Origin of the sequence: Williamwhitmania taraxaci (genome assembly GCF_900096565.1) — a bacterium.
In the GTDB taxonomy this organism is placed as follows: Bacteria; Bacteroidota; Bacteroidia; order Bacteroidales; family Williamwhitmaniaceae; genus Williamwhitmania; species Williamwhitmania taraxaci.
The window spans coordinates 1-47,379 of the sequence record NZ_FMYP01000027.1; the positions used below are offsets into that span (position 1 = coordinate 1).

Sequence of the window (47,379 nt, forward strand, 5' to 3'; positions counted from 1 at the left end):
CGATGGCTGGCTGCGCAACCGCCTGCGGTACTGCATTTGGCACCACTGGAAGAAACCTGAACGGAAGCGGAAAAACCTAATTCGGCTGGGAATTGACCATGATCACGCCTATGCGTGGAGTAGAACGCGAATGGGAGGCTGGGCAGTTGCCCAAAGCCCCATTTTGGGAACCACGATTACCCTTGATCGCTTAGGCAAAAGGGGGTATGAGGCTATGCTTACACATTACGAGAAAATTGCGCCACATCTTAATGAACCGCTGTATACGAGACCCGTACGTACAGTGGTGTGAGAGGTTCTCCCCGTCGGCTTAGCTGGCGGGGCAACCTACTCGATTAGCAGCTGGGCTTTTGTCTGTCGACTTATTCATTTACTGATTCAATTTCTTCGTCAACTGTCACAATCGTTTCAGGGCTTTCTTCAGCTCTGTCGCTCCACCAACGTTCAGAACAATAGTCTGCAAGAACTTTTGTCCGTGCTTTTAAATCAACTTTATTAAATCCTTTACTTGTGTCAATTGATGAACCCAATTTTTTTGTCATAGAAAATAAACTTTTTCCGTAACCTTCAATTTTGTCAATGGTGTTTTTATTTTGAACACTTGAATTTAGTCCTTTTTCTAAGACAGTTAAGTTTCCGATATTATGCTCATAGTCTATGAAATCTTCTTTATTGTCAAAGCCCAAAGCACTTGGTTCAAAGGTTGGAGTTTGAGAAAGTATATGCTCTATGTTTGGTGACTTACTTACTAATTCTTTCATTTCCTTAATGTCAAATTCTTTGCTATTAAGATGTTCGCAGTAAGTAATGAATATATGGTTTAATGCACGATTGCCATAAATTCCTCTGGACAAGTTTGATTGAAATTCCTCCTTCGGCATCCATCTGTTATTAAACCATACAAGTGAATTTTCAATGTCGTCTGCCTTTTTATTGTCAATGTCAAAAACAAGTCTTGATATATCTGCTTTAGGGTCTGTTCCTCTTGTTTTGTAAACTCTAACTTCAATAAGTTCAACCAAATCAAAGAAGTTAAATTTCTCTCTTCCTTTTACTGAAAGTCCTTGGTCAAGCAATTTAAGTTTTTCTAATTTTATTATTAATGGGTAAAGTGTAGCTGACAAGTTAAGGACAACGAATAGCTTAAAGTATTTCGGTTCTGTCTTAGCACGTTCAATTACGTTATTGCAGTTTTGAAAAAACTCTTTTAAACTTGTAATATAAGAATTGATAAAATTTTCAATTTCAGTATAATTACCATCAGTTCTATGTTTTGTTAATTGGTTTTTTAAATATTGAAGAACATAGTTTGCTGTTGGGTCGTAATTTTCATTACTGTATGTTACAAAATGGTATCGCATCAAATTGTCCTCATTGAAATCTCTGTTTTTAATTAGGTTAATTCCTAACTCTTCGCCAAGATGCTTTATGTCGTCATAAATTTCAAAAATGTCACTGAAATGGTCATTGATAGTATTGTCAAGTGTCTTGTCTAAGTAGCGATTTGAAAAATAGATTAAAAGGCTTTTTGCTTTCTCCATATTTGAAAGCGGTTTTCCTCTGTCGTTAACTGTTTGGAAAATCCTAATTGCATCGCCTTCTGAATTCTCGACAAACTCCATAACCTCAAGTTTTTCTACTGATTTTAAAAACTTCAATTTGTCGTCTATTTGGTCAACCTTAAAGTTTATTTCTTCAATTGCGTCTTTCAAAAATCTTTGACTTTTATTTTGAGGTTCGCCAACTTTCCCTTCAAGTAAATCAATGAAAAATTGTCGGTCTCTGTTTAATGGTGTTATTCTATATCTGTTATCTTCCTTTAAATAAAAACGTTCGTAATAAGCTGCGTCCTTATCAGATAGTTTCTTGATTAAGGCACTAATTATTAAAGTTGTCGTGGTAGTTCTTTGTTGTCCGTCAACCACATAAAGTTTTTCATCATCGTCTTCGGATTTTGATAAAACTATTGTCCCGATGTAATGATTGGAGTTAGATTCTATTGATTCTATAATGTCGTCAAAAAGGTCTCTAATATTTTGAACTTCCCACGCATATCCTCGTTGGTATTTTGGGATTTCAAAAAAACGTCCGTTGAAAAAGTCTTTAATTTTAATACTTGCCATTTTATTTTATTTTAGTGTTATGTTATTAATGTCGTGTTGTCGGTTGTGTGTCGTGGTAAGCCTTGCTGCTAACTCGTTTATATGTGTGATAAAATCACACAATACATGCCCTATTGGTATGTATTGTGTGAAAAACCTACACAATATACAAATATAAAAATCTTTATCACAAGTCATCAAAAGGTGAGCGAATTTTTTTCAGGCCTATTGTGCTTACATGCGTGTATATTTCCGTGGTTTTGCTGCTCTTGTGCCCTAGCAACTCCTGTATATAACGCAAGTGGGTGTCTGCCGCCAGCAAATGGGTGGTGGGTAAGCGAAATCAACAATTAAACCTATTCTGCGTTAATCGGTATGTGTAATAATTTGTGCGTTAATGAGCAGGCGAAACCTAAAGGAGGTTGCACAGCTATTTTTAAAGCTAGGCGTTATTGGCTTCGGCGGACCGGCCGCCCACGTGGCTATGATGCGCGAGGAGGTGGTGAGCAAGCGGAAATGGTTGGATGAGCAGCATTTCCTCGATTTAGTTGGTGCCACCAACCTAATTCCCGGCCCCAATAGCACGGAAATGGCAATGCATATAGGGCACGAGCGAGGTGGGTGGAGAGGGGAGTTTCTTTAATACGATTTTTGTCTCTAGGTCAAACTTTAAAGGGAGTTCAGTCAAAACCCACTTCTTGCATTTCATTATGTAAAGTATTTACGTATTTCTTTACAAGTATACATTCTTTTGTAAAGGAAATGTTACTTGCTTACAGCACGAATATCGGGGCTACCGCATTTGGGGCAAGTCTCTACCACATCGGAACCCATGCAGGTTTCTACGGTATCGGTTTCGAGCAGGTGGGCGGCTCCCTCCCATCCGCAGCTGCGGCATTTGTATACGACTTCGTTCATACAGGTTCCGATATTGTTTGGGTTGCTAAGATAGGGAAGAATTTAGGGAATAGAATGATGGCTAATGGATGTATTCTGTCCACAGCGTTACTATTCAACCACGCCGTGGTAGTAGCAAGAGTGTTACCAACAACCCCACATTTCATGTGGGGCTATTCGTATTTAATCCCTCTGGGATAATAACTGCTATGGGATAGTATTGTAGGGTATACGTTAAGTGTTTATTCAAAAAAAACGCCCGAAGAACGAATCCCTCGGGCATTTTCACCTAACACCTAACACTAAACCTAATAAAAAACACTAAACCTAAAAAACTATCTAAACCTAAATTACAATTCGCTATTCGATGGTTCCTTCAATATCCGACTGCCGCATACGGTTTGGAAGGAACTGAAAAAACAATTTTTGTGGTAGGGTGAGCTTCTGGCGTTCGATGGGTAGCCTCAACAAAAAGAAGGCAAACCAAACAAACAGCACAACACCCTTTATCATGCTGGAGGCGCTGATGCTCCACCACGCGCCAGCCAAACCAATGGTAGCCGTAAGCGCAATGGCAGCAGGAACTCGAAGCCCGGTAAACACAATACCCACAATGGATGGCGGCATTGTTTTGCCGGTTCCATTGAACGCGCCGGCAGTAATAATTTCGAGTATCATAAAGAGCTGAGAAGCTCCAAGTATTTGCAGATAGATACCCCCTTCGCGCATAGCTTCGGGTTCGGGGATAAACCAGCCGAAGATGGTTTCGCCAAAGAATACAAAAGCTACGGTAGTGAATACACCAAAGATCATGGTGATGCCAAGGGTGGTGTAGTAAGCCTGACGGATTCGACCAAATTGATTTGCACCATAGTTTTGGCCAATAAAGCTGGCCAGTGCAGTGGCAAAACCACTTGCAGTCATCCATGAGATGGCTTCGATTTGCGCTCCCACGCTTTGCACGGCAACGGCTAAATCGCCAAATTGGGTAACGATGCGGGCAATGTTCATTGCAAAGATGGCAAACAACCCACTCTGAAGGGTAACGGGCAATCCTACCTTAAACACCTGCTTTGTTACATCTTTTAACAGTGCAAACTTCTTAAATATGAAAGGGAATGGCGATTTTGTATCGGATAGGTTGATGACAAAGATGAGCGTTACAATGGCCTGCGATATAACGGTGGCAATGGCGGCTCCGGCTACTTCCAACCGAGGAAACGGTCCCATACCATATATAAGGACAGGATCGAGTAGGATATTTACTGCCAATCCAATTGCATTCGCGTAGAAGGGTATTCTTGATTTACCCGTTCCATTGTATATTCCGGAAAAGGTGGAGTTGAGGAAGGTAAAGAGCATTCCCATTGCAATAATCTGCAGATACGAAATACCCTTGGCCACAACAGCCGCATCCTTAAACCCAAAGAATCCTATCAGTTGCTTGCTAAATACAAGAAGTAAAACACCGTAAATAATGGATACAACTATTGCGATAACCATTGCATGGGAAGCAAAGAATGATGCTCGTTGATTATCCTTTGCTCCAAGGCTTTGAGAGATACCAACTTCGGCACCTACTTTTGTGGTATAGACTAAGGAGTTTCCCAACCACAAAAAGAATCCTGCTGCTCCAACCGCTGCTGCGGCTTGACTACCAACGTGACCAATCCAGATCATGTCGGTCATATTATAAGCCATTTGAATGAAGGCCGTTCCCATAATGGGTAGGGCGAGCATTACAATTTGGCGAACAATGCCACCTGTGGTAAAATCTTTTGCAGTCACTATTCTTTTTCTATTTATAACGAAGCCGTCTGATAAAAAGGCTAGAGCATTGGATGTAAAAGCGTTTTGCTCGCGTACTTCACTAATAATTGGGGGTGCAAAAGTAAATATTAATTATTATTTCAATGCATATACTACAATTTTTTTTCAACAAAAGCATATTGGCATTACGGTTCAGTCTGTTACAAAAAAGTGAAAGGTGAAAGGTAATAGTTGGGCTATACGTCTGTGGTAAATTAACACAGGCATCATTGTCATGATTTCCTATCCAACTATGTTGCCTATTTGTTGATGTTGCAGAAAAAGCGTAATCTTTGTGTTTAAATAGAGATTAAATCATGAGCGCGAAGAGCATCAATCGAATAGTTGGGTTTCTTTTTTTGTCCATCAATGGACTCTTTCTTATAAAGTACGCCGAAGGGGTAACCCCTATTAACTCCTATATGATAGGAATGGCCTATATGCTCATTTCTGGAATACTCCTAGCCTTTCTCGGTAAGGTTTTGCCTCGTCTCCCCTATTCCGCTCGAATGGGAAAGGTATTACTGGGAGGTGTGCTTATGGTCTTTATCGGTTTGGGATTATTTCTACTACATAAGATAGATCCCTACCAAGTAAAGGTTGATCGCTGGTCGGCAATCCACAACTTTCTGGCGCTAATGTTCGATGGAAAGTTCCCCTACGATGCCGTTACACATTGTGGTCAGTATGCCTCGCCCTTTCCAGTCTGGATTGCACTCCATATACCCGCCTATTTTCTGGGGGATGTGGGCTACTCCCAAATCTTCTTTTTTGTGGGCACTGTGATTGCAATTGGTACGCTAACCAAGAATGTTAAAATCGCGCTGCTGTTCTGCCTGCTGATGATGGCGTCGCCTGCCTTTTGGTATGAGTTAGCCGTTCGCAGCGATTTCATGAGCAATATGATGCTGGCCCTTATATTAATTCTTTTCCTTCACTATAAAGAGATTAATCTGACAAATGCACCCTACACGGTTGCAGTTCTGGTTGGGCTTATCTTTTCTACTCGGCTTTTGATAGCAATTCCGCTGATCGTATTTCTCTTTTCCGATGCGTGGCAGCTTCGAAACGATATGAAAAGAATATTTACCATTTCGATGCTGGCACTTGGCGTTTTTGGGTTATCCTTCCTACCCTTTATTCTTTGGGATTTTCAACATCTGGCCTTTCTCAAGCATAACCCATTTATTCTCCAAACCAACAAGATGGACCTATGGCTGGTAATCTTAGGCTTAACCCTAGCGATGGTGGCCTCCCTTTATGCGAAGAGGTTACTCAGCGTTTTTACAGGGATTGCCCTTTCGCTTGGAGTAATGATGCTCGTATACTTAGTTGAAAACTCGCTGGAGGATAGCTGGAACTTTGCAGTATTTGGCAACGGAATTGATTTGGCATATATAGCCAGTGCGCTCCCATTTGCTGCATTTGCTTTGGCAATGAAGGCTGCAAGCAATACGGAAAAAGGAAAACAGAAGAATTGGGCTAAGTTCTAATATAAACAGTAAAACAAGTTTGATTCGCGGACAAAAAGATTGATCGCCGCTACGCGGCATTTCTCCTTTTTCTTTTCCCTTGATGGAAAAGAAACAAAAGATCAAGCCTTGCCTGCTCGCCGACCCTTTACGGCCTTGCGAGCTAAAACGGCGGAGCTCGCTGCGCTCGAACAGCCACCGTTTTTACGCTCCCTTCGACCTAAGGGGCCCCGGCTGCGCAGGCTATGGCAATCCGGCTGCAACATGCAAGGCATTTTACATAAATCCACCCCTAGGGTTTAGAAGTGATGGAGTTGCTTTCCTTCAGGAAGTTCATTTGGCTGCCCTTAATTTGTATAAAAAAGGAAAATACTTTAGAATAATGGTGCGCAGCGCTGGCCTATGAACCATCAATTATGAATAAACCGAAGTAAAGTGTAAAATGCTGCAATTACTAGAGCTTAGCTAAGAATTGAAATATACTAGCACTGAATTTTCGCCGAATGGCGTTGGCTTATATGCTATAGCATGTCACTACATAGTGCTGCCGAGAATCAATATGCTGGCATGTTGTAGGTGCACTCGGTGGCTCAGTGTTTCATTTATTGTTGTGCCAATTGCTTACACAAAAATTCGTTTAAGCCTTACTCCTCCTCCAGTATCTCCTGAACCCGTCCAACCTCTCCACTTTCGAGGCGCACCTTAATTCCACGCGAATGTGTAGGTGAGCTGGTAAGTATTTTCTCCACTACGCCTTCGGTGAGCTCCCCGCTTCGCTGATCCTTCTTGAGCACGATATTCACCAGTATTCCCGGTTTTATGTTTGATCGTTTCGTTCCGTCCATATTTTTTTTGTGGCAAAACTAATGGCTTTTTATCAATATCCATAAGGAAAAAGCTATTCAAGGAGAATTGGTTACAGAAAAATATATTTTCGAAGATATCTCTACGAATAAAAAAAACACTATTATTGCATTGCAAAAAAAGCAAAAGATGCACCAACTACAGAATAAGCGCACCACAATGCAGGCCATTATGCAAACCAAACGCATGATGACTAAAGCCATGTACATGTGGATGAAACGCGAGAAAAACTGTAGGCACGGTGTATTGAGTTGATGTGACATATTCAAAGCACTATATAGAGTAAGGCCTACAGGAAACTGTAGGCCTTTTTTGTTTTCTTTAATTCGTAACACCATGAGAGTTTTAAAATTCGGAGGAACATCGGTAGGCACAGCGGAGCGCATTCGCACGCTTATTACCCTTATTCCTAGTGACAAGCCTGTGATGGTAGTTCTTTCGGCAATGGCCGGAACCACCAACGCTTTAGTAGAAATTGCCAACATTGCCGCAGGTGGCAAGGGCAGCAAAGCCACAGAACTTGTCAAACGAATGCGTTACAACTACTCGTTGGTGACTCAGGAGCTATATGAATCGGCAGAAACAAGAGTTAAGGCCAATGGATTCACTAAGGGCATATTTACCGAGATAGAGAACATTCTCACCCTGAGCGTTGGGGTAAAGGAGGAGCGGCAGCTGCTTGCCTATGGCGAGATACTTTCGACCAACCTATTTTATCTCTTGCTTCAAGAACAGGGAATTGCATCAACACTGCTGAATGCCGTTGATTTTATGCGCATTGATAAGGATGGTGAGCCAATTATGCACCGCATTGCCGAGAAGTTAAATTGGGAAATTCAAGCTTCGGCAAGCCAAGGAATCTTCATTACACAAGGATTTATTTGCCGTAATGCCGATGGCGAGATAGACAACCTGAATCGCGGTGGAAGCGATTACACTGCCGCCATTATTGGGAACGCTATTGATGCCCAAGAGGTGCAAATATGGACCGATATAGATGGGTTTCATAACAACGACCCTCGGTTTGTATCGAACACCCGACCTATCCGCCAGCTATCGTTCGACGAGGCTGCTGAGCTGGCATACTTTGGCGCAAAGATTCTTCACCCTGCCACCATTCATCCATGTCGAATTAAGAACATTCCTGTTTTACTGAAAAACACCTTAGAGCCATCCAACCCCGGCACGTTAATAAACGCGACCTATTCGGCTGTAAATATTAAGGCAGTAGCAGCAAAGGATGCCATTACCGCCATAAAGATTCGCTCATCCAGAATGCTAATGGCGCACGGTTTTCTCAAGAAAGTGTTCGATATCTTCGACACCTATAAAACTCCGGTAGATATGATTACTACTTCCGAAGTAGCTGTTTCGCTCACTATCGACAATGCCGAAAGGCTTGCTGATATTGTAAGAGAGCTGGAAAAGTTCTCTACAGTGGAGGCCGATATGAACCAAACTATCATTTGTATTGTGGGCGATTTTGTGGCCGAAAAGCCAGGTGTTGCAGTTCAAATCTTTAATGCCTTACGCGATATTCCCCTTAGAATGATTTCCTACGGAGGAAGCAGCCACAACATTTCGTTGCTGGTTAGGCAAGAAGAGAAAATTGCTACGCTTCAAGCTATTCAACTGGCGCTTAATGTAACCCAACCACAACCTTCGGAAAGTGTGGAAGGCTATGAATTACAATGTAACTAAAGCTAATCCTGTTCAAAATGATTTCATCGAAATATATTTCACTGCTGCATGAGAACCAAACACCGTTCTACTTCTACAATATGGAGTTGCTGCAAACCACGTTAGCGGCCGTAAAGCATGCAGCCGATAGCAGAAACTATGTGATACACTACGCTGTGAAAGCCAACGCAAACGAGCGCATTCTAAAAACCATTGCAAGCTATGGCTTCGGAGCCGATTGCGTGAGCGGCAATGAAGTAAAAGCAGCTCTTTCGGCGGGGTTTAGCCCGCGCGATATCGTATTTGCGGGAGTTGGCAAGAGTGACCAGGAGATTGATTATGCCTTACGTAAGAACATTTTTTGCTTTCACTGCGAATCGGTGCAAGAGCTGGAGGTTATCAATCGTATTGCAGGTATTCAGGGAAAGCGCGCATTGGTTGCCTTGAGGATAAACCCAGACGTTTCGGCGAATACACACGCTCATATCACCACCGGAACGCGGGGCAATAAGTTTGGACTCTCTCCTACCGAGCTAGACCAAGCCCTAGGACTGATTCCCAGCCTCAACAACTTGCGGTTAATTGGCTTTCACTTTCATATTGGGTCACAAATTACCAATATGGAGGTGTTTGAACAGCTGGCGCACCGCATTAACGAACTACAAGCGCAGTTCTTTGCAAATATCCCAATGCCTTACCTCAACGTAGGCGGAGGACTTGGAGTAAACTACACCAACCCCGAAGAGCAGCCAATACCAAACTTTGAGGAGTATTTCTCGACCTTTCATAGTAACTTAAAGTTACCTATGGGGCAACGCGTTCACTTTGAGTTGGGGCGGTCAGTTGTAGCCCAGTGCGGATGTCTTGTTACCAAGGTGCTTTACGTGAAAGGTGATGAATTGAAGAAGTTTGTTGTTGTGGATGCAGGGATGAACGATTTAATTCGGCCAGCGCTATACAATGCGGTGCACAAGATTGTAAATATTAGCTCACACTCTACGCCTGAGTATTACGATGTTGTTGGCCCCATATGCGAAACAACCGATTGCTTTGCACACGACATTCAGCTGCCCGAAACCGTAAGAGGTGATTTACTCACTATTCTATCGGCGGGAGCTTACGGTGAGGTTATGAGCTCGCGCTACAACTTGCGGGAAAAACCGTTGGCTGTATATTCAACTAGTATCAAAGAAGTTTACAACAAGGTTGGTTTAACGTAGCTATTCTAACAAACACAACCACAGTAGGCAAATGTTGCCAGATACGCTCGCCCAGCCACACTACAACGCTGTGCAGAGCAGAAAGCAACCCGACATGGCTCGGGTTGCTTTTGGTTTAGAGCAGGTAAGCAAAGTAGCATCTGCTCAATTAGCTGAACCTTATCAATAACAATTTTCAAATTACTATATTTGCTTGGAATCAAATTCCTGTTAGCACTAAAAGTTATACGCTTCACTAATTCAAAAACTATGAAATTCCTACATAAATTCGCATCAGTAGCATGGTGGCTACTGCGTTCTTCAATTCTACTCTTTGTTGTGTTACGGTATCTTCAACCACTTAGAGGTATGAATTTCAGCAGTATTTCGTTTTATGTATCACTATTTTTTATTGCCTCAGCACTTCTGATTTTCATTGGAGGATTTTACAAGCAGGGAGGCCTAGCAAGAGCAGGAGCATTTTTGCTATGCTTAGTGGGTGGATACTCAATATTTATGAATATTAACTCCTCGCTCGATTACCTAAGTATATTAATTCTCCTTACATCTATTGGTTTAGTATTTTTGACACGAAAGGATAATGTATAAGGTGTAAGGTGCACCACACAAATAGCAAATATGTTATATATTGTGATTTGAGCTTACAACAAATCGCTCGTTAATCTTTGTTTGCTATTTTAAATCGGTTTTAACAAACGCTCATGGCTCGAATTCTTCTACTCTTAGGACTCCTGCTCTCCCTTGTTCCTTTTACCGGCAAGGCGCAGTTGTTTTTTGAGACAGAGACGGTAGAACAAGCTAAGGTGAAGGTGTTTAACGTAGATACTCCTGAGCAAGCCGATTTACTGGTGTTCTTTGTAAACACAAAGCCTGAAGTAACCAAGATTGGCCTGTGGATGGAGGTTGAAACCGAACCCGAAGCACAGGCCTTAATTATTTTTGTGGACGACGAAAAGCTGGCCGATATCAAGATATGTATTGTTGAAGATATAACACAAGCCGGCTGGCGAAACGAGGCAAAGAAAGGACTATTGAATTTAGATACGCCAAAGCAACCGTAGGATTGTATCTTTAGTATAGAACTTAAAACGCTTTTGAATGCATCAAACAGCATAGTGTTCATGAGCAACTTGGACTACGGCAGGAAGATAACTATGCGTTAAACTATCTTGTAATCAAGTTCAAATAGCATTAAACCCTTTATTGCATACTGGCTCTAACCTTTTATTTACACACTATGCCATATGAAACCCATAAACCTACTAATTACCTTGCTTATGTCAGCATCCATTGCCCATGGTCAGGATCGCATTACTGGGCATAACTTTGCCACCCGATCGGAAATAATTGCCACGCATGGAATGGCTGCAACAAGCCAACCGTTGGCTACTCAAGTTGCCCTAGATATACTAAAGAAAGGTGGTTCGGCCATTGATGCAGCCATTGCTGCCGATGCCATGCTTGGACTTACCGAGCCAACTGGAGCGGGAATTGGCGGAGATATTTTTGCCATAGTGTGGGATGCAAAAACACAAAAACTCTATGGCTTAAACGGTAGCGGGCGCTCACCAAAATCGCTCACGTTGGAGTATTTAAAAAAGAACGGTATTACTCATATTCCTGCACTTGGACCACTTCCAGTTTCGGTTCCCGGATGCGTGGATGGATGGTTTGAGCTACATGCTAAGTTTGGTAAGCTACCAATGGATCAGATACTAGCACCAACCATAAGCTACGCGCGCGAAGGGTTTCCAGTAACCGAAGTAATTGCCTATTACATGCAGCGTTCAGGCAACTCCCTTGGAAAGTTTCCCGGTTTTAAGGAGACCTATATGCCCAACGGAAAGATGCCAGCAAAGGGTGAGGTTTTCAAAAACCCGTTTTTAGCAAATACGCTAGAGAAAATTGCAAAAGGTGGCCGCGATGCATTCTATAAAGGAGACATTGCCCGCGCCATTGAAAAGTATATGAAGGAGAATGGCGGATTTCTTTCATACAACGATTTAGCCACCCACCAATCGGAGTGGGTTGAACCGGTTTCTACCAACTACCGTGGTTACGATGTGTGGGAATTGCCACCCAACGGACAAGGTATTGCCGCGCTTCAAATCCTCAACATTCTTGAGGGATACGATATAAAAGGTATGGGATTTGGGTCGACACAATACCTGCACACGCTTATTGAAGCAAAGAAGATTGCATTTGAAGATCGTGCGAAATTCTATGCCGATCAGGCTTTTGCTGATGTTCCTGTAAAGCAGCTAATATCGAAAGAATATGCGGCAAAACGACGCGCACTACTAAACCCCGAGCGTGCAACCCGCCGCTTAGATGCAGGCGATCCGAGAACCGATAATACTATTTACCTAACGGTAGCCGATTCTGAAGGAAATATGGTTTCGCTTATCCAGAGCAACTACCGCGGTATGGGTTCGGGAATGACTCCAACCGGACTCGGCTTTGTGCTTCAAGATAGAGGCGAAATGTTTACCCTTGAGGAAGGTCATGCCAACTGCTACGCCCCAGGGAAACGTCCATTCCATACCATTATTCCATCGTTTATTACCAAGGATGGAAAGCCTTACGTAAGCTTTGGAGTGATGGGTGGTGCCATGCAGCCACAAGGACATGTGCAAATTGTCGTAAACCTAATCGATTTTGGCATGAACCTGCAAGAGGCGGGCGATGCCCCACGTATACACCACGATGGCTCATCCGAACCCACAGGCGAGAAAATGACCAACGGTGGAGAGGTAAACGTGGAGAGTGGATTTCCATACGAAACAATTCGCGGGCTGATGCAAATGGGACATAAAGTAACATTTGAAGTGGGACCATACGGTGGCTATCAAGCCATAATGTGGGATGCCACTAACAAGGTTTACTTTGGTGCTTCGGAATCGCGAAAAGATGGACAGGCAGCAGGATATTAGATACTTTCTTGTAAAACTTACCACGAGAAACATGAAAGGAGGCTTAGGTCTCCTTTTTTTGTTGTAGCAGAAGTAGAGTTATAAGCTAATTCTGGGAAAATTAACGGCACAAAAATGCCTTGCTGTTGAACAACCATTATTCCTTTGCTGTTTGTGGCTAACAAGATTCACGTTAATCTACATCATATGGAACTGAAGATAGAAACCCAATATTTCACCGTACAATCCATTACAAGCATTACCGATCACACCTTTATTGTTCGTGTTCCTCGAAAAGAGATGGTTTTTAGAGCAGGACAACACATATCGGTAGGTATTAAAGGAGAGAGCAACTATAGGGAGTATTCCATATATAGCGGAGAAAGCGAAAACTATTTGGAATTTCTTGTGAAAGAGATAAAGTCGGGATACTTTACACCTCGGCTCAGAAAAGTAAGGGTTGGCCAACAGCTCGACATAAATGGCCCCTACGGCAAGTTTGGCATTGCAAAAGACAAAGAGACAACACACAAGCACATATTCATAGCTAGCGGAACAGGCATTGCCCCTTTTCGTAGCATGGTAAAGAGCAATCCATCCCTAAACTACCACCTTATACATGGAGTTATTAACGCTTCGGAGGCTTATGCTCGTAACGATTTTGACCCAGAAAGATATACTCTATGCACCTCAAGAGATGGTTCGGGTAGCTATGCAGGTAGAGTAACAAAATATCTAGAAGAAACCGTATTTGAACCCGAAACGCATTTCTACCTTTGTGGGAATAGCAAGATGATTTCGGATGTAGTAAAAATTATAAAGAGCAAAGGATTTCCGCGGTCGAGCATTTCGGCGGAGATATATTTTTGAACCAGAAAATCGAACAGCCTTCTAGAATTTCATAAATCCATGGCTATCGTGGATACGACCGTTTTTGCTGCGCGATGAATTCTGGGCATCGGGACTGGTGATTCGTGCTAAAAACCAGTAGCCAACTACCACCGGAAGAATGCGAAAAAGCGAATCAACAGATGCCTGCGTTACTGGTTCTTTTAGAAAAAGAAAGAACATTGAAAAAAGGACATAACCAACCATAATGGTTACAATGGTCCAGCCTATTACCGAAGTAGGCTTATAAACTATTCCATATCGTGTAAACCAAATAAACATTGTCCTCGAATTAGATGGTAAAGGTAATGTAAAACCAACTCTAGGCGTGTGATCATCAACCATTTTTTTCAGAAGGCAACACTCATCCTGAACTTTCGAAACTACAAATGACACATCTTCAAATTGGCTGCCTATCTTTGCTGCATGAACACATCCTGCGACATACTCCTAATTACGCCGCCACTCCTGCAGTTGAACACGCCTTATCCTGCCACGGCATACCTAAAGGGCTTCTTAGTTGACAAGGGTTATCGTGTTGATCATGCTGATCTTGGAATTGAAACATTTGTTGAACTCCTCGCTTCTGACTCTTTAGAGCAACTATTTAGTGGAATCGTATTTGAAAAGATAAGCGAGCAGCACCTACGTCAAATCTACATCCAGCGAGAAGCCTACATAAAGTTTGCGCCAATTATAGTTCAGTTTTTGCAGGGGAAAAATCCAGAGTTGGCCCATAGAATTGCCTCACGGCAATACCTCCCAGAAGCCAATCGGTTTAAAGCCATAACCGATCTCGAATGGGCCTTTGGTGCGCATGGTGTACAGGAAAAGGCGCAGCATATTGCTACCCTATTTCTAGAAGATCTCTGCACATTTATTCAGGAGACTACCAGCCCCAACTTTGAACTGATTCGCTACGCCGAAAAGCTATCGCTCTACTCACCCACCTTCGATAAGCTGCTTGAGCAGCTGCAAGCCCCCGCCGATCCGGTAATGGCAATAATGGAGAGCCTACTCCAAATTAAGGTGGAAGAAGCCAACCCAACCGTTGTTGGTTTTACGGTTCCTTTTCCAGGCAATTTATTGGCCGCCCTACGCGGATGCCAACTCATCAAGCGAGAGTTTCCGCACATTACAACGCTAATTGGAGGCGGTTACCCAACCACCGAGTTGCGCAACCTTTCAGATACAAGAATTTTCAACTTCACCGATTATATTATTCTTGATGATGGTCTATCCGCCATTCATGCAATTGCCCAGAGGCATATCGACAAATCGGAAATTGCAAAGTTACAATCTACTTGGTATTTGGAGGCAGGTAAGTTAACCTTCACACCCGAAATAAAGGAAGATAACGCACATTTTAGTGAGATGCCCTGCCCCGACTTTAACGGTTTGCCGCACCACCTCTACCTCTCGCTACTCGATGGGCCAAACCCTATGCAGCAACTCTGGAGCAATGGGCGCTGGAATAAACTTGTACTAGCACACGGCTGCTACTGGGCAAAATGCACATTCTGCGACACTTCTCTGCCATACATTGGTCGGTTCGAACCCAAAACAGCAATCCAAATTGCTGATGAGATGGAGCAGGTGGCCAAACAAACAGGTAGCCAAGGCTTTCATTTTGTAGATGAAGCAGCTCCGCCAAAGTTGCTGAAGGAACTTTCGCTAGAGATTCTACAACGCGGACTAGCAGTTAGCTGGTGGACAAATATCCGATTTGAGGCTTCCTTCAGTGCCGATCTGTGCAGACTAATGGCCGCAGCAGGCTGCATTGCCGTTTCAGGTGGACTTGAAGTTGCTTCAGAAAGAATCTTAAAACTGATTAAGAAAGGGGTTACCCTAAGCCAAGCAGCGCAGGTAACCGGAAACTTCAGCCGAGCTGGGATTATGGTGCACGCCTATCTTATGTATGGCTTCCCAACAGAAACCCTTCAGGAGACCATCGATTCACTGGAGGTGGTGCGCCAACTAGTTCAAAATAACAATGTGCAGTCGGGATTCTGGCATCGGTTCGCCATGACCGAGCACAGTCCTATTGGTATTAATCCAGATAATTTTGGCACCAAAAGAACCACAACTTGCAACCAAAATGTCTTTGCCAACAACGAGGTTCCATTCTCTGCCAAACTCGATTATAATCTCGAAATGATTGGTGAAGGATTACGAACCGCGAACTACAACTATATGCTCGGTCTTGGCTTTGATGTTCCTTTGTCCAAGTGGTTTTCGGGAAAGACACCGCAGCCAACACACGCCAAAAATTTAATTAAAAACTATACCGATAGCGGTCTTGAACTTATCCCAACCGACTATATGAAGGTGATTTGGCTTGGCGGAGATGTTATTCAGGTGAAAGATGGCGAGATTACCTTTGCCGGGAAGAGTGGCACTCAAACCATTCGGTGTACACAAGTCCAATCCGAATGGCTAAAGGGAATAACCAAACGAATTACTACTAGGGAGCTTGAACCCATGACTTACAAAACATTTAAAGAGGATTACATTCAGTGCACGGGCGAACCCCTCGAGGTTCTTATCTTTGGAAAGCAGGGCTCCATTCTTCGAAAATGTGGCTTGCTGATTTTCTAGAAAAGGAGTGAAGAAAAAACATAAGGATAATCCAGAATCCAAGTTGCCCAAACAATAACAATTTTGCACTTTCAGAGTAAGCAGATATTGGTGTACAATACAGGTAACTCAATTAACCATATCGATCAATAATTACAGAGTTAATCTTCGAGAAAAAACTCTAAATTTGAACCTTAAACCAACAGACTATGAGCCCAACTAAATTATTCAGCCGCTTCTTAATCATCCTGCTGCTTATTCCAATAGCCAGCTGTATAAAGAGTGAGGATTTTGACTTCGACAAGTTGAAACAAATTGAGTGGAACCCTACCCTCGCCGTTCCTTTAGTTTCCTCGGATCTCAGCATTATGGACATGATAAAACAAACTGGTGATTCATCAAACTTTACTGTTGATGGACAAGGATTTGTTACATTGGTTTACAAGGATAAATTATTCTCTATCAAACCAATGGAAAACTTTACGATCCCAACCTTTTCAAAAAGTTTCACCCATACCATTTCTGTCGCAGAAGCTGGCCTATTAGCTGCGAACGGCTCCTTGGATATTGATATCCCTATTGAAATAAAACTCACCCCTGCCGATACAGTTCGTATTGATTCTATGCTATATACAAAAGGAAACTTATCTTTTGCTATATCCGGAAACATTACAAATAGTGGAATGGTAATGCTTAGTGTTCCAGAAGCAAAAAAGGCAAATGTGGGCATCTACAAAATAATTACCCCAATCAGTAATGGGACAACCAATATCGACTTATCTGGCTATAAATTTGACCTCACAAAAGTTCCGGGCAAACCAAGTACCATCATGATGAGTACTAGAATTGTCCTAAAGCATAATCCTTCAAACCCATTAACTGGTAAGCAAATCACCATTAGTGTTACTCAAAATACTGAAAGTATAGAATCTGTATCAGGTTATTTAGGAAAATTTCACCTCATTGATGGTCAGAAAAAGACGAGTATCAACCTCTTCAACAACGCCTTCAGTATTGGTAAATTCTACTTAGTAAACCCCTATTTTATTTTCACCTTTACAAACTCCATTGGATTACCCGTAAAAATGAACTTTATTGAAATAACGGGTAAAAGCAACATGCCCGGATCCACGCCAGTAAACATTGTTGGCAAACCAGGAATCCCCAGCAACTTTACATTAGGAATCCCAACATATACAGAACCGGTTAAAGTAACTCAAGTAAGAATTGAAGGAGTAACAGCAGGGAAACAAATATCAGACCTGCTAAACGAGTTAAAGCCAGGTAGCCTCTCATACAGCTTTTACAGCTTAACCAACCCCGGCGGAACTGCCCCTGGAGGAATCCCCGCGATAAACTTCCTCCGCGACGACAGCAAGCTCGATATCGACGTTGAATTCGGGTTACCCCTTTATGGCGCCGTTGAAAACTTCGCCATTCAAGATACCTTCGACTTTAAGTTCGACAACATCGATGAGATCGAAAGTTTGCTCTTCCGAACAATTATCGAGAATGAATTTCCTCTAGAGGCTAAAATGCAGGTAATATTTACCGATGGCAACTTCAATAGGTTAGACTCGCTTGTAACGTCTACAGTTCCTACCGACCAAATAATTATTCCAGCCGGAGAAGTAAATTTTGTTACCGGTGCTTTAACGAATGCCAAAACAAAGACTACCGATTTTCTCTACTCCAAAGCGAGAATTACAAAAATCACAGGAGCTGAAAAAATCTTAGTAAGAGGCCTCTTGAATACCAGCGGTGCAAGTAGCAACACAAACATCAAGATATACAACACCTACAAGATGAAGGTAAAGTTGGCTGCGCAGGCGGAAATTAAAAAGAAAATTTAACCTACAAACCATAATACCATATGAAAAAGTTTTTGATCTCAGGCCTTGTAGGTGTCGCATATCTCTTGTTTACTGCACCTGCTATCGCTCAAACAGACTTTACCATGTACCACATGCAGCTGGTTCCTTACCGAATCTATCAAAACCCTGCTCTGGTTCCCCAGGCTCGCTCTTTTGTTGGCCTGCCCATTATATCGTCCATATATTTTCATGGATCAAATGCATTTAGCTACAACAATATAATTAGCAGAACACCAGATGACTCTCTCAAGGTTGATATTCCTAAACTGCTAGGTAAGCTTAGCGATAGAAACTATCTTTTTACAAACTTTGATGTCGATCTTCTCTCCTTTGGATTTAGGGTAGCCGACACCTACTACATTACCTTTTCTGCGCGTGAGCGAAGCATGTTTAGGTTTATGTATCCTAAGGATCTAATTAACTTTGCATGGCAAGGCAATGCGAATATTGGCCTTGGTAAGGAGCTCAACTTCGCTCCAAAGTTCGACGCAATGGTATTTGATGAGTTTGCGCTAGGACTAGCCCAAGAAGTGGACGATAAGCTAACTGTAGGGTTTCGGTTTAAGATCTTAAACGGGCGTGCCAACGTGAATACATCACGTGCAAAGGCAAGTATGTATACCGATCCTAACGACTTCAGTTTTAGATTAACCTCCGACATATTGATTAGAACTGCAGGAATCGACAGTGCAGACAATCAAAGTGCACGCGACCTAATTTTAGGCGGTAATCATGGCTTTGGAATTGATCTTGGTGCCACCTACAAGCTAAACAGCCAGTTTTCATTCTCGGCCAGCGTTCTCGATCTTGGCTATATCAATTGGAAAAAGCAACTGCTCACCTATAAAAGCCAACGCTCCGGAGAGGTAATTAACTTCAACGGTGTAGATATCAACGATTTTATTAGCAAAGATAAAAACTTAGGTGATGCATTTCAAACCGTATTGGATTCACTAAGCGACCAGTTTAAAGTTGACACCGTGTATAACCAATCCTACAAAACATACCTTCCCACAAGGTTTTATGCCGGTGCCGATTACAACATCAACGACAAGAATACTGTTGGACTTCTCTTTCATGGCCAGTTCTTTGATAAAAGGCTAGTTCCGTCCTTGTCGGTATCTTACTACACACAGCTTGGCCGCGTGTTAGGTCTTTCGGCTTCTTACAACATAATGAACAGAAGTTACAACAATGTTGGCGTTGGCCTATCATTAAACTTGGGCGCCATGCAAATTTATGCTACCACCGACAATATTCTTGCAATACCATATTACAAGTCGGCTCAAAATGCCCAATTTCATACCGGAATGGTTTATACCTTCGGACGAAAACCAAAGGATAAGGACAAAGATGGTGTAGTTGATAAGATGGATGAGTGTCCCCTCATACCCGGATTAGAACAGTTTAAAGGTTGCCCTGATACCGATTTAGACGGCATTCCCGATAAAGACGACCTTTGCCCCAACGTGCCAGGAACCGCAGCCAATAAAGGCTGCCCCGATCGTGATGGCGATGGCGTTTACGACCAAGTTGATGAGTGCCCCGATATGATTGGTTTGGCAGAATTTAAGGGCTGCCCCGATACCGATAAGGATGGTATTACCGATAAGGACGATAAATGCCCCAACGATTCCGGAAGCGTAGCTCTTAATGGTTGCCCTGATCGTGACGGTGATGGAATTGTTGATCCAGAAGATAGATGTCCAGAAGTTGCCGGTCCTGCTGAATTCTACGGCTGTCCCGATACTGACTTAGATTCAGTTCCAGATTACCTCGACCGCTGTCCAGCTGAAAAGGGACTATTTGAACTAAAAGGTTGTCCAGATAGAGACTACGATGGCGTTCCCGATATTGACGATGCTTGTCCAGATTCCACCGGTAGTTCATTACACAAAGGTTGCCCCGATAGCGATGGAGACGGATTGTTTGATGAGGAAGACCGATGCCCAACGGAACCAGGAACATTAGAGTTACAAGGATGCCCTTGGGCCGACTCCGACATGGATGGAATTAAGGATGCTGAGGATGCATGTCCAAACGCAGCTGGACCAATTGAGAACAAGGGATGCCCCTACTCCGACTCCGATGGCGATGGTATTATCGACAAGGAGGATAAGTGTCCATTAACCCCGGGAACAGTTGAGAACCATGGATGCCCTGAGATAAAGAAGGAGGAGCAGGAGGTGCTCAACACTGCTTTCTCCAACCTCGAATTCCAATCGGGTAAGGATATTATTAAGTCTGAATCGTTTGCTTCTCTGGCAAATCTTGCCGACTTGATGAAGAGTAAATCGGAATGGATGCTTAAAATTGCCGGACATACCGACAGTCAAGGTAACCGCACCATGAATATCCTCCTTTCGAGGAAAAGAACCCTCGCTGTCAAGAAATTTCTTGTAGCGAAAGGCATTGCCGACTCCAGAGTTGTCGCCGAATGGTATGGACCAGACAAGCCAATTGCCGACAATAAAACTCCGGAAGGAAGAGAAAAAAACAGAAGAGTTGAAATGGAGATTCTTTTTAAATAAGAAGATCTTCTCTCTAAGTTAGTGGCCTCGGATTATTCCCAGTGTGAGCAGAAAGCGATAACGAAATCCTTTCTCACAGCTTACAACACACTGGGTATTATCTGGGGCTATTTTTTTTAGGATGTAAGGAATTACGTAAGATATAGGTCAAATTTGATTCTATTCCTTTCTGAATTAAAGTATTGTATCAAACATTGGTAACTGGTTACAAACATGTTAATTGTTCTTAGTCCAGTTTCTCTGATTATACTCTGACTAACTTCTATTTCAAAGTTGAATTAACTTCGGTCCCCCGACTACAGACACTAACTCCAAATTACAATATCTGCCATTTTCAAATCGGCAACTATTTCGCCCACTTCAACTCCATCATCATTAGGGTGGCTACATTTATGCCATTCACCATCCCAGGGCTCCATTTTGGAGATGCGGATAATACCTTAATTGCTTCGCGCGAGAAAGCGGGATGACTGCTGCGTACAATAAACACCTCGCGCAATTGCCCATCACTTCCAATAGTAAACCGCACGACAACCCTCCCTGGAATGGGCTTTGAGGCAAGTTCGGACGGATAAATCAACTTGGCACTAATATACTCTTGAAAAGTGGTATCCGTAAGGCTGAACTTGGGGCGCAATGCTCCACCTTCGATGGCGGATCGATCGAGACTTTCTGAAGAGATGTAATGCATCTCCTCCTTGGTTTGAATATGACTTATGCCACTATTCTGCTCTGCTTGAATGTTGATCTTTCTATTCAAGAGGTATGTTCCACTTACAACCAAAACAATAGCCACAAGAATAATAGAGACTACAAGCGAAACGGATCGAACGCCCAATCGGAATCCAACTCCACGCGATTCAGGCAGAAAGTCACTTGGCCGCAGTTGCCGCAAAGTGGTTCGCACTACGCGAAGGTCGTTATCCAAAGATTGACCCTCCTGCGCCAACGGCTTCAATCCTTCAATGGCCAATTGGCATAACTCGCACTGCTCGACATGCGCAGTCACCAAGTCGGCACTGGCCTTACTCATTTTGCCCTTTAGATACAGCACAAGCGAATCATTGTTTATGCAACCCGAGGGCGAAAAAATAGAATTATTATGGCTGCTATGCATCTGTTTCACCCTCCAACATTAACTTCAAGTTGCGCTTCCCATTCTGAACATGGCTCTTGACCTGCATAAAACTAAATCCAGTTATTTCACAAATCTCTTGATACGATTTCCCTTGCAAATAGAGTAAGTTCAAGCAAATATTCTGTTCCATCTTTAGTTTTTCCAACCCATCAACCATCTTTGTGAGCAGCACTTCCTTTTCCAAATGGTTTTCCATTTCGCCCTCGTCGGATAAACCGGGAAAGTATGTGTGACCGTAGGCTTCATCGTCGATGCTTACCATTTTATACTTAGCCTTACGGAAGTGAAGGTAGCATTCGTTTCGTGCCACAACCAACACCCATGCCTTTAGGCTTCTAACATTGCTCTCGGCAAGCGATCGGAGTAACTTCTCGAATACAGTAAGCACCAGATCCCGCGCCACTTCACTATCCTTAACCAAGTTGCGGCAAACACCATACACCAAGTGCGAATACCGATTGAAGATCTCCTCCATGGCCTGCTCACTGGCTTGTTCGGTAAATATCCTTACCAACTCCTCGTCAGTTAGACTGGAAAAATCGGGAACATTACCCTTTCCTTTCGATTTAAAAAGTAGAAACAATGGATACCGTTTTTTTAATGGGAGGGAAATTACGCCATTTTATTCAGATGCCCAAGTTAAATTTCGATTAACCAAGCGATGCCAACTATATCTGTTTCTCAAACGCACCTTGAAAATATACTTATCTCTCAGATAATATGGGCGTTTATCCTTCGTCTGAAAATAAAATAAATAAAGAAACAAAATATTTGTGGAAAAATAGATAAACGGAACTCATTTAAGAAAAGAGAAACATTTAACCTTTAAAACAACCATTATGGAATCCAAGAAAAGCACCCGCGCAAATCTAGAAACGAAAAAAGGAATGTTCTTCCAATTTGGTTTACTAGTAACCATCGCTGCCAGCTTAGCTGCCTTCGAATGGTCCTCCCAACCCGATTTTAAATCGGTAGAATACACTGGAAATAGCAAGATTGATATAGATCTGATAGATATACCAATTACCGTAATGGCTAATACTAAAACGCCTCCCCTGCCTCATGTAAATACGGAAATTGTTATTGTTACCAACGAAAAGGAAATTCAGGATGACAAGTTGGATCTTTGGGATGGAGAAGATACAAAAATTGATATTTCTAAACTCCCATACTGGAGTGAGCCAAAACCAGAAAAACCTGTTGATGAAGACATAATCATCTACGTTCCATCCGAATTCCCAAAGTTTAGAAACGGGGGCACCGAGACATTTATGGCCTGGGTATTCGAGAACTTAAAGTATCCAGATATTGCCATTGAGGAACATATGGAAGGAACTGTATACATTGGGTTTGTGGTAAACAAAGAAGGATATATGGAAAATGTAACGATCAAAAGAGGTGTTGATCCCATCCTCGACAAAGAAGCCTTAAGGGTAATTAAAAGTTGCAGGGAACATTGGACTCCCGGGCTGCAAGGAACAAGAACAGTAAAGGTTGGCTTTACAATCCCAATCAAGTTTAAATTGAACAACTAGAATCAAAAGCAAAGAATCCCCGCAGCAATTGCCTGTGGGGATTTTTTGCGTGAGCAAGTAGATTAAAGCACAAATGTCGAAAAAACAATTTCGTTCAACTTAAATCTTCCCGTTTCGCTTGAGATGGGCTAAGACCATTCTTATCTCGCCAAAAGTAGCTAAGTTGCCTAGGTTTCGTCTGGCATCGCCAACAGAATCAATACCTTTCGAAATAAAATAATCGGCTACAAGAAGTATCTTCTCCTCCTCCAAAACCTTATAAACCTCCAAGTCGCCCGAAAGAATAAACTCAGCCAGATGACCTTGAATAGTCGAAAGGGATAGACTACGCTCAGCGGCAACCTGATCCGGTGTAAACCCCTCCTTAATTAATACCAGCGTGGTCTTCTGCGAATCGCCCTTAGCGATTTTTGTTTTACGGCTTGGTTTCTTGTCCACTTGCTCCTCTTCATCCTGTTTTGCAGCAAACAGATTTGGAGAAACCGCAGCAACCTTGTTCAATCCATACTCGCCACAGTATGCATTAATAATCTCTAATAATTCGCCTCCAAACTGCTTTGCTTTCTTTGCTCCCATGCCCTTTATCGCCTTCAACTCCGCTGATGTTTGGGGCAACTTCGCCACCAACTCAACCATTGTTTTTTGGGGAAGAACCATATACTCGGGAAGTTCCAGTTCGTCGGCCTGTTGGTCTCGCCAGCTCCTAATAGCCGAATAAAGTTTTGGATGCTTAACTCCGCCTAGACTAAAATCGCCTGCACCGCGCTTAAAGGGCTTTGGCGCTGGTTTAGTGAGTGAAGCTTTCGCTCGGGCATTCAAATATTCATTCACTCTAAAACCCTTCTTGCAGGCATCGAGGCAAGAGAGCTTTTGTCCAACCAGTTCAAATAAGTTTCCTTTGGCTTCAGTTACCGTTTTTTTGACAGCCTTATTATCGCTCTCCACTGCAAGCATTTCTAACGGTTCGGATAGCAAAGCCGCACACTTATCCCAGAAATAAGCCGATGCTTTAACAATTCGTTCCTGAAGGGCGTCGTTATGCTCATACTCGCCTTTTTGCTGCAAGAGTTGGCTAATTTGCAGATTAAACTTATCGGAAACACCAACAACCTCGGCCCTTACCTTAACAGAAATTTCATGAACGGTGGCCTCCATTCCCACATGCAGGCTCGAGGAATGCTCTTTTACAACTTTTAAAAGGTAGAGCAGTCGCCGGTATATGGGTAGGAAATCGAAAAGATCGGATATCAAGGATTGCTCGTAGGAACGCTTCGACTCCTCCAGTGCATCTTGGTTGGGCGGGTTCATCTCAATTTCTCGTGTAACAGCAGCCACCGAGATATCACTCTTAATGCATCGCTCCGAAATGGGTGAACTGAGCACCAACCCTTCCAATGTTTTGCAACGGCTGAGTGCCACATAAACCTGACCATGCGCAAAGGCAGCATTAGCATCAACCACAGCTTTCTCGAAAGTAAGACCTTGGCTCTTATGAATGGTTATGGCCCATGCAAGCTTAAGCGGGTATTGGGTAAAAGTTCCTACCACAGTTTCCTTAACCTCGGCTGTTTGCTCATCGATGGAGTAGCGGTAGTTCTGCCACTCCGTTTTTCCAACAGGTATGGTAGCATGATCGCCGGGGCATTTCACATGAATTACCTCATCATCAATATCCTCCACCTGTCCAATCTTGCCATTGTAGAAAAGTTTATCCTGCGAACTGTCGTTGCGCACAAACATAACCTGAGCACCAACCTTAAGCCGTAGCTCAAAGTCGGTTGGGTAAGAATACTCCGGAAACTCATCCTTCACATCGGCTTTAAAGAAAGCCTCCTTAGCGGAAAGCAGATTCAACTTATGGATATTCAACTCTTGTGCCTGACGATTATGGGTTGTAAGGGTAATGTACCCTTCATCGTTATTAAGGTTGAATCCAGGAATGTAGCGCTTATTGAGTTCATGCGTAGCATCGGCATCGAGACAATTATCCCGCACCTTATTCAGAATGTCGATGAAGTGACGATCGCTTTGCCTGAAAATGTGCTTGAGCTCCACCGATACATACCCAACACGCTTCAGGGCTATACTGCTAAAGAAGAACGCGGTATCGTAATAGCGTTGCAACAACCCCCACTCATCGTCCTTTACCACTGGAGCCAGCTGCTGCAAATCGCCAATCATAAGTAGCTGCACACCTCCAAAGGGTTTTGTTTTATCCCTAAAACGACGAAGAACCTCATCGATCCCGTCAAGCAGATCGGCCCTAACCATACTAATCTCATCAATGACCAGAAGATCGAGGCTCTTAATGATATTTATCTTTTCGCGACTAAAGCGCTTAACCTCCACTTTTTCGGATGCACTACGGTCATTCTCCTCGGCAATACCAGAAGGAATATGTGGGCCAAAGGCCATTTGAAAGAAGGAGTGTATGGTAACCCCACCAGCATTAATGGCTGCCACACCGGTTGGTGCCACAACAATTAGACGCTTGAGGGTCTGCAATTTTAAATTATGCAAAAACGTGGTTTTCCCGGTACCTGCTCGGCCGGTGAGAAAAATATTTCGGCCGGTAAACTGCACGTAATCTGAGGCGAGCTGCAACTCCGGATTATTTATGAATTCCATGCGTAAACCTATTTTGGAAGAAAGCGAAAGTTACAGAAAATTCGAATTATGGCCAACCATTGTGGTCAAATCAAAACTTTAAAAAAACAGAAAAACGGTGTTAGACAAAAAAACAAAACCCCGTAAGTATTGACTTACGGGGTTCTTGTATTTGGTGCCCAGGACGAGACTCGAACTCACACACCATTACTGGCACTACCACCTCAAAGTAGCGTGTCTACCAATTTCACCACCTGGGCATTGAATCAACCGCACGACTGCGATTGCGGATGCAAATATACAACAGTTTTGCTTTGTAGCAAGGGGCTGTAGCGATTTTTTAAAAATATATCTATTGCATTTTACAGAAGTTTATGAACCAAACGGTTAAGGAATGCGGTAAAGAAATGGAATTGTAGTATAGTGTAAGTTAAGGTTCCCTTTACGCTATCGCAATTAAGCAATGTTAAAGAAATAGCCTAACCTACTCCACCCAAGTTACCAAAAAGACGTCCGATCTAGGTTTAAACCTGATCGGGCTTTTATTTGAACAAGTATCTTTCGACTGTATGCGCTGGGGAGTTGCAGGACCGAAATTAAGGCATATTATATACAATCACAGACTCACTCCAACAGACTAAATACAATTCATTCCATTACAATAAATAGATTATTACCAACGTCAGAACACAACGATTTTGCTCATTTTTGCTACATTTAGCGACTCCAATTGTGCTATATATTGGCACATATTGAGAGAAAAAGTGCAATACTTGGCACCAAAGGATTATTTAAATTATGGAGAAGGAACGTGTTACGGGGATAATACTTGCAGGTGGAAAGAGTCGGCGGTTTGGGTCTAATAAGGCACTGTATCGCCACAACGGAAAATGCTTAGTTGAATACTCCATTGATGTGCTTAGGCCAGTGTGTAATGAGCTAATTTTAATAACCAATAACCCTGCCGACTTTAGCTTTACTGGGCTAACTATTTATGAAGATATCCATAAAGACTGTGGCCCACTGGCAGGAATACATACAGGATTAGTTCACTCGAAAAATTTGAACAATTTGATAATAAGCTGTGATTCGCCAGAGTTGCATACTGACTTATTTAGAGCAATACTTGAAAACAGGGAGAACTATCAGGTTGTTATGCCAACTCATAACGGTATAAAAGAGAGCATGGCCAGCTTCTTTCATAAAAATTCTATCCCGTTGATTGAAGCAGCAATAGCCACAAATTGCCTAAAGGTTTTTAACGCCATCATGCCAATGACTACGCTATTTCTAGATGTATCAAAAATGCCCTTCTACTCGGAGCAACTTTTTGCCAATATAAACACAAAGGAAGCTCTTAACTCAATAAACGACACCAATAATGATTAAGCACATACCCTATATTCCTCTATCAGACAAATGGTTAAAAGCCTCGGTAATTGGAAGCCTGTGGGCCGTAGTAGAAATTGTACTAGGCAGCATGCTTCACAATTTGAGGATTCCTTTTGCAGGAAGCATCTTATCCTTTTTCGCGGTTTACCTTATTATTGCCTTTTTTCAGGTATGGAAAACCAACGGAATAATATGGCGCGCGGGGCTTATATGCGCTTTAATGAAATCACTTTCGCCAAGTGCCATCATAATTGGACCAATGACTGGAATTATGGCAGAGGCATTAATACTGGAATTAATCATTCTTGGTATTGGTAAAAACTTGTTCAGCTATGGTATTGGCGGAGCTCTGGCTGTATTTAGCGTTGTGATTCACAAGGCAATATCGCTACTTATTCTTTATGGTTGGGACATTGTTAAGTTACTGGAAAACATATACCTATTTGCCGCCAAACACCTTAACTTTGATGGAGTTGCACCCTCCCAAATTTTAATTATCGTTTCAGGAATTTACTTAAGCCTAGGCTATATTGCAGGCACCTTGGGTTACTATGCAGGCCGAAAGTATATTAAACATAATTCCACTCAACAAAACCTACAGATTAAAAAACCTTCGCAAGGCCATTTGTTTCAACACACTTCAAAAAAGAATCAATCGTGGCTTATCCTTCCACTTATTTTTGTAATGCTGCTGGGGGTTATGTATTCAATTGCCAGCTCAAGCATAATTATTTCATCAGTTCTTTCAACTATATTTATTGTAATTATTGGCATTCGATACAAGAATAATTTAAGATTCTTAATGAAACCAGCCTTTTGGCTACAGCTCATATTTATTCTTGTATTCTCGAGTTTCTTTTATCAAGGGTTTTCCGTTAAGGGAATATTGCAATCAGGTGGCTGGATAATTGGTTGCAAAATGGTATTGAGGGCACTCGTTTTGCTCACATCGTTTTCGGCCATAAGCGTAGAGCTTAAGAACCCCGTTATTAAGAATATACTATACAAAAGAGGGTTGAAAAACCTCTATCAGTCGTTGGAATTAGCCTTCTCAGCCCTTCCAAGTTTGATACAAACATTTGCCAGCGAGAGTAAAAGTATTTTTGGATTGAAAAAGGTTACATACCTCATGTTGAACTGCTCACAGTCGCTATTGAATAATTTTACGGAGGCAGAAGAAACAAAGACAAAAGTATTTATTATCAGTGGCGAGGTAAACGGTGGTAAAACCACTCTTGCTAAAAATGTGATTAACTTACTACAGATGAAGAATGTGGAGGTAAATGGTTTTTTAACCGTAGCTATCAATAATGAGCTCTCCGAAAAAACATACTACCTAGAGGAGATTAAATCGGGAACAAGGGAGTTTCTATGCTCCAATAACCCTGTGAGCGAAAATGAAAAATCTGGCCGTTTCTATTTCTCAGAAGCAGGAATACTGTTTGGTCGAAAAATTATTGAACAACCCATCCAGCAAGGAATGCAGCAACTTACTGTAATTGACGAAATTGGTCCTCTCGAAATTCAAGGTAAAGGCTGGGCACCTTCAATTGCACAGCAGCTAGCGCAAAACAATTCCGCTCAACTTTGGATTGTGCGAGCAAGTCTGGTAAACGCAGCTATCAGAAAGTGGAACGTTGGCGAAGTATTTATCTTTCACCTTCATGAAGAGCGCGAGCAAGAGATAGCCACCTGCATTTTCAACAACCTTGAAGCTGAAAAAACTAAAGCCGTCTAAACCCACTTCTTACCAATTGATAACTTGATCTTAAAAAATAGGAAATGGGCATCACAAACATGTGCATTAACTTGGTGTAGGGGAAAATCATAAATATTAGGAGGCCGGTAACAATGTGCAGCTTATAAATAATGCTATGGCCTGCAATTATAGCTCCGGCGTCTGGCTGAAAAGTGACCACCTTTTGTGCCCAAATTCCCAATGCTGCATAGTTTTCAACGGAAGACGTTGCCGTGATGAAGATGGATGAAATACCCAACAACATTTCAAAAAGAAGCAATAAAAGCAAAAGAATATCCTGCGGTTTTCCATTTATCCTCAGTCGCACATCTCTTCGCCTTCGTATAAAAAGAATGGTTATTCCTACAACCGCAGCGATTCCAAAAATCCCCCCCAAAGTAAGCGCAAGAGTTCGCTTGGTGGCAGTTGTCATTATGAGATGGTAGAGGCTCTCGGGTGTGAAAAGCCCAACAAAGTGACCTACAAAAACCATGATAATGCCATAATGAAAAAGATTTCCACCCCAACGCTGTCCCTTTTTGCTGAGGAACTGGCTCGATTCTGCCTGCAACGATTGGGATGTTTTTACAATCCTTGTAATTACACCAAACCAAAATATGGCCATTGCAATATGCGGCAAATAGGTAAACAACAAATTGTTAACAAATATATCCATGACTTTATGATTTACAGTTTACACAGGGGCTATCATTACCAAAGGTGACTGGTTTTTCCAGGTAAGCTTCATCAATAGTAGTCTCAGGCATATTCAACTCCATCTTTTCAATTCTAGCAGGAGTTGGTTTCTGGTCCGACAGTTGAATGAGGGCACTTAGAAGATACTTATATGGATTGTCTTTCTCTTCCAGTTTTTTATAGATGAACCCAATAATATCAATTATATCAGCGAGGTATTCCCTAGCCTTGGATTGGTTTTGTAAAGCCAAAAACTCAAGAAAAACAGGTAGATAATCGGGTAATTCCGATCGAGTGAGAACAAGCCCCTTCTCAGAGTAGGAATCGATAAGATCGACCATTGCCTGTCCACGGTCCTTGGAATCGCCATGCACATGTTCGAATAAGTATAGTGATACTGAACGAGAGTAGTCAAACAGCTGAACATAGAACTCCTGCCATGAGCTGAGTGGTTTTGACCTAAAAAAGTCCATGAAGGTTTCAACTCCCAGAATCTCATTAGGATCGAGCAGGTGCTCTTCCTTAAGTGCCGGAGTAACCTCCGTCAAAAGATCATAAATTTCCTGATTAGGATAGGTGAGCAGCAGGGAAATTACTTTATAGGTCTTAATCATCTCACATTCCTCCAAAAAGATTTTTCAAACGACTCTCGGTGCTACCACAGCCTTCTCCATCTGTAAAGCCGCACTCAGCCTTGTCTCCAAATGCATCATAAGCATATTCCCTATGTGATGTGGGTATTACAAAGCGATCCTCAAAATCGGCAATGGCCATGTATCGATACATATCTTCCACCATGGCAGGACTTAATCCGGTCCCTTGCAAGATTGAATCATCGGTTCTATTCTCAACGGTCTTTATTCTCATGAATGCTCGCATGGCCAACATTTTTACCAGAGCCTCTTTTATTGGTTTTTCATCTCCTGCTGTAAAGATATTTGCAAGGTATTTCAATGGGATCCGAAGCATTTCCACATCAGGAATAATGCCATTAGAACCTATTTTTCCACTCTCAATCTGCTCTTGAATAGGCGACAATGGAGGAGTATACCAAACCATTGGTAACGTTCTATATTCAGGATGTAACGGGAATGCCACTTTCCAATCAATGGCCATTTTGTAAACTGGCGAATTTTGGGCCGCTTCCATAAAGTTATCCGGAATCCCCTGTCTCTTAGCCTCTCGAATGACATCCGGACTATGAGGGTCTAGGAATAAATCAAGGTGATTCTGATAGAGATCGGTAGTTTCAACAGCGGAAGCCGCTTGTTTAATCTTATCCGCATCATAAAGCAAAACGCCTATGTATCTAATTCTGCCAACGCATGTTTCGCTGCAGATGGTCGGTTCCCCGTTTTCAATTTTCGGATAACAGAGGGTGCATTTTTCAGAACGTTTAGTTTTCCAGTTGAAATAGATCTTTTTGTAAGGACAAGCACTAACGCATTGCCTCCATCCTCTGCAACGATCCTGATCTATTAACACTATACCGTCCTCACTGCGCTTATAGATTGCTCCAGAAGGACAAGCAGCCACACATGTTGGGTTTAGGCAGTGTTCACACAGGCGGGGCAAATACATCATAAAAACATTCTCGAACTTGGCATACATCTCCTTGTCAAGGTCGTCGAAATTCGTCTCTTTGCTACGTTCTTCAAAAGTTCCTCCCAAGTTGTCCTCCCAGTTCGGCCCCTTCTCTATCTTTTCCATTGGGAGGCCGGTAATCATAGAATGAGGCTTAGCAGAGGGAGGAGTCGCGAATCTTGCAGATGAATGTAATATATTGTAATTGAATGTAAACGGTTCATAGTAATCATCAATCTGCGGCAGGAATGGATTGGAAAAGATATTCTTCATAATGGTGGGTTTATTCCCCATACGTGGGCGAAGACGCGATTTATCAAGCACCCATCCACCTTTCCATTTGTCCTGATCCTCCCAGCTTGTGGGATAACCTTGACCTGGCTTTGTCTCCACATTGTTAAACCATGCATACTCCACACCCTTGCGTGTTGTCCACACATTTTTACAGGTAACAGAGCAGGTGTGACAGCCGATACACTTATCTAGGTTAAGTACCATTCCAATCTGAGCCTGAATTTTCATAGTTGAAGTCTTAATGGGGTTAATCAACAATTTCTTGGTCCTTCCACTCCACTTTCGTCATTTTTCGGACCACAACAAACTCATCACGATTGGAACCTACAGGCCCGTAATAGTTAAATCCGTATGCCAGCTGGGCATAACCACCAATCATGTTGGTAGGCTTCAAGCATAACCGTTCCACCGAATTATGAACACCTCCTCGGTTACCCGTCAGTTGGCTTATCGGCATATTCACCGTACGCTCCTGATTATGATACATGATCAATGCTCCTACAGGGATTCTTTGCGATACAATAAGCCGAGCCACAGTGGCTCCGTTAATGTTAAAAACCTCTACCCAATCGTTATCCTTGAGCTTAATTGTATTGGCATCGGTTTCGCTCATCCAAACAACCGGACCTCCTCTACCAAGGGTTAGCATAACTAAATTGTCGGACCACGAGGAGTGAATTGTCCATTTATTATGCGGGGTCATCATGTTAATTACCATATACTCTTCACCATCATCAAGTTTGTTGAGCACTGCCGCAATTGATTTTGTGTCGATAGGTGGTTTGTAGGTAACCATATTCTCTCCAAAAGCCAACATCCAGGGATGATCTTGGTAGAGTGACTGCCTGCCGGTAAGTGTACGCCACGGTATAAGTTCGTGAACATTGGTATAACCGGCATTATATGAAACCGTTTCGGAGTCTATGCCACTCCATATGGGAGAAGTAATAATTTTTCGTGGCTGTGAAAGCAAATCCCGATATCGAATTTTCTCATCTGCGCGTGACTGAGCCAGGTGAACGTGATGTAGTCCTGTGATTGCCTCTAGCGCTTTCCAAGCTTTTACCGCCACCTCACCATTTGTTTCAGGTGCCAACGAGAGGATTACTTCTGCAGCATGAATATCGGTATCAATCCTTGGCAAGCCTTTTGTCTCACCTTCTTCAGAAACTGTGCTGTTTAAGTGGGCTAATAGTGTTAACTCTGCCTCGGTGTTCCAATCAATACCCTTTCCACCGTTACCAATGGTTTTCATGAGCGGCCCCAAGGAGGTGAATCGTTTGAAGGTTAATGGGTAATTGCGTTTTACCGTTACAATTTTCGAGAAATTAACACCTGGCTTTATCTCCTTTCCCGAACGCTTCCAATCGATAGCATCCGTCGTACCAGAAAGTTCCATTGGCGTATCGTGCTGAAGCGGAAGCAAGACCACATCAGTTTCGTTACCAAGATGACCTTCGACGAGTTGGGAGAATTTTTCTGCTATGCCTTTAAAAATATCCCAGTCGGCTCTTGATTCCCAAACTGGGTCAACGGCCTTGGAGAAGGGATGAATGAATGGATGCATATCACTGGTACTCAAATCATTTTTCTCATACCAAGAAGCGGCAGGTAGAAGAATATCAGAATGGAGTCCAGTAGTCGACATCCGAAAGTCTAGGGATACGAGCAAATCGAGCTTTCCTTCTGGTGCATCATCGTGCCATTTCACTTCCAATGGTAGTGGCTGATCCATCTCTTTTAAATCCTTGCCTTGTATGCTATTTTGCGCACCTAGCAAATGCTTCATAAAGTATTCCATTCCTTTGGCACTCGAACCAAGTAAATTTGAACGCCAAACGAACAAGTTCCTTGGGTAGTTTGCAGGTTCGTCAGGATCTTCAGAAGCCAAGGCCAACTTACCCGTTTGAAGTTGTGAAACTACGTATTCTGATGGTGGAACACCTGCCAGTTCAGCCTCTCTGGCGATTTGTAGTGGATTTCGTTCCAATTGAGGAGAGCTTGGTAGCCAACCCATTCGTTCCGCCCTTACGTTGCAATCGACAATAGAAAGTTTTTCCCACTCTTGCTTATTCGCAAGTGGTGATAGTAGTTCGGTTAGCTTTACCTTCTCGTATCGCCACTGGTCGGTGTGCAAATACATAAAGGAAGTTGTATTCATCTGACGAGGAGGTCGAGTCCAGTCGAGTCCGAATGCCAATGGAAGCCATCCAGTTTGAGGCCGCAGCTTCTCTTGTCCAACGTAATGCGACCAGCCACCTCCCGATTGTCCTATGCAACCGCATAATACCAACATATTAATTGCGCTGCGGTATATCATATCGGTATGATACCAATGGTTTACCCCTGCCCCTATTATAATCATTGATTTGCCCTCTGTAGCAGCCGCATTTTCAGCAAACTGCATGGCCGTTGAAATGATATGCTGTGATGGAACACCCGTAATTTGTTCTTGCCATTTAGGGGTAAAAGGAAGGTTGTCGTCGTAACTTTTTGCTGCATTGGGATCTTCAAATCCCCTATCTATTCCATAATTAGCGAGCATCATATCAAACACCGTACAGGTGTAAACCTCACCATCCTTCGTTTTCAATCGGCGAACAGGGATCTTACGCTCTAAAATATCCTTGTGGCCAGATGCAGAGAAATGCTCATGCTTAAATGTTTCCCCACCAAAATAGGGAAATTGAACACTAATAACTGCGTCATGATTATCAATTATTGAAAGAACAGGGCTAATCGCAGCACCCGTTTTACTATCCTTAAGTTCTAGGTTCCACTTCTGCTTCTTCTCCCACCTTGAACCTATTGTTCCATTTGGTACCACATAGCTGCCGCTAACTTCATCAACTAAGACTGGTTTCCATTCCGCATTATCACCGGCATCAAGGTTATTTTCCATGTCGCTGGCTCTAAGTAGGGCTCCACCCAAATATTTACCATCTTTCTCTTCAATTTTAACTAAAAATGGTAAATCAGTAAACTGACGAGCATACCTTTCGAAATAGGGAATCTTTTTATTGAGGTAGAACTCCTTCAGTATTACATGCCCCATTGCCATACCAAGGGCAGCGTCGGTACCCTGGCGCGGTTTTATCCACAAATCAGCAAATTTCACTGCGTCACTGTAATCCGGTGCAATCACAACCGATTTTGTTCCCTTATATCGAACCTGAGTATAAAAAGGAGAATCAGGCGTACGGGTAAGCGGAACGTTGGAGCCCCAAAGCATGAGGTAGGAGGAATTGTACCAATCGGCACTTTCAGGAACGTCGGTTTGCTCACCCCATGTTTGCGGCGAAGCAGGTGGCAGATCGCAATAAAAGTCATAAAAGCTAAGTACCGTTCCACCTATCAGACTCAGGTATCGGGTTCCCGCTGCATACGAAACCATCGACATAGCCGGAATTGGAGAAAATCCAACAACCCTATCCGGTCCATACTTCTTAATTGTATAGATATTGGCTACCGCAATAATCTCGTTCACCTCGTCCCATTCGGCACGAACAAAACCGCCCAATCCCCTAGCTGCTTTATATTTTTTGGAAATAACAACATCGGTAACTACGGATTCCCATGCCTTTACCGGGTCAGAAAGACGGTTCTTAGCCTCTTTATAGGCATTAAACAACTCACCGCGTATCATCGGATATTTAACTCTATTTGCGCTATAGAGATACCAAGAATAGCTTGCACCACGTGGGCAACCTCTTGGCTCATGATTAGGCATTCCCGGTCGTGTCCGTGGGTAGTCTGTTTGCTGGGTTTCCCATGTAACCAGCCCATTTTTTACAAATATTTTCCAAGAGCAGGACCCTGTGCAGTTTACCCCATGCGTTGACCTAACCACCTTATCGTGCTGCCACCTTTTACGGTACATGCGCTCCCAACTGCGATTTTCATCGGTAATTGCCACATAGTTGTCAGCCGTTTTTTCTACCGAACTGCTGAAATACAACAACTTGTCTAAGAGGCTCATGATGTACGTTTTAAATTAAACTGTAAATTTATAGGTAGTACCAGCAGATTCAACTCTTTAGGCTACAATACGGCGATGCTGCCTTTTTAAAACCAGAACGATAGCAATACTAATGATAGCCAATACAACAAAGACTAGAAATCCCATTGCATATCCCTCTTTTCCATTGGCGCTGGCAATAGCACCCATAATTGGAGGTATCGCAAAACCACCAAACGCTCCAAGGCCACCAATCCAACCTGATGCACCTCCAATTGCCTTGGGTACATATTCAGGAACTAACTTAAAAACAGCTGCATTATTTATTCCCATTCCAATGGCGAGCAGCAAGGTAGTAGAAAAACCAACCACTACCGATTGATCGAATGATAGAGTGATAGATGCCAACAGAACCAGCACTAAAGAGATAAGGCTAACCTTCTCGCCCCCAACCTTGTCAGCAAACTTTCCACCGTATACGCGTACTAAAGAAGCAATAATCGAAAATACTGCAGTAAACAATCCGGCCTTAAGCACCGAAAAACCATGCAATTGATTCCAGTAAACCGGAAACCAAGCGGTTAAAGCGATAAAACCACCGAAAGTGGTAAAATAGAGAGCCACTAATGCCCACGTATTCTTAACCTTCGCAGAATTAATTAGGCTATCTTTAACATTGCCTGCCGGAAAATTTTCTTGACCACGTGCAAAGGATAATTCCAGACTCTCTGCTTGAGTTTTCCCCAACTTAAGATACTGAAAATAGTATGCATTTTTCCCAATAAAAGCGTAGGTAATGGTACCCAATACTAGAAAAAGAAACCAGGCGAAGTAGGCCGAAATAAAACCAAAACTCTGAAGATAAAAGGGAAGAATAACTGAAAAGATTCCTGGAGCTAAATTTCCAAGTCCGGCATAGGTGCCAAGGGCCATTCCCTGCTTATGCTTGGGAAACCAGTATGACGTTTGTGCTATGCCAACAGAGAATGTAGCAATGCCAGCACCACTCAAAAAACCAAAAAATAGAATCAGACCGTATAGACCATGCATATTATTGGGATAGGCTAAATTGAGTAGCATAGTAACCCCTCCCAATCCAATCACCGATAAAATCATTAGGATGAGAAATGGTTTTTTCCCACCAGTGGTATCTACCCACGCTCCAAATGGTATTCGGAGTAATGAGCCGGAAAGTGCAGGTATCGCAACCAAAAAACCCATCATGGCAGGAGTTAACTCCATTGCCTCTTTAAATTTGATGGCAGTTGGGCCATAAAGTGACACAGCTGCAAATCCAAAAAAGAAACCTAGCGTAGTTCCCAAAAGCCCTTGGCTGGGAGAACCCTTAACCATGATATTATCCATTGCTAAAAAATTCAAATAAGGTTTTATCATGCAAGATTGCACAATACCTAATTACAAACTGTAACAATTGTTACACAATGTAGATAATAACAACTAATTGAAGAAAAGTTGAAACTGAAAAGAACGAAGAACTACCTCTTGCAACAACTCTCAGGAAAGCGAATGCAAGTATTCACCAAGCAGAAACAAATTTTTCGCTATAGTAAATACCTGCATATATTGCGCCTCCAATATTTCAAAGTAATTATGGGACTATCACAAATTACTTATTAAGCTCATCAAGGATTAATTGGATATCGTCGTGGCATTGGCCACAAACAGTCCCAGCTGAGGTTGCCTCACCAACTTCCTCAATGGTTTTTAACCCCTTCGACTTAATCGCTTTTACAATCTCACTCCTGAAAATATCATTACAGCTGCAAATGAGTTCATCATTTTCCATAATACAGTTCTAATTAAGTTCAAAAATTTTCATGTCTTCCTCTACGGTAGTAATCAACTGAACACCAAATTTTTCCTGAACTACCTTTAAAACATTTGGGGTGATAAATGCGGGTAATGTTGGACCAATATGCGTATTCTTAATCCCTAGATAAAGCAAGGCAAGATGTACAATGATAGCTTTTTGCTCATACCAAGCAATATTGAAGATAATAGGTAACTTATTGATATCATCCAATTTCAGAACTTCCTTAAGTTTCAAAGCCACGAAAGCCCATGAATAGGAGTCGTTGCACTGTCCTGCATCTAGTACTCTTGGTATGCCGTTAATGCTTCCGAGGCTTAGTTTATTGTAGCGATATTTTGCACATCCGGAGGTAAGAATAACGGTATCCTTAGGCAACTGCTTTGCAAACTCGGTATAGTATTCCCTACTCTTTTGCCTAGCATCGCAACCCGACATTACAACCATCCTCTTAATTGCACCTGAATTTACTGCTTCCAAAATCTTATCGGCAAGAGATAGAACCTGGTTATGAGCAAAACCAATGGTTATTTCCCCTTTTTCTATTTCTTGAGGTGGTTTGCATTTCTTTGCCATCTCAATAATTTCAGAAAAATCTTTGTGCCCATTTGCTAATTTCTTATCTAAAACCTTCCACTCCGGCATACCTGTTGCACCGGTTGTAAATACTCTGTCGTTGTAAGTAGTAGTTTTACGTGGTGGGACTAAACAGTTAGTAGTAAAAAGAATTGGACCATTAAACGTTTCAAACTCTTCCAACTGTCGATGCCAAGCATTGCCATAGTTACCCACCAGGTGCTTGTATTTCTTCAACTTTGGATAAGCATGCGACGGCAACATCTCAGAATGGGTATATATATCGACACCCTTCCCATCTGTTTGAATAAGAAGTTGCTCTAAGTCCTTTAAATCATGGCCACTAATTAAAATTCCTGGATTTTTACCCACACCAATATTGACTGATGACATTTCAGGATCGCCAAAAGAGGTAGTATTCGCCTTATCGAGCAGTGCCATTACTTTTACGCCATATTCTCCGGTTCGCATAAGTAAGTCGAGCATGTTATCTAGGTTGGAGGGTTTTGAAATCTTCACGAGAGCCTCCTCCATGAAATTGTAGATGTCTTGCTCCTCGAACCCCAAGTTAAAGGCATGTTCAACATAGGCAGCAATACCTTTTAGACCAAATAACACATACTGTTTCAGTGAACGAATATCTTCATTTGCATCAAAGGTGAGAGTACTAACATGAGTAGCCTTTTCTAGAAACTCAGCATCGGACGTGCAACTCCAATGAGCCATATCTTCCGTTCCAGTATAGTTCACTTTACCTACGAGTGCATCTCGAAATCCATTGCAAACCTTAATTGCTTCAATAATAGATCGATCATCAAAATTTGCATTGGTTATAGTCATGAATAAACAATTAACGATGTGTTTACTCTCTGCATTGGTATTAATCCCCTTTTTGCGGGCCTCAAAATTAGCAGTAGCAAGTCCTTGGCATGCATACATCAGCAAGTCTTGAAGATTTGAAGTCGCCTCCTTTTTTCCGCAAACTCCATTAATGGTACAGCCAGTATTCTTAGCTGTTTCCTGACATTGATTACAAAACATTGACATGGCAGTTAGTATAAAGTTAGAACCAAACGAATAGGAATCAAACAAAGATGCTAATGATGCAATTTACAGTTAAAAAGAGATAATTTATGCGATTACTAAAATTATTATTATTAAAAAGTTGTAATTATGATGCCTATCAGACTTGCCTCGCATCACAAATAATTGATAATCATAAAAAACTTCATCTAAAATATCCATGCCAATAGCATAAGAGCAAAGGTGTAAGCGTTACCCTATTGCCAGTTCGGATTTCGAAGAATATAATCCCATTTATAAATTGTAAATTGATGGTATGGCTAGCTTTCACACCTGTTTGTTGGATTCACCTAAACTATTATTGGAAGCCCAATTTGTAGTGAATCTGTTTTTTGCCCAATACTTAATTGAACAAGAAATATAGAAATAAATATCAAAAGTGAGTATCGTTTCCTCCTTTACAGGTATACAATTTTAATTCTAACTATTCTGTTGCAACGCAGGTCAAATGAGGATTTCGTAAATGTAGGCCTATTAGAAAAACCAATGGATAGATAGTTGGAAAAGCCGATTCCCTCAGTTGGCAAGATCAATCCCTTCTTAATTTCTCCATTATTGTCCTCGTCGTGCAAAATATTAATAGCATACTTTCCAGAAGGAATATTTTCGAAGGTTACAGATGATGCACCATTTACTATTTTGCCTGTAAGCCTTTTGAAATACTTCTTATAGTGTTCGTCGGGAAATGCATCCTCTCTGTTATACAATGCAAAAAGTACCGTGCCCTCGGAATTGCGTAAATCCTTTACTTCAGCCGTTAATGAGAAGGTTTCCTGCTCTTGATTGCTAAATGAAGTAAGTAGCACGATAACCATAAACGATTGAAGGATCATGATTGCTTTCTTCATTTTATTTAACCTTTCTGATAGCCATTCTTTCTTTGATTGTATCCACCACATAGTAAACCATCGGGACTAAATAAACTGTCAAAATCATTGAGGACAACAGGCCACCAATAATTACCCAAGCCAAACCGTTTTTCCATTCGCTGGCGGTACCTTTAGCCAATGCAATGGGCAACATCCCAATAGCCATTGCCAGCGTGGTCATTAGAATAGGACGCATACGCTCCTTACCTGCAATAATTAATGCCTCTTTGTAATGCTTGCCCTGAGCCTTTAACTGATTGGTAAAATCCACAATCAAAATGGCATTTTTTGTTACCAATCCCATGAGCATGATTAATCCTAGCTGTGCAAACAAGGTTAAATGGTTCAACGATAAGTTTAGCGCCAAAAAGGCTCCGATTGCAGCCATCGGGATGGCGAATAGGGCTACAAATGGATATATATAGCTATCGTAAAGAGCAATCATAATGAGGTAAATCAGTATGAATGAAATCAGAAGAACTGAGCCTAGAGCACCGAAACTCTCATTTTGTGTTTTGATATCTGCCCCCCAAGTTAATTTTACACCTTCGGGTAATGGCTGTGTTTTCAAAAAGCCAATTGCTTCATCAGCCAACGTTCCTGATGGCCGACCAAACGATTCTGAAGTAATGGTAACTGAAGGCTGCCTGTCCAATCTTTCGAGCAACGATGGCGAATTATCCTGCCTTACTTCAGCAAATTGCGAAATTTCAACAGGAATATTCATTGGGTTTACGATGGAAAGGCGTTGGACGTCTTCGTAATTTTTCCGGTCAAAATCATCAAGCCAAATCCGAACCGGATATTCAGTTCCATTCTCGGTAAGCGTTGCATCATCGTTCCCAGTAAATGCGGTTCGTAAATTTAGTCCAACGTAGGCAGTTGTTAATCCTAACCGTTGCATCTTATTTTTATCGGGTATCACTTTGTATTCAGGGCTTCCTGCTTTTACTGATAATTGCACATTATCGGCACCAGGTATTTTTTCAATAGCAGCTTTTAATTCGTCTCCTGTTTTCATAACCAAAGCGAGATCACTTCCACTCAATGTTATTTTAATAGGAGCCTGTTTGGGCAGAAGGCCTAAAACCGCTATAGAAAAATTAACTCCTGGAAACTCTATGTTCAGTGCCTCCCGAAGCGATTTCATAAATGGTTCTGTTTTAATGCTTCTTTCTTTTTCAGGCTTTAGCTGAATAGTAAATTCGGATAAATTGGCCGATCCTACCCCCAAACTGCCTATGCCTGTGCTTGGTCCGGCAATATTGCTGAAAAGGGTTGCTACTTCGGGTTGCTGTAGAATAAAGTTCTCCACACTCAAGGTTCTGATATTATTCTCCTGAACGGTAGTTGTTTTGTCGTATTCCAAATTTAAACGGAACTTTCCCTGATCGCCTGTCGACATCATTTCTTTGCCAATAATGCCTTGCTTCATCATCACTCCTGTCATTACCAGCAAGAAAAGTACTATTCCAGTAAAAATAAGCTTATGGCTGAGAACCCATTCCAACTGCCGACCATACCAATTGATAAATATTGTCAGCTGCTCTTCGAACCATAGCAGGAAACGGTTCACAAAGTTAGTCGGTTGTAAATCTTCTTTTTTCCCAATTCGTGAAGCCAGCCAAGGCACTAAAGTAAACCCGACCAGTAAGCTGGTTAGTGTGGATGTTATTACTACAATCGAAAACTGTTTCAGCATATCGGCAACAAACACTTGCAAAAACAGGATAGGCAGGAATACAACCACGTCAACTAGGGTGATTGAAATGGCTGAAAAACCAATCTCCATGCGACCTTCTAGCGCTGCAGCTCCTTTTTCCTTGCCCATATCTAAGTGCCGCTGAATGTTTTCCAGAATTACAATGGCGTCATCCACTAGAATCCCAATAATTAATGACATGGCAAGTAAGGTCATCAGGTTTAGCGTGAAACCCATCAGCCACATTACGGCAAAAGCGGTAATTAATGAAGTAGGAATTGCAATTAATACAATTATTGAATTCCGGTAACTTCTTAAAAACAAAAACATTACCAATGAGACTAAAATCACAGCTAATATAAGGTCGTCGACCACTGAATTTACTGCCGCAATAGTCATGTCGGTTGAATCATCGGCAACTTTAAATTTTACTCCGTATTTTGAGTTGGCACTTTCGATTTGAGCGAGTTTGGTGTGGACTAATTTTGAAACCTCCACGGCATTAGCATCACCTTGTTTTTTTAATAAAAGGCCTATCCCATTCACACCGTTATAACGACTAACAGAACTTATATCCTTCACCCCGTCAATAACGGTTGCAACATCTTTAACGTAAACAGGCATTCCTGGTGCTGGCATGGCCACCTGCACATTCATAATGTCGTTTACAGAGGAAAACTTACCGATTAGCCTAACCGAATTGTTTTCTTTATCGGTTTGTGCTTTACCCGCTGGTAAGTCAATTCCCGATCTATTAATAGCTTCAACAACCTGATATATAGATATTTTATACAGTTTAAACTTGTCCTGATTAGCTTTTACCTGAATTTCTCTCTCTTCGCCACCAAGTAAGGTAATTTCAGCCACCCCTTTCAGTTGCTGGATTTGCGGCAGATAATCATCTTTCATTTTCTGATAGAATTCTGTCGCAGGCAATTTGCTTGTTGCGCTAATCGAGATAATCGGTAAATCATTTGGCGAAACCTTACTCATTACCGGGCTCAATATATCGGCAGGCAAGTCCTTACGGATATTGTCGATATATCGCTGGGCATCCTGCATGGCAATATTCAAGTCCGTTCCGTATTTAAGGTTGGCAATAATAATGGAGGCATTGGGCATTGACTTTGTCTCAAGATAATCCACTCCTTCGAGGTTTGACAAGGCATCCTCAATTTTTCTAGAAACGGAGGTTTCTACTTCATTTGGCTCGGCACCTGGATACATCGTTTTTATAACAACAACCGGCTGGTTGAAGTCTGGCAATAACTCATAACCTAGGTTTTTATACCCAATAATTCCCAACAAGGTGAACACGCTGAAAAGAACGATAATCAGCGATGGGCGATTGATTGATATTTTTGTAATATTCATGGCTATGAATTCTTAATTGCTGATTAAAACATTTGCCCCATCATACAGGTTAATAAATCCGTTGGTAATAATTACATCACCTTCGGTTAAACCACTTGATATCAAAGCCATATTCTGAAATCGACTTAAGATGATGATGTTTTGAAGAATAGCTTTACCGTCTTTCACAATATAAACTTGTGGTTTAATATTTGTTCCAACAATGGATGAAGCCGGGATAATAATATGTTGCTGATTGTTGTCGTTTTTCAGCTGAACCTGTCCAAACATACCTGATTTGATTTTTAAATCAGTGGTATTATTCACCGAAAACTGTATAGGATAACTATTTCCCATGTTGGCCTTACTGCCAGTCATGATAACTTTTCCCGACAGCAACGCTTCAGGGTAAACATCGGCGTAAAGTGAGTATATTTGATTGGTTTTGAATTGACTCAACTCCTGCTCGGATACATTTACAGTAAATTTTAAAACAGAAATATCTGTTATTTGAAGCAACGGAACTCCTGGAGCTGCGAATGAACCCTCTTCGGTAAGTTTGGCAGTAACAATTCCTCCAAAAGGTGCTACAATGGTTGTTTTATTGATTTGCTCCATTAAAGTAGCACGTTGAACTTTGGCCGATTTCAGTCCTAATACTGATTTTTCCAGCTGCACTCCTTGAATTGCATCGGCATTAGCAAGCACTGTATATCGTTTTACATCGGCATCCAATCCCTCAATTTGAATTTCAACGGATTGCAATTGCAGTTTCAGCAACGAGTTGTCTAACTGTATTAAAGCCTCACCTTTTCTGACAATGCTTCCAACATCCACCAAAACTGAATTAATCTTTCCTTGAATGTCTGAACTGATTCTTGTTTCTTTATTGGGCTCAAACGTCCCTGGAAACGAGATATCGTTTTTAACTTTTTTGAACGTTAAACTGATAGCTTGCACGTTAATTGCCTTCTCTTTATTGTAATGGTATACCCTGTTTTGGGTGGTATGTTTATTGTTTATCAGGCGAATCACCACGATGGTGATTAAGGCTAATGCCACCAATGTGTATATTATATTCTTCTTCATGATTCTTAATTTTTTATTGTGCTAATATTGCCAGTAAGTTTTCGAAGATCCAGATCAGCTTTCAGGTAATCAACAACTGCCGATAAATAAGCCTGTTGCGCTTCCCTTACAGCATTATCTGCCAAAAGAACATCTGTGAGTATTGCTAATCCCTGCTTTTGTTGTAAAACAGTTTGCTCATAAATTGCTTGTGCCAACTGAATTTGCGATAGCATATTAACTATCGTTTTTTGCGCTATTATTCTTTGCCGCTTTGCATTTGCTGTAAGCATAGCGTTTTGTTCAGTAACTATGTTGATTTGCAATTCACTATTTTGCTGTTCGACTTTTTTCTGATTAATTTTTCTCTTCGTTACAGTCCCATTAAATAATGGAACCGACATTTGAACGCCCACAAAACCAACAGGGAAAAACTTTAGAAAATCGTTAGGTGATTCATTGTAGCCAAAACCAGCTGTTCCGTAAGTTCCATATAGGCTTAACGAAGGAAGTCTTGATCGTTTTAGAGTTTTTAATTCGGTAATCAGAACTCGAGATTGCGTCTGTGCTATACTCGTTTCGATAGCGTTGCCGGAAATATAATCTATTCCATTTTGAAAACTGATGACACTATCAACCGATACTACTCTGTCAATTGACACACCCATAGTAAATTTCAATGCGTTCATTGTTTGATCAAACTTACTTTTTATGAGTTCTTTTTGCGTTAACAGCTGTTCGTTTTGCAACCTAACCTTTTCAACATCAGTCATTTTTACTAACAATTGTTCTTTCAACAATTGCATATTCTGAAGCAATTTATTGCTGTTTATCATATTACTATCAATAAAAGATAGCTGACGATGCATTATTTGAACATTATAGTAGAGATTCGAAATCTCATAAAATAGCTGCTCTTCTGTTTTTTTGTATTGGAGTTCGTTTAATTCAAGTGCAACGTTTGTAATTTGTATAGCACCATAAACTTGTGAATTGTATAATGGTAAGGCTAGTTGAATATTCGCATTAATATTATGTGGTACACCAAACTGAGCCTCCTTAAAGGTTCCTGTAGGCCCACCAAAAACCGAAGCCGGCATTAATTGATAGGGTTGGTCGGTGTAATAGCGATAATCGGCATTAGCGGTAATTTTGGGAATTAAATTGGCAGTGGCTTCTTTGTGTTTCTGTTCACCCATTAAAATACCATTTCTACCGATTTGCAAATTCTTATTATTTACCAGCGCAGTATCAATGCACTGTTGCAATGTCCACACTTGAGCAAGTGCTGGCTTTGCAACTGCAACACCTATTAAAATTAGTATTGCTAATTTTTGTTTGTAAACATTCACTAACATAACCAGGTAAATTTTTTTAGTTACTTTTTAGTTACAGAAAGACATTTATAGGATACCACCCAGAAAAAAGTTGTTAGAGCAATTCGAAAGATCAATGCTCCTGTTGTTTTTGTTTCGTGCAACCCTCCATTGCTTATATACAATAAAAAGGCAATCAAAGTAGTAATCAATACAGTGGAAGAGATGAACAATAAGTAGGTTGTCCATCTTTTCCCACTCCAAAAACCATAAATAGAAGGAAAGTATAAAAGAGAACAAATAAAATTTGCAATAACAACAAACAGAACATAACGACCTTCCCTTTCCCTTATTCCAAACAAATCAAAAAAGATTGAAGTCGTTAGAAATAATGTTAGTAGAGCAAATGCTGCAAGTATTACAGCAGAAGTTTTAGGAACGTATTCTGATTTCATACCTTACATTTAATAAGCGTTAGTATCGATTGAACCATATTATTGCCTGCTCTTGTAATATCAAACTGAAAATCGGCCACTCGCCACTTAAACATTTGCAACTTAATGGTTCCCATCACAATATGCATCAATTCATCCGTAGTTATTGCATTAGTAAACACCCCTTTTTGTTGTCCTTCCATTATAATAGGCATCAGATTCTTCATTGCTATATTCATGATTTTTAGAATCTCATCGTTAATTTGTTGGCTATGCTCCATCAAACCATCCAAAAATACCGCAACAACAAAGTGTGGGTGCGTTTTGAAGAAAGAAAATTGATAGTTGAAAAGAGCAATGAATTTTTCTTCTGGACCATTACTCGTTTCAATCGCTTTCCTTTGAATTTCATCAATGCTACCCGAAAGATAATTTAGCATAGCAATCAAAATCTCTTCCTTACTGTTGAAATGACGATAAATTGCACTTTCGGAGAATTTCATCTCCTTTGCTAAGTTTTTTATCGTCAAACCACCAACTCCTGAAGTAGTCAGAATTTTACTTGCAGACTCAATAATCTCAAGTTGTCGAGGTTTAATGTCCACACTGTTAAATTTTGTCATTTATGTGTTAAAATTATTATTCTGCAATATAAACCTTTGATTTTAAAGAACTTTCGTCAAAGCAGTAGGACGTGGTGCTTTCACAACCAGAATCCCAGCGGCTTTGTCTGTTTCATTACTAATACTATGAACAACATTAGCAGGACTTTCCACTAATGATTTTGCTTCACATTGAATACTTTCCTCCCCGATATGAATTGTTGGAAGTCCTTCAACAATAAAGAAGAAAACATCTACTGGAGTTTTGTGTGGCTTTAAACTTTCGCCAGGCTTTAAAGTAATAAGCATTGCCTGTGCCGATTCTTTATTATACATCTCTCTTACATCTACCTTGTGAGGTGTATCTTTCAGAGCCTGATCTTGGAATTTAGTGATTTTCATAATTAAAATTTTAAAGTTAGTGATTATTCACTCTGCAAATATACGGGTATTCTTTTCCCTATTCCAAATTTTTTAATGTTTTATTGACGAAAAAAATCATACATATAATAATCAAGCACTTAAAAAATATTGGAACTATTGGAACTTGGCTGAATCTCAAAATACCGTGTTGAGTGATCATATAACACCTTCTACTTTTGTTCCAGATTAGAGAGTTTAGATTATTGCTTAATAAACTGCCACACACCAAAAACGGCCTCTTTTAGAAAATTGAGATTATTCTTCAGGAATGCCCATACAGATATCTCCCCTTGGCAGTGTGGAAATAGGACAGACTTGATATTTCGGTGATATTGTGCCACTTGTTTCGGTGAT

Annotated in this window: 38 protein-coding genes, 1 tRNA gene and 1 pseudogene; 16 read left to right on the plus strand and 24 right to left on the minus strand. The window is 41.6% G+C overall.

Going from position 1 to position 47,379, the window contains the following annotated elements; all coding sequences use genetic code 11:
* A pseudogene (locus tag BLS65_RS18610) lies at window positions 1–292 on the plus strand (hypothetical protein); the annotation flags it as partial.
* A gap of 70 nt (window positions 293–362) precedes the next feature.
* On the opposite strand, the gene BLS65_RS08495 reads toward BLS65_RS18610, so the two are convergent.
* The gene (locus BLS65_RS08495) at window positions 363–2,123 is read right to left on the minus strand and encodes a DUF262 domain-containing protein (protein ID WP_092437934.1); all 1,761 of its coding nucleotides are present in this window, start codon (window positions 2,121–2,123) and stop codon (window positions 363–365) included.
* A 166-nt stretch (window positions 2,124–2,289) separates the two neighbouring features.
* Entirely contained in the window at window positions 2,290–2,424 is a 135-nt protein-coding gene (locus tag BLS65_RS08500) for a tyrosine-type recombinase/integrase (protein WP_092437937.1), read from the minus strand.
* 75 nt (window positions 2,425–2,499) lie between these two features.
* On the opposite strand from BLS65_RS08500, the gene BLS65_RS08505 reads away from it, so the two are divergent.
* On the plus strand, window positions 2,500–2,745 hold the full coding sequence (locus BLS65_RS08505; RefSeq protein ID WP_212590518.1) for a chromate transporter: 246 nt from the start codon (window positions 2,500–2,502) through the stop codon (window positions 2,743–2,745).
* A gap of 122 nt (window positions 2,746–2,867) precedes the next feature.
* Here BLS65_RS08505 and BLS65_RS18225 read toward each other — a convergent pair whose 3' ends face one another.
* Window positions 2,868–3,020, minus strand: coding sequence for a hypothetical protein (locus BLS65_RS18225; protein ID WP_170830045.1), 153 nt, complete (start codon window positions 3,018–3,020; stop codon window positions 2,868–2,870).
* A gap of 339 nt (window positions 3,021–3,359) precedes the next feature.
* On the minus strand, window positions 3,360–4,787 hold the full coding sequence (locus tag BLS65_RS08515) for an MATE family efflux transporter (protein WP_244500680.1): 1,428 nt from the start codon (window positions 4,785–4,787) through the stop codon (window positions 3,360–3,362).
* Between the two features lie 338 nt (window positions 4,788–5,125).
* Here BLS65_RS08515 and BLS65_RS08525 point away from each other — a divergent pair, with 338 nt between their 5' ends.
* Window positions 5,126–6,301: a hypothetical protein gene (locus tag BLS65_RS08525; RefSeq protein WP_092437943.1), complete on the plus strand. Its 1,176-nt coding sequence runs from the start codon at window positions 5,126–5,128 to the stop codon at window positions 6,299–6,301.
* 82 nt (window positions 6,302–6,383) lie between these two features.
* The gene (locus BLS65_RS08530; protein ID WP_092437945.1) at window positions 6,384–6,686 is read left to right on the plus strand and encodes a hypothetical protein; all 303 of its coding nucleotides are present in this window, start codon (window positions 6,384–6,386) and stop codon (window positions 6,684–6,686) included.
* A gap of 238 nt (window positions 6,687–6,924) precedes the next feature.
* Here the strand turns inward: BLS65_RS08530 and BLS65_RS08535 are convergent, their stop codons facing one another.
* Window positions 6,925–7,125: a YwbE family protein gene (locus BLS65_RS08535; protein ID WP_092437947.1), complete on the minus strand. Its 201-nt coding sequence runs from the start codon at window positions 7,123–7,125 to the stop codon at window positions 6,925–6,927.
* A 355-nt stretch (window positions 7,126–7,480) separates the two neighbouring features.
* On the opposite strand from BLS65_RS08535, the gene BLS65_RS08545 reads away from it, so the two are divergent.
* From BLS65_RS08545 to BLS65_RS08570, 6 genes are all read left to right on the plus strand, one after another.
* The gene (locus BLS65_RS08545) at window positions 7,481–8,845 is read left to right on the plus strand and encodes an aspartate kinase (RefSeq protein WP_092437951.1); all 1,365 of its coding nucleotides are present in this window, start codon (window positions 7,481–7,483) and stop codon (window positions 8,843–8,845) included.
* Between the two features lie 17 nt (window positions 8,846–8,862).
* On the plus strand, window positions 8,863–10,044 hold the full coding sequence (gene lysA, locus BLS65_RS08550) for a diaminopimelate decarboxylase (protein WP_092437953.1): 1,182 nt from the start codon (window positions 8,863–8,865) through the stop codon (window positions 10,042–10,044).
* Window positions 10,045–10,293: 249 nt separating this feature from the next.
* Window positions 10,294–10,632 (plus strand): hypothetical protein, encoded by a 339-nt coding sequence (locus tag BLS65_RS08555; RefSeq protein WP_125869816.1) that lies wholly within the window; start codon window positions 10,294–10,296, stop codon window positions 10,630–10,632.
* A gap of 113 nt (window positions 10,633–10,745) precedes the next feature.
* Complete coding sequence (locus BLS65_RS08560) at window positions 10,746–11,105, plus strand: 7(1) septoil knot domain-containing protein (RefSeq protein ID WP_092437957.1); 360 nt, start codon at window positions 10,746–10,748, stop codon at window positions 11,103–11,105.
* Between the two features lie 183 nt (window positions 11,106–11,288).
* The gene (gene ggt, locus BLS65_RS08565; RefSeq protein ID WP_092437960.1) at window positions 11,289–12,977 is read left to right on the plus strand and encodes a gamma-glutamyltransferase; all 1,689 of its coding nucleotides are present in this window, start codon (window positions 11,289–11,291) and stop codon (window positions 12,975–12,977) included.
* Between the two features lie 186 nt (window positions 12,978–13,163).
* Complete coding sequence (locus tag BLS65_RS08570) at window positions 13,164–13,826, plus strand: FAD-binding oxidoreductase (protein ID WP_092437962.1); 663 nt, start codon at window positions 13,164–13,166, stop codon at window positions 13,824–13,826.
* A gap of 21 nt (window positions 13,827–13,847) precedes the next feature.
* On the opposite strand, the gene BLS65_RS08575 is transcribed toward BLS65_RS08570, so the two are convergent.
* Entirely contained in the window at window positions 13,848–14,126 is a 279-nt protein-coding gene (locus BLS65_RS08575; RefSeq protein ID WP_092437964.1) for a hypothetical protein, read from the minus strand.
* Window positions 14,127–14,270: 144 nt separating this feature from the next.
* On the opposite strand from BLS65_RS08575, the gene BLS65_RS08580 reads away from it, so the two are divergent.
* From BLS65_RS08580 to BLS65_RS08590, 3 genes are all read left to right on the plus strand, one after another.
* A complete protein-coding gene (locus BLS65_RS08580; protein WP_092437966.1) occupies window positions 14,271–16,442 on the plus strand; it encodes a B12-binding domain-containing radical SAM protein in 2,172 nt (723 codons plus the stop codon).
* 188 nt (window positions 16,443–16,630) lie between these two features.
* Complete coding sequence (locus BLS65_RS08585; RefSeq protein WP_092437968.1) at window positions 16,631–18,274, plus strand: hypothetical protein; 1,644 nt, start codon at window positions 16,631–16,633, stop codon at window positions 18,272–18,274.
* Between the two features lie 20 nt (window positions 18,275–18,294).
* Window positions 18,295–20,826 carry a DUF5723 family protein gene (locus tag BLS65_RS08590; protein WP_092437970.1) on the plus strand — a complete coding sequence of 844 codons (2,532 nt, stop codon included), beginning with the start codon at window positions 18,295–18,297 and terminating at the stop codon, window positions 20,824–20,826.
* 346 nt (window positions 20,827–21,172) lie between these two features.
* On the opposite strand, the gene BLS65_RS08595 is transcribed toward BLS65_RS08590, so the two are convergent.
* Window positions 21,173–21,859, minus strand: coding sequence for an energy transducer TonB (locus BLS65_RS08595; RefSeq protein WP_170830046.1), 687 nt, complete (start codon window positions 21,857–21,859; stop codon window positions 21,173–21,175).
* A 76-nt stretch (window positions 21,860–21,935) separates the two neighbouring features.
* The gene (locus BLS65_RS08600) at window positions 21,936–22,547 is read right to left on the minus strand and encodes an RNA polymerase sigma factor (RefSeq protein WP_092437974.1); all 612 of its coding nucleotides are present in this window, start codon (window positions 22,545–22,547) and stop codon (window positions 21,936–21,938) included.
* Window positions 22,548–22,803: 256 nt separating this feature from the next.
* Between BLS65_RS08600 and BLS65_RS08605 the strand changes: the two genes are divergently transcribed.
* Window positions 22,804–23,499, plus strand: a complete 696-nt coding sequence (locus BLS65_RS08605; protein ID WP_092437976.1) for an energy transducer TonB — start codon at window positions 22,804–22,806, stop codon at window positions 23,497–23,499.
* 99 nt (window positions 23,500–23,598) lie between these two features.
* Here the strand turns inward: BLS65_RS08605 and BLS65_RS08610 are convergent, their stop codons facing one another.
* The gene (locus tag BLS65_RS08610; protein WP_092437978.1) at window positions 23,599–26,127 is read right to left on the minus strand and encodes an HRDC domain-containing protein; all 2,529 of its coding nucleotides are present in this window, start codon (window positions 26,125–26,127) and stop codon (window positions 23,599–23,601) included.
* A gap of 152 nt (window positions 26,128–26,279) precedes the next feature.
* Window positions 26,280–26,366 (minus strand) — tRNA-Leu (locus BLS65_RS08615).
* A gap of 538 nt (window positions 26,367–26,904) precedes the next feature.
* On the opposite strand from BLS65_RS08615, the gene BLS65_RS08620 reads away from it, so the two are divergent.
* On the plus strand, window positions 26,905–27,495 hold the full coding sequence (locus tag BLS65_RS08620) for a molybdenum cofactor guanylyltransferase (protein ID WP_092437980.1): 591 nt from the start codon (window positions 26,905–26,907) through the stop codon (window positions 27,493–27,495).
* Entirely contained in the window at window positions 27,488–29,236 is a 1,749-nt protein-coding gene (locus BLS65_RS08625; RefSeq protein ID WP_092437982.1) for a nucleoside-triphosphatase, read from the plus strand. The genes BLS65_RS08620 and BLS65_RS08625 overlap by 8 nt, the downstream gene beginning before the upstream one ends.
* Here BLS65_RS08625 and narI read toward each other — a convergent pair.
* From narI to BLS65_RS08695, 14 genes are all read right to left on the minus strand, one after another.
* Window positions 29,223–29,912, minus strand: a complete 690-nt coding sequence (gene narI / locus BLS65_RS08630; protein WP_092437984.1) for a respiratory nitrate reductase subunit gamma — start codon at window positions 29,910–29,912, stop codon at window positions 29,223–29,225. The genes BLS65_RS08625 and narI overlap by 14 nt on opposite strands.
* A gap of 4 nt (window positions 29,913–29,916) precedes the next feature.
* A complete protein-coding gene (narJ, locus tag BLS65_RS08635; protein WP_092437986.1) occupies window positions 29,917–30,546 on the minus strand; it encodes a nitrate reductase molybdenum cofactor assembly chaperone in 630 nt (209 codons plus the stop codon).
* 1 nt (window position 30,547) lies between these two features.
* Entirely contained in the window at window positions 30,548–32,038 is a 1,491-nt protein-coding gene (gene narH / locus BLS65_RS08640) for a nitrate reductase subunit beta (RefSeq protein WP_092437988.1), read from the minus strand.
* A 19-nt stretch (window positions 32,039–32,057) separates the two neighbouring features.
* Entirely contained in the window at window positions 32,058–35,789 is a 3,732-nt protein-coding gene (locus BLS65_RS08645) for a nitrate reductase subunit alpha (RefSeq protein WP_170830048.1), read from the minus strand.
* A gap of 57 nt (window positions 35,790–35,846) precedes the next feature.
* Window positions 35,847–37,133 (minus strand): MFS transporter, encoded by a 1,287-nt coding sequence (locus BLS65_RS08650; RefSeq protein WP_092438013.1) that lies wholly within the window; start codon window positions 37,131–37,133, stop codon window positions 35,847–35,849.
* 262 nt (window positions 37,134–37,395) lie between these two features.
* Window positions 37,396–37,575 carry a (2Fe-2S)-binding protein gene (locus BLS65_RS08655; protein ID WP_170830049.1) on the minus strand — a complete coding sequence of 60 codons (180 nt, stop codon included), beginning with the start codon at window positions 37,573–37,575 and terminating at the stop codon, window positions 37,396–37,398.
* A 9-nt stretch (window positions 37,576–37,584) separates the two neighbouring features.
* A complete protein-coding gene (gene hcp, locus BLS65_RS08660; protein WP_092437994.1) occupies window positions 37,585–39,216 on the minus strand; it encodes a hydroxylamine reductase in 1,632 nt (543 codons plus the stop codon).
* Window positions 39,217–39,656: 440 nt separating this feature from the next.
* On the minus strand, window positions 39,657–40,106 hold the full coding sequence (locus tag BLS65_RS08665; protein ID WP_092437996.1) for a DUF2141 domain-containing protein: 450 nt from the start codon (window positions 40,104–40,106) through the stop codon (window positions 39,657–39,659).
* Window position 40,107: 1 nt separating this feature from the next.
* Window positions 40,108–43,203: an efflux RND transporter permease subunit gene (locus tag BLS65_RS08670; protein WP_092437998.1), complete on the minus strand. Its 3,096-nt coding sequence runs from the start codon at window positions 43,201–43,203 to the stop codon at window positions 40,108–40,110.
* Between the two features lie 12 nt (window positions 43,204–43,215).
* Complete coding sequence (locus tag BLS65_RS08675) at window positions 43,216–44,271, minus strand: efflux RND transporter periplasmic adaptor subunit (protein WP_092438000.1); 1,056 nt, start codon at window positions 44,269–44,271, stop codon at window positions 43,216–43,218.
* A 5-nt stretch (window positions 44,272–44,276) separates the two neighbouring features.
* On the minus strand, window positions 44,277–45,608 hold the full coding sequence (locus BLS65_RS08680) for a TolC family protein (protein WP_092438003.1): 1,332 nt from the start codon (window positions 45,606–45,608) through the stop codon (window positions 44,277–44,279).
* A 20-nt stretch (window positions 45,609–45,628) separates the two neighbouring features.
* Window positions 45,629–46,021, minus strand: coding sequence for a hypothetical protein (locus BLS65_RS08685; protein WP_092438005.1), 393 nt, complete (start codon window positions 46,019–46,021; stop codon window positions 45,629–45,631).
* Complete coding sequence (locus tag BLS65_RS08690; RefSeq protein ID WP_092438007.1) at window positions 46,018–46,623, minus strand: TetR/AcrR family transcriptional regulator; 606 nt, start codon at window positions 46,621–46,623, stop codon at window positions 46,018–46,020. The genes BLS65_RS08685 and BLS65_RS08690 overlap by 4 nt, the downstream gene beginning before the upstream one ends.
* 42 nt (window positions 46,624–46,665) lie before the next feature.
* Window positions 46,666–47,004, minus strand: a complete 339-nt coding sequence (locus BLS65_RS08695) for a cupin domain-containing protein (protein WP_092438009.1) — start codon at window positions 47,002–47,004, stop codon at window positions 46,666–46,668.
* Between the last annotated feature and the right edge of the window lie 375 nt (window positions 47,005–47,379).

Bases quoted from the DNA above. Each gene is read 5' to 3' on its own strand.
- BLS65_RS08495 (WP_092437934.1), bottom strand. From the start codon at position 2,123: ATGGCAAGTATTAAAATTAAAGACTTTTTCAACGGACGTTTTTTTGAA.
- BLS65_RS08575 (WP_092437964.1), bottom strand. From the start codon at position 14,126: ATGTTTATTTGGTTTACACGATATGGAATAGTTTATAAGCCTACTTCG.
- BLS65_RS08525 (WP_092437943.1), top strand. From the start codon at position 5,126: ATGAGCGCGAAGAGCATCAATCGAATAGTTGGGTTTCTTTTTTTGTCC.
- BLS65_RS08695 (WP_092438009.1), bottom strand. From the start codon at position 47,004: ATGAAAATCACTAAATTCCAAGATCAGGCTCTGAAAGATACACCTCAC.
- BLS65_RS08605 (WP_092437976.1), top strand. From the start codon at position 22,804: ATGGAATCCAAGAAAAGCACCCGCGCAAATCTAGAAACGAAAAAAGGA.
- narJ (WP_092437986.1), bottom strand. From the start codon at position 30,546: ATGATTAAGACCTATAAAGTAATTTCCCTGCTGCTCACCTATCCTAAT.
- BLS65_RS08675 (WP_092438000.1), bottom strand. From the start codon at position 44,271: ATGAAGAAGAATATAATATACACATTGGTGGCATTAGCCTTAATCACC.
- BLS65_RS08545 (WP_092437951.1), top strand. From the start codon at position 7,481: ATGAGAGTTTTAAAATTCGGAGGAACATCGGTAGGCACAGCGGAGCGC.
- BLS65_RS08590 (WP_092437970.1), top strand. From the start codon at position 18,295: ATGAAAAAGTTTTTGATCTCAGGCCTTGTAGGTGTCGCATATCTCTTG.
- BLS65_RS08505 (WP_212590518.1), top strand. From the start codon at position 2,500: ATGAGCAGGCGAAACCTAAAGGAGGTTGCACAGCTATTTTTAAAGCTA.
- BLS65_RS08530 (WP_092437945.1), top strand. From the start codon at position 6,384: ATGGAAAAGAAACAAAAGATCAAGCCTTGCCTGCTCGCCGACCCTTTA.
- BLS65_RS08690 (WP_092438007.1), bottom strand. From the start codon at position 46,623: ATGACAAAATTTAACAGTGTGGACATTAAACCTCGACAACTTGAGATT.
- BLS65_RS08595 (WP_170830046.1), bottom strand. From the start codon at position 21,859: ATGAGTAAGGCCAGTGCCGACTTGGTGACTGCGCATGTCGAGCAGTGC.
- BLS65_RS08655 (WP_170830049.1), bottom strand. From the start codon at position 37,575: ATGGAAAATGATGAACTCATTTGCAGCTGTAATGATATTTTCAGGAGT.
- narH (WP_092437988.1), bottom strand. From the start codon at position 32,038: ATGAAAATTCAGGCTCAGATTGGAATGGTACTTAACCTAGATAAGTGT.
- BLS65_RS08645 (WP_170830048.1), bottom strand. From the start codon at position 35,789: ATGAGCCTCTTAGACAAGTTGTTGTATTTCAGCAGTTCGGTAGAAAAA.
- BLS65_RS08680 (WP_092438003.1), bottom strand. From the start codon at position 45,608: ATGTTAGTGAATGTTTACAAACAAAAATTAGCAATACTAATTTTAATA.
- BLS65_RS08620 (WP_092437980.1), top strand. From the start codon at position 26,905: ATGGAGAAGGAACGTGTTACGGGGATAATACTTGCAGGTGGAAAGAGT.
- ggt (WP_092437960.1), top strand. From the start codon at position 11,289: ATGAAACCCATAAACCTACTAATTACCTTGCTTATGTCAGCATCCATT.
- BLS65_RS08570 (WP_092437962.1), top strand. From the start codon at position 13,164: ATGGAACTGAAGATAGAAACCCAATATTTCACCGTACAATCCATTACA.
- BLS65_RS08580 (WP_092437966.1), top strand. From the start codon at position 14,271: ATGAACACATCCTGCGACATACTCCTAATTACGCCGCCACTCCTGCAG.
- BLS65_RS08585 (WP_092437968.1), top strand. From the start codon at position 16,631: ATGAGCCCAACTAAATTATTCAGCCGCTTCTTAATCATCCTGCTGCTT.
- hcp (WP_092437994.1), bottom strand. From the start codon at position 39,216: ATGTTTTGTAATCAATGTCAGGAAACAGCTAAGAATACTGGCTGTACC.
- lysA (WP_092437953.1), top strand. From the start codon at position 8,863: ATGATTTCATCGAAATATATTTCACTGCTGCATGAGAACCAAACACCG.
- BLS65_RS08685 (WP_092438005.1), bottom strand. From the start codon at position 46,021: ATGAAATCAGAATACGTTCCTAAAACTTCTGCTGTAATACTTGCAGCA.
- BLS65_RS08650 (WP_092438013.1), bottom strand. From the start codon at position 37,133: ATGGATAATATCATGGTTAAGGGTTCTCCCAGCCAAGGGCTTTTGGGA.
- narI (WP_092437984.1), bottom strand. From the start codon at position 29,912: ATGGATATATTTGTTAACAATTTGTTGTTTACCTATTTGCCGCATATT.
- BLS65_RS08555 (WP_125869816.1), top strand. From the start codon at position 10,294: ATGAAATTCCTACATAAATTCGCATCAGTAGCATGGTGGCTACTGCGT.
- BLS65_RS08625 (WP_092437982.1), top strand. From the start codon at position 27,488: ATGATTAAGCACATACCCTATATTCCTCTATCAGACAAATGGTTAAAA.
- BLS65_RS08665 (WP_092437996.1), bottom strand. From the start codon at position 40,106: ATGAAGAAAGCAATCATGATCCTTCAATCGTTTATGGTTATCGTGCTA.
- BLS65_RS08670 (WP_092437998.1), bottom strand. From the start codon at position 43,203: ATGAATATTACAAAAATATCAATCAATCGCCCATCGCTGATTATCGTT.
- BLS65_RS08560 (WP_092437957.1), top strand. From the start codon at position 10,746: ATGGCTCGAATTCTTCTACTCTTAGGACTCCTGCTCTCCCTTGTTCCT.
- BLS65_RS08610 (WP_092437978.1), bottom strand. From the start codon at position 26,127: ATGGAATTCATAAATAATCCGGAGTTGCAGCTCGCCTCAGATTACGTG.
- BLS65_RS18225 (WP_170830045.1), bottom strand. From the start codon at position 3,020: ATGAACGAAGTCGTATACAAATGCCGCAGCTGCGGATGGGAGGGAGCC.
- BLS65_RS08535 (WP_092437947.1), bottom strand. From the start codon at position 7,125: ATGGACGGAACGAAACGATCAAACATAAAACCGGGAATACTGGTGAAT.